This window comes from Humibacter ginsengisoli (assembly GCF_054780095.1).
This window is the reverse complement of sequence record NZ_BAAGWZ010000011.1, coordinates 508,392-566,062: the sequence shown is the minus strand read 5'-3', so window position 1 is coordinate 566,062 and position 57,671 is coordinate 508,392. Positions and strand designations below refer to the sequence as shown.

The window sequence follows — 57,671 nt, the reverse complement described above, 5'->3', positions numbered from 1 at the left end:
CGGCGACTACCATCTGGCGTCCATCGTCGGCTACGCGCTGACGGGCTCGAAGACCGACGACGACGGGATGCTCGAACTGCTGCACCCGTGGGCCGGACAGCGGCAGCGCGTGGTGCGGCTGATCCTCGCGTCGGGCCGCAGGCAGGAACGGCGCGGGCCACGCGCCACGATCATGGACCACCGGTGGCGGTGACTGCGGCTACGAAGTGGCTGGCTCGGCTTCTCGTCCACGGCCCGGCTCACACCAGGTGCGGGTCGTTCTTCCAGGCCGGCATCGTGGACATGTATGCGCGCGTCGCCTGTTCGACCTCGGCGCGACTCTGCTCCGGATGCGAGCGCTGCTGCCAGGCCGTCATCCGCTCGAAGCGCTCGTCGAAGCTCTGCAGGTTGCCGTCGGCGTCCGTGCAGTTGGCGCAGTAGCGTCCGCTCTCGATCGGCATGCCGCAGCTTTCGCAGGTCAGCTCGGTGGTCATGATCGTTCTCCTTCTGTGCGTGGATCTTCTGTGGGGTACGAAGCGTCGACGAGCGCGCGCATGGCGGTGAGGAGCTCTGCGGTGCTGGCTGACGGCATCCGTTCGAGGGCGGATGCCAGCAGCGGCAACGCCAGAACGCTCGCGTCGTCGCGCAGCACGCCGAAGCCGGCATCCGTCAGCCAGACGAACGTGCGGCGCCGGTCATCCGGATCGGCGCGTCGCTCGAGCAGGCCCTTGCGCTCCAGCGCGTACACCTGCTGGAACAGGCGATCGAACGCCTGGGCGTCGGCCGTCCGCCGCGTCTCGTCGGTGATAGGTGAGGTAGACCTGCTGGAACAGGCGATCGAACGCCTGGGCGTCGGCCGTCCGCTACGTCTCGTCGGTCGAATCCGACCTGCCGGATGGCTCGTCCTGTGTCACGCGATCAGCGTCGCGCCGACCGAATGCATCGTCAATCCCGATGGATCGGATTCCGGGCGAATCGGGCCGCGCGTGTGCGGCTGAAGTCCGTCAGTCCGGGTCCGACGGGTCGATCGGCTCGTGGTGGTCGCGGTTGACGATGCCGCGCTTCCAATAGCCCTGCACGTCGAGTTGGTCGGGGTGCAGCCCTGCATCGTGCTTGAGGTACCGCCGTACCGGCACGAGAGTGGATGCCTCGCCCGCCGCCCACACGTACGCATCCGGTCCGAGGTCCAGCGATCGCACCGCCTCGTCGAGCTGGCCGGGGCCGTCCTCGCGGTACAGCCACTCCACGGATGCCCGCTTCAGCTGCTCCGCGCTGAGGTACGGCTCCACCTCCTCGTCGGCGACGTCGAGAAGTGCGGTGATGCGGGTGGACGCCGGCAGCAGGTCGAGCCACCGGGTGAACGCCGGCAGGGCGGTCTCGTCGGCGATCAGCACGGCTTCCGCGACGTCCCGCGGTGCCATTCGCGAGCCGCGCGGGCCGGCGACGGCGATCTCGTCCCCGGGATGCGCCGCGGCAGCCCATGCGGAGGCGGGGCCTCCGCCCGCGGGATCCGTGGGGTTGCCGCGTGCGGCATCCGGTGCGTGCAGCACGAAGTCGATGTCGAGCTCTGCTGCGCCGAACGGGGCCGGACGGAACTGGCGAGGCGTGTAGTCGCGGGAGATGATCACGCCGTCGGTCGGACGGTGCAGACCGTCGGCGCGCAGCTCGGGGATGGTCAGTGTTCCGGTGGTCGGATCGGGGAAGAACACTTTGACGTGATCCGTCGGGCCGGGCGCCGAGAAGTCCTCCAGCGCGTCGCCGATGAGCGTGACCCGCACCATCGACGGCGTCAGCTGGTCGACGTGCGAGACGGTCAGAAGTCGGATCGCCATGTCGTGGCGCAGGTGATCGCGTGTGGCCATGTCTCGACGGTACGCCCGTGGAAAACCGACCGCTGAGACCACTCCACGCCCAGCGCGCAAATGTGCAGCGACCGCGGCCGGCCCTCATGAGGGTAGGACGGTCGGTACTAGGGTGGGCGGGTGCCCGCCGGGAAAACCCCACCTGACGCGCACGGCTCGCCGTCGAGCAACGCCCGACACCACCGCGAATCAGGCGGCGCGCTGTGGCGCGTGCGTTCCCGCGCTCAGCTCGGACTGCTGGCGGCGATGGCCGGAACGATCGCGATCGTCGCCGCACTCGTGGGCGTGATCGTGGGCGTCGCGGCGCAGGGACCGGTCGCGTCCGTGCGCAGCACGCTCGCGGCGGGGCCGGAGTCGTCCGTCTCGCGCACGGCTTCGTGGACGTGGAGCGCGGGCGACGAGCATCCGTCCACTTCCGATGTGCGGGCGGCGCTGCACAAGGAGTTCGCCCGGCTGCCGGTCATCGTGCGTGGCGACGAAGGCGCGGCGCTCTCCGCGCGCTGGACCGTGACGCCGGACGCCTCGCGCATCCGTCCCGACCAGCTTGCGTCGGTGCGCCGCGCAGAGTCCCGGCTCGGCGACATCGTGAGCGGTCTGCCGGGCATGAGCGACACGAGCGTCTCCGTCTCCGGAGGCGGCACCGAGGCGCTTGCCCGCATGGAGCAGGCGAACGATGCTCTCTCCGCGGTACTGCCGGTGCCGGCATCCGAGCTGGCCGTCGCGGGCGTGATCGCCCTCTCGCTCCTGGCTGCACTACTGGTGGATGCCCGCGACAACGAGACGCGCCTGCTGCGTGCCCGCGGTGCCTCGGTTCGTGCCATTGTGCTGGCCGATGGCGTCGAGATCGTCGTCTCCGCCGTCGTGGGTTGCCTCCTTGGAGCGGCCGCGGCGGTCGTCACGCTCGCGCTCACCGTGGGCATACCGGGCCCCGCAGCCCTGGCGCTGCCGGGCATCGGCGTGCTGATCGCATCCGTCGCGGTGGTCCTCGCCTTCTCCGCGCTCGCGGCGGAGCGGGCATCCGGTGAGGCGCGGCAGCTCTCCGGGCGTACTCGGCTCGGCATCTCCGCCGGCGCGACCCTGGTGCTGCTGGCCATGGCGGCCATTTCGATGTGGCGGTTCGTACAGGGGCAGGCATCCGCAGGCGAGGTGGACCCCGTCGCGGTGATCGCTCCCGCCGCCGTTCTGTGCGCGCTGGCCACGTTCGCGGTGATCTTCTTCGCGCCGGTCTCGACGGCGATAGAGACCGGCGTGTCGCGGTCGCCGGGCGTCGCATCGCTGCCGATGCGCCTGGTCTCGCGGCACGCAGCCGTGTTCGCAGCCCCGGTCGCCCTGCTCACTCTGGCCGTCGCCGTCTCGACGTTCGCCAGCGGATACCAGGCGACTTGGGCTTCATTCCTCTCCGCCTCCTCCCGGCTCGTCGTAGGCGGGGATGCCCGCCTCGACCTCGACGCGCCTCAGTTCGCCGGCGGTGCATCCGATGCTGTCCCGCTGAAGCAGATCGCCGGCGTGCACGGAGTGAGCGTCGCGGCACCCGCGATGACCATTCCGTCGCAGATCGGGCCTCTGCCGGTCGACCTGGTCGGCGTGCGCGCGACGGAACTCCAGGCGCTGAGCACGGCGCCGGATGCGATGTTCGACGCGAACGCCGTCGCCTTCGACCTGACGCGGTCGCGCCAATGCCCTATCGCGGACGGCGGATGCTCGGTCCCCGGTTCCGGCCATCGATCCGGAGGCGATGAAGTCGTGGACGTGTCCGACTTCGGCATCGTCGTCCCGGCCGGCGCGAAGCAGGTCACGCTCACGGTGCGCGCCGGCGCCTCCGAGGCGACGACCGCGCACATCACAGCGTGGCTGACAGCGCCGAGTGGCGAGGCCATCCCGGTGTCCGCCGACGACGTGCCGGTGTCCAGGGTCGCGACGGCGGGAGCATCCGCTCCCCAGCAGCGGGTGCAGTTGGCGATCCCGGCGGGCGTCTGGACGATCTCCGCGTTCGACCTCGCCGTCGACCTGCCGTCGGCCGCCGATTCGTACACGCCTGTCTCGCTGCGGAACATCCGGGTCGCGATCGAGTCCGCCTCGTCAGGCGGAACGCGCCTGACGATGCCTCGCACGGGCTGGCAGTTGCAGGACGGTGTGTACGACAACGGCGACGGGGTCGCAACGAACGGGCGCGCCAGCGACCTCGGATTCGACGGCAACGTCGCGTCCAGCACGGCGACATCGGTGCGCGCACGGCTCGCACCCCAGTCGCGATCGCTCACCGTGCCGGTCGCGATCAGCACAGCGACGGCAGCGCAGACCGGCCTCAAGGTCGGCAGCACCACGTCGATCGATCTGCCGCAGGGTTCGCTGCAGGCCCGTGTCGCCGCGGTCACCCCGCAGGTGCCCGGCACCGACACGGCGACTGCGGCGCTCGTCGATCTGCCGACGCTCACCGCCGTCATGCTGCGCACCTCGCAGGATCTGCCCGCCGTCGACACGGTCTTCGTCGTGGCGCAGAAGGATGCCCGCCTCGCCACCGCCGCACTGCAGCGCGCCGCAGGATCCGGTTCCATCGTGACCCCCGACGTGGCCCTCCCGACGAGGTTCATCGGCCCGGTGGTGCTCGCTCTCGAACTCGGTGCGTACGGATGCTGCGCGCTCGCCGTCGTGGCACTCGCGGCGAGCCTCGCCGCGCTCTGGCGCCGACGCCGAAGCGAGACGATCATCCTGCGCGCCATCGGATTCCGGCCGCAGGTGCAGGCGACGACACGCGCCGCGGAGGCGGCGCTCGCGATCGTCTACGCACTGATGTGCGGCGTGATCGCGGGCATCGTGGTGACCCTCGTCGCCGGCAACGCGCTGGCCAGACGTTCGGTTCCGGGTGCTCCGCCGGCGCTGCCCGTGGTGGGCACCTTCGACGTGGACTGGCTGGTCGGGTGCCTTGTCGTTCTGCTGATCGTGCTGGGGCTCGTCGTGGTGCGCTACGCCGTCGCGCTGTACCGAAGCGCCGTTCGCGCCGTTCCGGGAAGGACGACGACGTGAACGCCGTTCCGGCGCGCCGCAAAGGTGCGAGTGAGCGCGACACCGGCCACGGAAGCACCGCTGCATTGTTGCTGCGTCCGATGCAGGCGTTCCGCTCGGGATTCGTCGCGCTCGGCATCGTGGTGCTGCTCGCCACCGCCGGGGTGGTCGCGTGGCCGGCGGCGACCAGCGCGCTCGTGACGGCGGATGCCCGCGACCGGCTCGCACAGGCATCCGTCGTCGACCGCGACCTCACCGGCACCGTGGCCGTGCAGTTCGTCCCAGGGGGAGAGAGCCTGGACTCCACCGCCGGCTCGTTGATGACCGGCCTGCCGAACGCGCTCGAAAAGGCGCAGAGCACCATGCAACCGGCGCTGCGCTCCATCACCCGTCCCGGCCGGTTCGTCGCGCGCTCGGACGGCATCGCGAGGGCGAACACACCGCCGGGTCTTCCCGTTCAGCGCGCCGCGACGGATCCCCCACGATCGGCGCTCGGTCTCTCGGTCGAGGCGGACCCCTGGTTGCACTCCGACGCGGTACTGGCCCACGGACATTGGCCGACGGGCGGGCTCGACGGCCGCACGCTCGATGTGGCCATCTCGGCGGCCACCGCTAAGCGACTCAAGTGGAGCATCGGCACGACACGCACCGTCGATCTCAACATCGGCGCCGTGAACTCCTCGCCGCTGCTGAGCCAGGCTGCCGGCACCGACCAGGCATTCGCTCTGAAGTTCCGGCTTGTCGGAACAGTGACACCACGCAACGCCTCCGACGACTACTGGGCGCTCGACCCCGTGCGGTCGACGCTGGGCGTCGGTGTGTCGTCCGACGATTCGAAGACGACCTTGTATCACGGCGTCGTCTGGATGGATCCGGATGCCTGGCCGCAGCTGGCCATGGGCTTCGGCTCCCCGTACGTGTACGCCTGGTACGGCGTGAAGCCGTCCGCAGTCGACGTGGCGTCGCTGCCCGGGATCGCGGCCGCCGCAACGAGCTTCCTGGCGCAGCCGGTCGAGACCGGAGCGGGCATCACGGCGCGGCCGCTGCGCATGACCAGCCGGCTCCCCGACATCGCGCAATCGATCACGGCGCGCGAGGGTCCGGTGCCGACACTTCTCGCGATCGTGGCGATCGGGCCGCTCGGTGCGGCCGTCGCCGTGCTGTTCGTCGGAGCCCGCCTGATGACCTCGCGTCGTGCCCGCGAGCTGCAGCTCGTGCGGGCGAGGGGCGGCTCCGAGCGACGCGTGCGGGGGACGCTCGCCCTGCAGACCGCTCTCGTCACGGTGCCGGCAGCGATCGTGGGCGGAGTCGGGGCGATGCTCGCGACCGCCCGCGTGTTCGACGCGGTGGTGGCATCCGCCGTGCTTCTGATCGCCGCATGCGCCATCGTGCCGCCGTGCGCCGTCGCGATCACGGCGTCCCCGGAGAGCACGGGCAAGCGGCGACCCGTGACGGCGCTGATCGCGGAGCTGTTCGTGCTCGCCCTGGCGTGCGCCTCATGCGTTCTGCTGCTGCAGCGCGGTGCGACGACCGCCACCGACCCGACGAGCATCGATCCGCTGCTCGTGGCTACACCGTTGCTGCTCGTGTTCGCGGTCTGCGTGCTCGTGCTGCGCGTGTACCCCGTTCTTCTGAGACTCATCGGGCGAGCGACTCGCTCCTCACGGGGCGCTGTGTGGCCGGTAGGTTGGGCCGCCGCGTCGCGGGGTGCCGCTGGCCGCCGGTGGCCGCTCTTCGCCATGCTGACCGGCGTCGCGGTGGCCGTGTTCGCCAGCACCACGTTCACCACGCTCGTCACGAGCGCCCGGGCGGATGCCGTCGCCCGGGTCGGCGCCGACGTCACCGTGAACGGACGGCTCACCGACGCGCAGCTCGGGGCGTTGCGCGGCATCGACGGTGTCAGCGTCGTCGCTCCGCTGCGCCTCGTCGGCTACGCGAGCACGTCCGGAGGCGAGAACGTCGCCGCCTACCTGGTGGATGCTCGCGCCATCGCGATTGCGCAGTCCGACGTCGCGGACAGGCAGCGGTTGTTCCCGGCGACCTCTTCCGGCAGGAACGGCTCGACGCCTGTCGTCGTGGCCGGGCTGCCGGGGTCGGCCCCTGTGGCGAGCCTCACGTTCGATGACGGCCGCACCACGATGCCTGTGCACGTCGTGCATCGTGCGAAGGACATGGATGCCCCGTTCCTCACCGACGAGACGTGGGCGCTCGTCGACCAGACGCACGTGCCGGCATCGCTGCGCGAGGAGTCCACGGCGATGTTCGCGATGATCGGCGTGCGCGCCGGAGTCGATACGGCGAAGGTCGCGGCCGCTGCGCAGGCAGTGGCGGGCAAGGGTGCCCGCGTGGATTCCGTGCAGGCGGAGCGGATGCGTCAGGGGCGGGGACCGCTGCTGGCGGGCATCCAGAGCCTGATGCTCGCCGGAACGGTGCTCGCCCTGTTCATGGCGGTGGGAGCGCTGCTGCTCACGCTCGCCATGGCGAGGGGGCAGCGCATCAAGTTGCTGGCCGTGCTGCGCACGCTCGGCTTCGACCGGGCGCAGTCGGCCGCGCTGGTGGCGTGGGAGGTCGTGCCGCTCGCCGTCACGGCCATCGTGGCCGGTGTGCTCACCGGTCTCGGGTTGTCGTGGCTGGTCGTCGCAGCGGTCGACCTGCGAGCCGTCACCGGTGCGCTCGCGAAGCCCGGGCTGGTGATCTCGCCGGGCACGGTCGGGCTCGTCGTGGCACTGTTCGCCCTCGGAACGGCCGCGGCACTGGCCCTTGCGGTCGCCGCGGCCCGGCGGTCCGATCCGGCGAGAACGCTTCGTGCGGCAGAGGAGGAATTGTGAACGACACCGATACCGCCATCAGCTGCTCCGATCTGGTGCGCATCTATTCGGGCGAGGGCGTGGAGGTGCAGGCGTTGCAGGGGCTGAACCTGCAGGTCGCGCGCGGGGAGCTCGTGGCCATCATCGGCGCATCCGGCTCCGGCAAGTCGACCTTGCTGGGCATCCTCTCCGGACTCGACAAACCCACCGCGGGAAAGGCGAGCGTCGCGGGTCGCGACCTGCTGTCGCTCACCCGCAAGCAGCGTCTGGAGTACCGCAGGCACGTGGTCGGATTCATCTGGCAGCAGACCGAACGCAACCTGCTGCCGTATCTGACGGCACGCGAGAACGTGATGATGGCGATGAGTCTGGCGGGGACACCCTCGCGGCAGAGTCGATCGGCCGAACTGCTCGACGTGCTCGAGATCGGCAAGCTGGCCGACCGGGTGCCCGCGCAGCTCTCCGGCGGTGAGCAGCAGCGGGTGGCCATCGCGGTCAGCCTCGCGAACGAGCCGCAGGTGCTGCTCGCCGATGAGCCGACGGGAGAACTCGACGACGCCACGAGCGCCGAAGTGCTGGAGGTGATGCGCAACGTCAACCGCGAACTCGGAGTGACGACGCTCATCGTCACCCACGATCCGGCCGTGTCGGAGCACGTGCGCCGCACAGTGCTCATCCGCGACGGCCGTACGTCGAGCGAGGTGTTCCGCAGCCACGGCGACGGCGGCGAGCACTCGGTGGCGGAGGAGTTCACCGTGATCGACCGCTCCGGCAGGCTGCAGCTTCCCGCGGAGTACGTGTCGCGCCTGCAATTGCGCGACCGGGTGCGTCTCGAGCTGGAGACGACGCACGTGCGCGTCTCGCCCGCCCAGCGGCCCGCGACCGATCCGGCGGTTGCGCCGGCATCGCCCGGTTCGTCGGTCCCTCCCGTTCCTCCGGTCGAGCCCGTTCCTCCGGTCGAGTCCGTGCCTCCGGCCGAGTCCGTGCCTCCGGTCGAGTCCGTGCCTCCGGCCGAGCCCGTTCCTCCGGCCGAGTCCGTTCCTCCGGCCGAGTCCGTGCCTCCGGTCGAGTCCGTGCCTCCGGCCGTACCGCCGGCCGCGCCGGTCGAAACCGACCCCACCCCCATCGCCGAGGAGGAGATCCGGTGACAGATACGTTGACCGAGGCACAGGCATCCCTCGGCCCGATCCTGCGTGCTCACGCACTGACCAGGGTGTTCGGTGAGGGAGCGACGCGCGTGGAGGCGTGCGCCGGAGTGCATGTCGAGGTGCTGCCGGGCGAGCTGCTCGTGATCAAGGGGCGGTCCGGTTCGGGCAAGACGACTCTGCTGAACATGCTGGCGGCGGTGGACCGGCCGACCAGCGGGTCGGTGTGGCTCGGCGACGCGGAGCTGAGTGCGGCGAGTGAGGACGAGCTCGTGCGCATCCGGCGCGACCGGATCGGATTCGTGTTCCAGGGCTTCGGGCTCATCCCCGTGCTCTCGGCTGCCGAGAACGTCGAGTTGCCGCTACGGCTGCTCGGCGTTCCTGCAGCGGAACGAGCGGAGCGTGTCGCCCGCGCGCTGGAGGATGTCGACCTCACCCAGCACGCGGCGCAGCGGCCCCCAGAGATGTCCGGCGGTCAGCAGCAGCGGGTCGGAATCGCCAGGGCGATCATCTCAGAACCCCAAGTGCTGTTCGCCGATGAGCCGACCGGGCAACTCGACAGCATCACGGCCGGCGCGATCATGGAGCTGCTCGTCACGCTGGTGCACGACCGGGGAACGGCCGCCGTCGTCACCACGCACGACCCGGTGCTGGTCGCGCGCGCCGACCGCGTGCTGGAGCTGCACGACGGACGCGTGGTGAACGAGGTGGCCGCGGCCGGATGAGCAGCGGTCGTGGGCGTACGACATCGCGGAAGCGTCGGATCCGGGTCGAGAACACCTTGAACGGTCTTCACCCTCGACGGGATGGTTCCGGAACGGCGGAGTGATTGCCCGAACTCCCTGTTTGCGGTATCGGATGATCGCTTTGCGGTATCGGATGATCGCTTTGCGGTATCGGATGATCGCTTTGCAGTATCGGATGGTCGCCGCTGGTGGACCGCTCTCCGTCGGTTGCGGCAGTGGTGGTAGGCCGCGTGTCGGCCCCCTGCCGGTCGCCCACTGACCCCTCACGTCTTTCCGTCCACAGACGCGCGTTCGGCCGGGTTGTCCACAGGTGAAAGTCCTGGTCCGGGGTCAGTTCGGAATGTCGGTGGGTGCTGGTTGACTCCTCGGTATGAACAGTCCGAACGCACCGGTCGCCGCCTCCACGGCGACGCTCACGGATGTGTTCGACGCGCTCTGCTCAGCACTGGATGACGTGCTGCCCGCGACCGGTGTGCACGGTCTCGGTGACGAGGTGCTGCTGACCGCGACCCGGGTCGTGGAGACCCTGGGCCGGAAGGTTGACGCCCTGCGTGCGCACTGTGCCGGGGAGATCCTGGAACGCTCCCCGAAAGGACTCGGTGCCGACCGGCTCTCCGCCCGTAATGGGTGCCGCACCCCGGCGGAGTTGACGGCACGGTTGACCGGGGTGTCGGAGGCGACCGCTGCCCGGCGTGCTGCGTTGGGGCAGGCGGTGGCGGTGCGGGGTTCGTTCACCGGTGGATTGTTGCCGCCGAAGTTCCCCACCGTCGCACAAGCAGTCGCTACCGGGGATCTGGGTGAGGATGCCGCCCGGATCATCGTCTCCACCCTGGCCGGGATCGAGCATCGGGCGAACCCGGAGGACTGGGCCGCCGCCGAGCACGACCTCGTCGCTTCCGCCGTGGGTGAGGGGTTCACCGCGGACCAGACCCGGGTGCAGGCGACGGTGTGGCGGGTCGCGTTGGATCCGGACGGGGTGGAGGGGGATGCGGAGGAGGCGATGCGGCATCGTGCGCTGACCCGGTTGGGCACGAGGGGTGGGCTGATCAGGTATCGGATGGAGTTGATGCCGGAGATCTCCGGGAAACTGGAACAAGCCATCGCCGCGGTAGTGTCCCCGAAATCGAAACCCGCGTTCCTGAACGGCGACCAGCCCAGTGAGGCGGATCTGGATGACCGTACGTCGCCGCAGCGGCGGCATGACGCGTTCGCGTCCCTGATCGATGCCGCCGCTCGCAGTGCGGAGGTTGCGTCGATGGGGGGTGCTGCACCCACGGTGCTGGTCACGGTGGACGAACACGACCTCCGGGAGGGTCGTGGTGCCGGGTGGATCGACGGGGTTCAGGAGCCGATCCCGATGGCAGCGGTCACCCAGTTCGCCTGCGCCGGCGGCATCCAAAAACTCCTGATCCGGCAGGGGCGGATCGTGTCGTTGTGGTCACCACAACGCTGCTTCACCCCGCAACAACGCCGCGCGATCGCCGCCCGCGACCGTGGCTGTGTGATCCCCGGGTGTCGGATCCCGGCCAGCTGGTGCGAGATCCACCACGTGGTAGAGCACTCGAAGGGTGGGCCGACGGAAACCGGCAACGGGGTCGCGCTGTGCTGGTACCACCATCACTACGTCGACACCGGAGGCTGGGCCATCAAGATGATCGGCGGGGCACCACACGTCCGAGCACCAGCATGGATCGACCCCACCGGGCAATGGCGACCCACCGGAACCTGGCGGCCCACCGGCACCGCACGCGGCAAACCCCGACGACGCGAATGACCTCGCGAACCCCGACGACGCGAATGAGCGTGCCCGGGGCAACGCCCGCAGCGCGGTTCGTGCGGTTCCGGCAACTCCCGGATGGGGGGCGGTGTCGCTTTGCCAACACGGTCCGGTACGCGTTGCCATGCGGACAGGGAAGCGTCCACTGTTCAGACGGGATTGGTGAACGAGACCGGCTTTCCCGTGGCGCGGGCTGCAACTTCCCCGCTCGCGGACGTGCCGATTTCGCCTCTCACATCTCGTCAACGAAACGGGCCGAGCCGCAGCTGCAGACAATCTCAGGTCGATCGGGCACGGATGGCGCCTCCATAGCGAGCTCTCGTCTCGTTCCGTCACCGCAACGGCCGACGAGACCCCGCGTCCGTACCTCACGGCTGATCACCTAGCGTGCATCCACTCTCTCGAATGTGCGCCGGTAATCGCTCGGGCTCACCCCGGTGACGCGCCTGAAGTGCGCGCGCAGGTTCGCGGCCGTACCGAGTCCGCAGAGCTCAGAGACCCGGTCCACGCCGAGCGCCGTCGTCTCGAGCAGTTCGCGGGCGCGATCCACCCGTGCAGCGTTCAGCCATTTGAGCGGAGTCGTGCCTGTCTCGGCCGTGAACCTGCGGGCGAACGTACGAGCGGATGCGTGTGCGTGCGCCGCGAGATCCCTCACCGTGAGCGGTCGGTCCAGGTTGGCCATCGCCCAGTTGCGCGTCGCCGCGAGTCCGGATGAGGCGACGCCCGACATCGCACCCGACCCCGGAACCGGCGGGCGGTCGATGAACTGAGCCTGACCACCGTCTCTGTGCGGTGCGGCCACGATGTCGCGCGCCACCGCGTTCGCCACTGCAGATCCGTGATCCAGGCGCAGAATGTGCAGGCACACGTCGATCCCGCTCGCGACGCCGGCCGAGGTGATCACGTCGCCCTCGTCGACGAAGAGCACGTCGGGGTCGACGGTGACGAGCGGGTACCACTCGGCGAGGGCATCCGTATACCGCCAGTGCGTCGTGGCGCGGCGCCCGTCGAGCAGGCCCGCGGCCGCGAGGGCGAAGGCGCCGGTGCAGATGGAGACCATGCGCGCGCCTCGGCGAGAGGCGGATCGGAGCGCCTCGACGGCGCCTGCCGGCACCTCGCCGAGAGCGTCGCGGAACGCCGGGACGATCACCGTGTCCGCTTCCTCCACCGCCTCGAGCCCGTGGGTGGCGTTGACAGACCAGCCGGCGGTCGTCTCGACGGGACCCGCTTCGCAGCCGCACAGCACCACGTCGTAGGGCAGGTCGAGGTGGTCGAAGATCTGGAACGGCATCCCGATCTCCATCGGCAACGCCCTCCCGAGCACCAGAACGGCGACGCGGTGACGCTGTCCGGACTTCAGTGAAGCGGTCATGGCAGAAATCTATCGCACATGGGCATTCTTGCCACTCGTGCTGGGCATCCAGCCGCGCCAGAGTGGCGGCATGGACCTCATGACGACCCGCACGGATGCCGCACCGCACCTGCGCATCGCCCGTCGCCTCGCCCCCGCGCAGGCCCTCTACATCTTCGGAAGCTCTGTCGATCTCACTCTCACCGGCATCGTCGGTGCGCGACTCGCTCCGACGACGGCGTTGGCGACCCTGCCGTTCAGCCTCATCCCGGTCGCGGCGGTCGCCTCGACGTTTCTGTTCTCCCGGCTGATCGGACGGTACGGCTACCGGGCCGTCTTCACCGCAGCCGCAAGCGTCGCCGTCATCGCCGGAGTCGTCTCGGCGCTGGCCGTGCAGCTCGACCAGTTCTGGCTGTTCTGCGTGGGCACCGGCCTGATCGGCGTCTACTCGGCCGGCGCAGGCTACTACCGTTACGCCGCAGCGGATGCGTCGGGGAGCCAGCGAGCGCGCGCGGTCACGACCGTCCTGGCGGGCGGGCTCATCGCCGCTCTCCTTGGTCCGTTCCTCGCGACATGGGTCAGCGGGCTGTTGCCCGTCGCCTTCGTGGCGAGCTACCTGCTCGTCGCGCTGTTCGGTGCGCTCGCGGCAACCTGGAACGCCATGCTGCCGCGGCAACTGGCGTTGCAGGGTCGTCGGCAGGCTGCGTCCGTGCGGACGGCGGCCGATTCCACCGACACCAAGACCGAGGCGGCGACGGCCGCGGCCGACGACAAACCGCGCTCTCGTCGAGCGCTCTGGCGCCAGCCGGTGCTCATCGCCGGCGTTGCTGCGACATCGTTCTCCGCCGTCTCGATGACCTCGATGATGACGGCCGGTCCCATTGCGGGCATGGCCATGGGTCACACCGAAGCGGATGCCGCCTTCGCCGTGCAACTGCACATGATCGGCATGTTCGCGCCGGGCTTCGTGATCGCGAAAGTGATCGGCCGGCTGGGGGAGCGCGCCGTCGCAATCGGGGGAGCGATGCTGATCGTCCTCGCCGGCGCCGCGGCTGCGTGCAGCACCGATCAGTGGGCGTTCCTGACCGCGATGTTCGCCGTCGGCGTGGGCTGGAACCTCGCCTACAGCGGCGGAAGCGCGCTGATCACCGACGCGTACCGGGCGTCCGAACGCGGTCGTGTGCAACCGATCGCCGAGGTGATCACGAACGGCTTCCAGGTCGTCGGATCGCTGAGCGCCGGCATTCTGGCCACGGTCCCGGGGTGGCGGATGCTCGGCGTCGCCCTGATCGTGCTGGCCATCGCGGTCTCGATCGGTATCGCCGCGGTGCGCCGAGTCGCCGCCTGAGCTGCCGCTGACTGACCCTGGCGGCGTCCGCCGTCAAGAGCGCACCGAACGTTGCGCTCGGCGACCGACGCACGCCCGGTTCTTTGCGCCGCACGCCGCGCCAGGCGGTGCCGTGGTGCGTTCCCCCGGCATAGTCTCGAGTTCATGGCGCAGGACGACGGCATCCGCACCCCCGGCGGAACCCCTCTCCCCGACGACGGCTTCGCTGGCCTCCCTTCCGGCGGCTTCGCTGGCCTCCCCGACCATGGCACCCTCCGCGGCCCCAACCGGAACTCGGCAACGGGACCGTCGACCGGGCTGCCCGACGACGACCTCGCCCAGCGTGCCATCGAGTTGGTGCGCGCGTGGTTGCAGGCATCCGAGGCGCGGGATGCCATTCCGGAGGCCTCCAAGCGCGACCCGGCGGCGGAGCGGCTGGCAGGTCTGCTGCAGGACCCGCGTGGACTCGACTTCGCCGTCGGCTTCGTCGACGGCGTCGCCCGCCCGCAGGATGTCTACGCCGCGGCGAAGAGCCTGCACCAGCTGGGGCGGGCGGTTCCGCGGTTCCTGCCCTGGCACCAGCGCTGGGCGATAGCGGTGGGTGGCGCGATCGCTCCGGCCGCCCCGTGGATCGTCATCCCGATCGCCCGTCGCGTGCTGCGGTCGATGGTGGGGCACCTGATCGTCGACGCGACGCCGGCGAAGCTCGGCAAGGCGATCGCTCGCCTGCGCCACGACGGCGCCGCCGCCGGCGCATCCGGTCACATCCGGCTCAACCTGAACCTGCTCGGCGAGGCCGTGCTCGGCGAGAACGAGGCGGACGCGCGCCTGGAAGGCACCCGCGCACTGCTCGAGCGCGACGACGTCGACTACGTATCGATCAAGGTCTCGAGCGTGGCCAGCCAGCTGTCGATGTGGGCGTTCGACGAGTCGGTCGCCCGCGTCGTGCAGCGCCTCGCCCCGCTCTACCTGTATGCGGCATCCAGCCCGACCCCGAAGTTCATCAACCTCGACATGGAGGAGTACCACGATCTCGACCTGACGATCGCGGTCTTCAAGAAGCTGCTGGGCGACCAGCGGTTGATCGGGCTCGAGGCCGGCATCGTGCTGCAGGCGTACTTGCCCGATGCTCTGGATGCCCTGCAAGACCTCACCGAGTGGGCGCAGAACCGCAGAGCGGCGGGTGGTGCCCCGATCAAGGTGCGCATCGTGAAGGGCGCCAACCTGCCCATGGAGCGGGTGGATGCCGCGCTGCACGGCTGGCCGCTGGCGACATACGACGGCAAGGTGCACACCGACGCGAACTACAAGCGCGTGCTCGACTGGGCGCTCACGCCGGAGCACACGCACGCCGTGAAGATCGGCGTCGCCGGGCACAACCTGTTCGATGTCGCGCACGCCTGGCTGCTCGCACGCAGCCGCGGTGTCGACGACCGCATCGACTTCGAGATGCTGCTCGGCATGGCGGCCCAGCAGGCGGACGCCGTCGCCCATACGGTGGGCGAGCTGCTGCTGTACGCGCCGGTCGTGCATCCGCGGCACTTCGACGTGGCCATCTCGTACCTCATGCGCCGGCTGCAAGAGAACGCCGCCGACGAGGACTTCCTCTCCGCCGCGTTCGAACTCATAGACAAGCCCGAGCTCTTCGAGCGCGAGAAGGCCCGGTTCCTGGCTTCCGTCGCCGAGTACGAGGCGGATGACGGCCCTCGCGGACTCGCACCCCTCCCGAACCGCAGACAGGACCGCGCCCGTGAGTGGGTCGAGACCGACCCGACGACGCTGTTCCACCCGCGTCCGGCGCCCGTCGACCCGGCCGCCGAGGCGGCCGAGGAAGGGCTCACGGCGGCGGTGCTGGGGCTGCAGCGCGGATCGCGTGGCAGCGCGCTCTTCCCGACCACCGGCATCGTTCTGGAGCCAGGCGACGCGGTCGCTGCCGAGCCGGAGCCGGAATCCGAGACAGAAGACCCCGATTCTATTTCCGCTACCCGACCGCCGGGACGGCGGTCGGCGCTGGCGTCGGAGCAGAGGCCAGAAATGGCCTCTGCTCCTAGCTCCAGCGCGCCCGGGGACTTCCGCAACGAGTCCGACACCGACCCCGCGCTCCCGGCGAACCGGGCCTGGGGGCGCCGCATCCTGGCATCCGTTCCGTCGTCGGCCCTCGGCGAGCAGACTCTGGCCGCGTCGCGCGTGACGGACGAACGGATGCTCGACACGCTCCTGTCCACCGTGCAGACGACCGGAGCCGAATGGGGCTCCATTCCCGGAAGTGCACGCGCCGCGGCCCTCGACCGGGTCGGCCTCGCGCTTTCCGCGAATCGTGACCGGCTGATCGAGGTGATGGCCTCCGAGACCGGCAAGACGATCGCGGAGGCGGATCCCGAGGTGAGCGAGGCCGTCGACTTCGCGCACTACTACGCGGCCCTGGCCCGCGAGCTCGACACGGTGCAGGGCGCCACGTTCGTGCCTTCCCGGCTCACGGTCGCGACCCCGCCGTGGAACTTCCCGGTGTCCATTCCGGCGGGAAGCGTGCTGGGCCCGCTCGCCGCCGGGAGCGGCGTCGTGTTCAAACCGGCACCGCAGGCGAGGCGCTGCGCGGCGGTGCTGGCTGAGTGCATCTGGGAAGCGGGCATCCCGCGCGAGCTGATGGCACTTGCCGACGTCGACGAGGGCGAACTCGGCCGGGCGTTGATCTCGGACCCGAGGGTGGATCGCGTCATCCTCACCGGCTCGTACGAGACGGCGAAGCTGTTCAAGAGCTGGCGCCCCGACCTGCCGCTCCTGGCCGAGACCAGCGGCAAGAACGCCATCGTCGTCACGCCGAGCGCCGACGTCGACCTCGCCGTCGCCGACGTGGTGAAGAGCGCGTTCTCGAACGCCGGCCAGAAGTGCTCTGCTGCGAGCCTGGTCATCCTCGTCGGGTCCATGGGCACGTCCCAGCGCTTCCTCGACCAGCTCGCCGATGCCGCCGAAAGCATCTACGTCGGATGGCCGGAGCAGCCGGTCACGTGGATGGGACCGTTGATCGAACCGGCGGCAGGCAAGCTCGAGTACGCGCTGACGCAGCTGGAGCCGGGCGAGGAGTGGCTCGTGCAGCCGCGGAAATTGGATGACTCGGGTCGGCTCTGGTCCCCGGGCATCCGTACCGGAGTTCAGCCGGGCTCGCGATTCCACCAGACCGAGTTCTTCGGTCCGGTGCTCGGCATCATGCACGCACGCACGCTCGAGCAGGCGGTCGAGTGGCAGAACGCGGTGGACTACGGGCTCACGGCGGGCCTGCACTCGCTGGATCCGGACGAGATCGAGTACTGGCTCTCCGTGGCCGAGGCGGGCAACCTCTACGTGAACCGGGGTATCACCGGCGCGATCGTGCAGCGGCAGCCGTTCGGCGGCTGGAAGCGGTCGTCGGTGGGTGCCGGGCACAAGGCCGGCGGACCGAACTACCTGTTCGGGCTCGGCTCGTGGACCGGGAATGCCGGCTCCTCCAGCGCCAGCCTGCACCTTCGCGGACTCGACTCGCGAGTCTCGCGGGTCATCGAGTCAGCCCAGCCGGCGATGAGCTACGAGGAGTTCGATCTCGTGCGACGGTCGGCCCTCAGCGACGCCATCGCGTGGGCCAACGAGTTCGGCGTCGTGCGAGACGCGGCGCACCTCGGCGTGGAGCGCAACCTGTTCCGGTACCGCCCGGTCCGGGTGAGTATCCGGTTGAGTGAGGGCGTCGGACTCGCGGCGCTTCTGCGCGTGCTCGCCGCGGCGACCCTGGTTCGCGGACGGTTCGACGTGAGCAGTCCGATGCAGCTTCCGCGACCGCTGCGCGAGGCGCTGCACGAACTCGGCGTCGCCGACACCGTCGAGACGGATGCCGCGTGGCTGACCCGAGTGGCGGCATCCGGTGCCGCCGTCGATCCGGAAGGCCTTCCCGCCGAACGCATCAGGATGATCGGCGGAGACGCCGCCGAGCTGGCGCGAACGCTCGGCGATCGCATCGACATCGCCGTGTTCTCCGGGCCGGTGACGGCATCCGGGCGGGTCGAGGTGCTGCCGTTCCTGAAGGAGCAGGCGATCTCGATCACGAACCACCGCTTCGGAAGCCCGACCCGCCTGACCGACGACGTGATCTGAGCGGGCGGATCGCCGCGCAAAGCTGGCACGCACCGCAAGAGAGCCTGACGATTCCCTGACAGTGACTCAGTTTCTGAGTGTGCCCGCAGGAGCGCTCGCGGTAACCGCATTCCTGGTCAGATGACCAAGATACGGGTACGGGGAATCGGATGCTCGGGCGCTTCAGATCCGCGCCAGCACGCGGATCTCGGCGGGGCACGCGCACCGAACACGGCAGGCAGTCTCGGCCACAGGCATCCGTCCTGCGCGCCGAAATAGCCCCTGACCTGCTTCTCCCGAACCTGAACGGCCCCTGGCAGCCATGTGGTGCCGCTCGCCTACCGTGGACGACTGCCGGTGAAGACCGGCTTTTTGCTTTCACCCGAACTGATCCCGAACTCTTCGTGGTGGCCGTACGTACGTGCGGGCCACCCGCCTGGTCTCTACTTATGCGCTTGCTCTCTTCGACGTACGACAACTTCACCAACGCCCTCGCCGGCACCCGAACGGCGCTGGGTCTCCGCCGCCACCGCGGAGCCCACGCCGCGGGCACAGATCCCCGCCGAGCCGCCCGCCACCACATCACGCTCGCCGTCGCCGGCGTCTCGTTCGGGCTCATCGCGAGCCTCACCACCGCCCTGCCCGGATACGCGGCGCACGCCGAAAGCGTGCACCGTGCAGCGGTCTCGGTCTCGGTCTCGGTCGCGTCCGTCGCGTCCGTCGCGCACACGAGCGAGCACCCCACGAAGGCGGAGGCGCAGCGGGCAGCGCTGCACGCGGCCATCCTCAATGCCGCCTCGCATGGGAACGTGCAGCACCTCGCCGTCGCAGCGGATGTCGCGCAGCCGGCCGTCGTGCAGGACACGTTCGCGACCGTTGATGTCGCCGGCAACCTGGAGAAGCAGTACGGCATCGACCGGAGCATGGCCCTGCAACTCATCGGCACCGGCAACCCGAACGCCCGCGCTGCGATCGTCTCGACCGCGATGACCTACCTCGGCACGCCGTACGTGCTCGGCGGCGCATCGCACAGTGGCATCGACTGCTCGGGTCTCACGATGGTCGCCTACGCCGCGGCGGGCATCGGCCTCGCGCACTACGTACCCACGCAGGACGCCGCGGGTACGCAGATCTCCGCGTCCGACGCGCGCCCCGGCGACCTCGTCGTGTTCGACAGCGAAGAGCACGTCGGCATCTACATGGGCAACGGCATGGTGCTGCACGCGCCGACAGAGGGCCGCGACGTGGAGCTCGACCCGCTGTCGCAGTGGGCGAGTATCCCGTACCACTTCACCCGTCTCGTCTGAGCCTTGAGCTGAGATGAATCCGGTCGGAGGCGCTAACGGACGAACCTCCGAGTCTTCTCAGTGGTGCTCGTTTATCGATCCGTTATGGTGGAACGCGTGGCCGGCTCGCCGGTCCGCATTTTGGGGGACAAGGTTGTTGAGACCTCCGTACCCTGTGTGCGGAAATGCACAGTGCGGAATCGGGAGCAGGCTGGGAGCGAATGGGTCGGAGAGCAGCGGCGGTCGATCACGGCCGCTGGTCGGCAGACGACGCGTCACTACGCGATACCGCTGACGACTCCGAAGACCTCTCAGCGTTCGTCGCGCAGCTGGTATCCGATGATCCGATTCCGGATGCCCGCACCCGGCAGACAGTGCCCGCGCCGGAACCGGAACCGGCAGCGGTAGAGCACGTTGCTTCCGCGCCGTCGGAGCCGGATGTCTTCGTCCCGCCCGTGCCCGTTGAGCTCGCGATCCCGGCGCGACCGATCGAGCCCGAACCCGTTGCCTCGGCGACTCCGGCTCAGCCCCAGCCCGCGACCCCGGAGTTCTCCGAGCCCCCGCGCTCCCGTCGAGAAGCGCGCGAGCGGCTGCGCGCCGCACAGGCTGCCGGGCCGGAAGCGCCGGTCGCCCCACCCGAGCCCGCCGCACCCGCCCCGAAGGCTGCGGCGTCAGAAGCAGCGGCGCCGGGAGCGTACCCGTCGCGCCGTGCCCTGCGTGAGGCACGAGCCGCACAGCCGGTCGCCGAGACGCTGTACGCACCCGCAGACGACGCGGAGCTCCCGAACACCCCACGCCAGGCATCCGTTGCGCAGGGGATCGCCTTCGGCGGCGGAGACTTCCGTCGTCACCACAACGCAGGTGCTCACGAACCCGGCGGACACGCGCATCGCCGGTTGCAGGCATCCCGCAAGCCGGCGCTCATCGCGGGAAGCGCCGTACTCGCGCTCATCCCGGGGTTGATGTTCGCGGCGCCCGCCAACGCGGCCGAGTCGATCAGCCCGCAGCAGCTGCAGGCCACCATCGCCAGCAACTCGAAGCTGATCGCGCAGAAGCTGCAGGTGTCGCCCGCGGTCGCGGACGGGTCCCTGCAGAAGGAGAACTACGTCGCCGGCGCCATCGCCGGAATCGTTGCCGCCGAGTCCGGCCCGAACGGCCCGGAGGTCGCCGTCGCCCTTGCGCAGGCGCTGCAGTACGGCGGCGAGCGGGAGAAGATCGTCGAGACGGCGCTCACGTACCTGGGCGATCCGTACGCGCTCGGCGGAGCATCCCACGACGGCATCGACTGCTCAGGGCTCACCATGGTTGCCTACGCCACCGTCGGCGTCTCGCTCGTGCACTACGTGCCGTCGCAGGACGCCGTCGCCGCACCCATCTCCGAAGCGGCCGCCCAGCCAGGCGATCTCGTCTTCTTCAACGACGACGAGCACGTCGCGCTCTACCTCGGCGGCGGCATGATCATCGAGGCGCCGGACTACGGCATCCCGGTGCGCATCGTCTCGCTCTCCACCTGGAGCGGCATCGGCTACCACTTCGGCAGAGTCCTCGCCTCCTGACGACCCCTCACTGCCCCAGGGGCAGCACGATCTCGACCGTGAGACCCTCGCGCGGCAGCGAGGCCAAGCGGATGCTGCCGTGCGCCGCATCCACCAGCGCGGCGACGATCGCGAGCCCCAGCCCGCTGCCGGTCGTGGTGTTGCGCGCTGAGTCGACGCGAGTGAACCGGTCGAGCGCGATCGGCACGAAGTCCGGGGGCATGCCCGGCCCGTCGTCGACGATCGAGAGACAGACGGATGCCTCATCGTGCGTCAGCCGCGCCGTCACGGTGCCGGCGTCTTCCGTGCCCGCGTCCGCGTCGTCGTCGTCGCCGTGCCCTGCGTCGCCGACGTGCTCGGTGTGCTCGGCGTGCTCGGTGGCGAGCGCCTTGATCGAGTTGCCGATGAGGTTGTCGACGATGCGGCCGAACTCCTGGCTCGAGAGTGCAACGGTGCCGACGGCAGGCGCGTCCGCCACGACCTCGAAGTCGATCACGCAGTCGACGCCCTGCATGGCTGCCGCCTGCCGGCTGCGATCGATTGCGGCCGCCAGCTCGTCTTCGAGGTCGAACCAGTTGGTCTCGCCGCGCTGCCCGTGAGCGTCGATGCGCGAGAGCTCGAGCAGGTTCGTGGCGAGGTTCGAGAGCCGCAGCACGGTCTGGTGGGACTGACGGATGTCTGCGAGCAGGGCATCCGCGTCGCCCGCGTCGAGCTCGGCGAGCTCGAGTTCGCCGCGCAGCACCGCCAGCGGTGTGCGGAGCTCGTGGCTGGCATCCGACACGAGCTGCTTCTCCCGGTCGGCGGATGCCCGCAACGCCTCGATGAGACCGTTGAGCGTGACGGCGAGTGCGGCGAGCTCGTCGCGCACCGGCGGAACCTCGAGCAGCTCGCGCGCGCTGACCTCGCGCTCCTGAGTCGTGCCGGCCGATTGCCGCCGGGCGAGCTCGTCGGCCTGCCGGCGCATCGCGTTCACCGGACGCAACGCCGCACGCGCCAGGATGAACGACGCGACGGTGAAGCAGGCCACCAGCGCGGCCGCGCCCACGATGAGCGCCGCGCTCAGCCTGCCCAGTACGAGCTCGTTCGCGTCCTCACTGCGTGCGGTGACGATGTGCCAGACGCCGTCGGTGCGCAGCACCGGCGCCGTGCGCACGATGTAGTCGCGTACCGACGTGCTCACGCGAGAGATGGTCTCCTCGCCCGTCAGCGGCGCGTGCCCGAACGGCCGCAGAGACTTGGGAAGGCTCGACATCTTCACCTGCCCGGACGGCGAGACGATCGCCACGTACTGTCCCTCGCCGGGAATCGTCTCGATGTCTCGCGGATTCTTCGCCACCTGCTGGGCGAACGGCTCAGCGTCGTGCTCCAGCAGCGTGACGGTGGCGTTGTCGAGAATGACGCTCACGCCCGCCCTGATGCCGATCACCGCGACCACACCGATCAGCACCGCGACCACGAAGCTGCCCACCGCGATGCGGGCCGTGATCGAGAGGCGACCGGCGAAGACGCGGATCCAGTTCACCGCTTCGGCTCGGCCGGCTCACCGTGCTCTGGTGCAGGGTCCTGCTCCGCCGGCGCGCTCCGCTGGCCATTCGCTCCCTGGCCGGTCGCGGCGCCGTGTCCCGAGTTGTTCCCCGGCGCCGGGCTCGCGGAAGTCTCGACCGCCTCGAGCCGGTAGCCCAGCCCACGGACCGTGGCGATGCGGATGCCCGTCTCGGCGGCATCCAACTTGCGGCGCACGTACGACACGTACTGGTCGAGCACGTTCTGGTCGATGTGCTCGTGACCTCCCCAGATGTCGTCCAGGATGTCGTTGCGCGTCACCATCTCGCCCGCGTGCATCGCCAGCAGCCGCACGACCGAGAACTCACGCGGGCTGAACGCCACTTGCTTTCCGGCGACGGATGCCTTGTGCTCCAGCGAGTCGATGGTGAGGTTGCCCACGCGCAGCGTGGGCTTGGTCGAGGCATCCCGTCGCAGCAGCGCGCGCAACCGAGCCGCGAGCTCGGCGAACGCGAACGGCTTGGTGAGGTAGTCGTCGGCGCCGGAGTCGAGACCGAAGACGCGGTCCTCGACGGCATCCCGAGCGGTGAGCAGAAGGATGGGCATGGTGCGGCCGGACTCCCGCACCCTGCGGCACAGCTCGAAACCGCTCATGCCGGGCAGCATCACGTCGACCGCGAGCGCGTCGACCGCGTTGTCGCGCAGGGTGATGAGCGCATCAACGCCGTTGTCGACGGAGAGCACGTCGTAGCCCTCCGCGATCAGGCCGCGTCGCAGCAGCCTCGCCATATCGGGGTCGTCCTCCACGACGAGGAGGCGCGCAGTCGATTCGTCCACCCGATCATGCTCACAGAATCCGCTGTGCGCGTCGAGAGCAATCGCTATGTGCGTGCTCAGATGACCCTCGTCACTCGATCTCGCGGTGCACCAGGCGCGAGAGCACGATCGCGCTTCGCGTGTGGTCGACGCTGGGGGCCACCCGCACCCGCTCGAGCGCTGCCTCCAGACTCGGGATGTCGCGGGACCGGATGCGCAGGATCGCGTCAGCGCTCCCCGACACCGTGCACGCCTCCGCGACTTCGGGCACCGCGGAGAGGATGCGCTGCAGCTCGCTCGGCGAGACCGTCCCGCGGCAGAACAGTTCGACGTAGGCCTCGGTGCTCATGCCGTCGATGGTGGGATCGACGTTGATCGTGAATCCGCGGATGACGCCGTCGACGACCAGTCGGTCGATCCGGCGCTTGACCGCTGATGCGGACAGCCCGACACGCGAGCCGATGTCGCCGTACGAAGCGCGCGAGTTCTCCCGCAGCAGGTCGATGATGTTTCGATCGAGGTTGTCCACGCCGCAATTCTATGCGGATCTGTTGCGTCTCAGCCAGGATTTGCGCACGGATCATGCAGTCGATGGGACACACCCGCAATATCCCGGTGCGAGACTGGAAAGCATGACGGCCATCGACTCCACCGACGCACGCCTTCGAAGCGGATCGCAGGAACGGGCATCCGGAACCGCGACGCGACCGGAGGCGCCGACGCACCTGGTGCCGTCCCACCGTACCTACCTGATGTGCCGTCCGGAGCATTTCACGGTGAGCTACCGCATCAACCCGTGGATGCATCCTCAGGAGCCGACCGACACGCAGAACGCGCTCGACCAATGGACGACCCTCTACGAGACCTTCATCCGCCTCGGCCACGAGGTGCACCTGATCGACCCGATCCCCGGCCTTCCCGACATGGTCTACACGGCCAACGGCGGATTCATCATCGACGGCATCGCGTACGGGGCGCTGTTCACGTATCCGCAGCGGGCGCCTGAGGGACCGGCGTTCATGGACTGGTTCGGGCAGCACGGATTCCGCGTCGTGGAGCCGAAGCAGGTGAACGAGGGCGAGGGCGACATCCTGCTGGTGGGCACGCGCATCCTCGCGGGCACCGGCTTCCGCAGCAGCGTCGAGAGCCACCTCGAGCTGCACGAGGTGTTCGGCCGCGAGGTCGTCACGCTGAACCTCGTCGACCCGCGTTTCTATCACCTCGACACGGCGATCTCGGTGCTCGACCCGCTGAAGGACGACGAGAACGCCAACATCGCCTACGTGCCGGCCGCGTTCGACGAGCCGAGCCGCCGCAAGCTCGAGCAGCTCTACCCCGACGCGATCATCGTGAGCGAGGAAGATGCGGGCATCCTCGGTCTCAACTCCATCTCGGACGGCTACAACGTGGTGATCGCCCAGCGCGCGGTCGGCTTCGAGAAGCAGCTGCGCGAGCGCGGCTACAACCCGATCGGCGTCGACCTGTCCGAGCTTCTCCGAGGAGGAGGTGGCGTGAAGTGCTGCACCCTGGAACTTCGTCGATAGGCGCCGAAGCTCTGCGCCTCGAAGACCAGCACGCCGCGCATAACTACGCGCCGCTTCCGGTGGTGATCGCCTCCGGCAATGGGGCCTGGGTGACGGATGTCGACGGCAACCGCTACCTGGACTGCCTCGCCGCGTACTCCGCCGTGAACTTCGGCCACACGAACCCGCGGCTCGTCGCGGCCGCGAAGGAGCAACTCGACCGCATTACGCTGACCAGCCGCGCCTTCCATCACGACCTGCTCGGGCCGTTCGTTACCGAACTCGCCGCGCTCGCCGGCAAAGACCTCGTGCTGCCGATGAACACCGGAGCCGAGGCGGTCGAGACCGGCATCAAGGTCGCACGAGCCTGGGGCTACCGCGTGAAGGGCGTCGTTCCGGATGCGGCGAACATCGTCGTCTTCCGCGGCAACTTCCACGGGCGCACGACCACCATCGTGGGATTCAGCGACGATCCGGATGCCCGCAACGGCTTCGGTCCGTTCACTCCCGGTTTTCGTTCGGTGCCCTACGGCGATGCGGCGGCGGTGGCTGCCGCGATCGACGCGAACACGGTCGCGGTTCTCGTCGAGCCGATCCAGGGCGAGGCGGGCGTGATCGTGCCGCCCGACGACTTCCTGCCGGAGTTGCGACGCATCTGCACCGAGAACCGTGTGCTCCTGGTCGCCGACGAGGTGCAGTCCGGTCTCGGACGCGTCGGCGAGACGTTCGCGAGCTCGCTGTGGGGCGTCGTGCCCGACGTCTACCTGCTGGGCAAGGCGCTCGGCGGCGGCATCATGCCGCTGTCCGCCGTCGTCGCCGACCGGGACGTGCTTGGCGTCCTCCGCCCCGGCGAGCACGGCTCGACCTTCGGCGGAAACCCGTTGGCCTGCGCGATCGGGCTCGAGGTGATCCGGATGCTCGCCACCGGCGACCCGCAGCGCCGAGCCCGGGAGCTGGGGGAGCGCATGCGGAACCGACTCGACGCCCTCGTAGGGCACGGCGTCACCGCGGTGCGTGGCGCAGGGCTCTGGGCAGGCGTCGACGTCGACCCTGCGATCGGCACCGGACGCGAGCTGGCGGAGCGGATGCTGCGCCGCGGCATCCTCGTCAAGGACACGCACGGTGCGACGATCCGCTTCGCCCCGCCGATCGTCGTCGAGCCGGTCGACCTGGACTGGGCGATGGACGAATTCGAGGCGGCGCTGCGCGAGTAGTCAAAACTCCGCGACGCGCACGCCCAGCCACTCGCCGAGGTCTGAGATCTCGGCACGCACCATCTCGTCCTCCTCGGGCTCGAACGGGATCAGCTCGTGCACCGCGTTCACCCGCAGCACCTCGTGCTCGCGGTCGACCTCGGCGTCGAGCATGCCCATGAAGACGTCGCCGATCAGGATCGGGTGCGCGAAGAATCCGTACTTGCGCTGCGACCTCGGCTTGAACTGCTCGAGCACGTAGTCGAAGTCGAAGATGTCGCGCAGCCGTGGCCGGTCGAAGAGCATTCCGTCGTACGGGCTGAGAAACGCGACCCGGCCGTCGGCGTCGTCGTTCAGCGTCGCCAGTGCCTCGGGGTCCACCCGCCACTTGCTCCGCAGCCCCTCGATCGTGGCCGGCTCGCCTGCCTCACCGACGGGAGTCCACGGCGACTTCTGCTTCGCGATGCCGGCGGCCTGCAGGCGGCGTACGTCGAGCATCCGCGCCGCCTGCTCGACGTCGTATTCGGGCAGATTCTGCGGATAGACACGTTCGGCGAGATCCCAGATGCGGTGCCGCCCCTGCCTGCCGACGATCGCGACCTCGCCCTGCCGCGCGAGGAAGTCGAGCATGTGCGGCACCTGGTTCGGGCCGTACCACCCGCTGTCGGTGTCCCGCGTGACGGCGGCGGTGTCGGGGATGTCGCCGGCCAGGAGAGGACCCTCCGCGCGCAGCCGGGCGAGCACATCCGCCCGGAACTTCGTGTTCGCCTCGAGCCACTGCCTGCTGCTCTCGCGGCGCGGCCACGTGCGCATCGAAGGCAGCATCGCCGGCAGAAGGCTGATCGGCCGGAAGCTCCCGTCGAACTCGAACAGCACTCGGTCCATCTCGACGGCCTTCGTGAGCTGGGCGGACTCGTACGACCAGCCGATCCGCGACCACAGGATGGTGTGCTGCGCTGGCGCGATCGTCGCGGTCGGATCGATCTTGATCGCCCCGAGCTGCTCGGCCACCTCCACGACGTCGCCGGGCCGCTGAGCATCGAGCAGCTGCGCACGCACCGCGATGCGGCGCGCCTCGTCGCGCGTGAGGTGGTGGACCACGCGATCGACCGTACCGGGCATCCGACACCGAATTCACCCGGAGCGGCCCGACCGCCGAGAGCGCGCAGAATGGATGCCATGGCCAACGACGTCGATGCCCTGATCTCCCAGCTCACCCTCGAAGAGAAGGCAGCGCTCGTCACCGGCGACGGGTTCTGGCATACCCGGGCAATCGAGCGGCTGGACATTCCTTCGATCACGCTCAGCGACGGTCCGCACGGCGTGCGGCGGCAACCGCCGGAGCAGGAGAACGGCATCGGCGGCAGCTACCCCGCCACGTGCTTCCCGCCCGCGGTCGGGCTGGGATCGACGTGGGACGCCGAACTCATCGAGCGGGTCGGCGAGGCGCTCGGCGAGGAGTCGAACGCGCTCGACGTGCAGGTGCTGCTCGGTCCCGGCATCAACATCAAGCGGTCGCCGCTGTGCGGGCGCAACTTCGAGTACTTCTCGGAGGATCCGCTGATCGCGGGTTCGCTGGGTGCGGCGCTGATCCGCGGCATCCAGTCCAAGGGGGTCGGAACATCCCTCAAGCACTACGCGGCGAACAGCCAGGAGACCGATCGCTTCCGCGTGAGCGCAGACATGGACGAGCGCACCGCGCGCGAAATCTACCTCGCCGGGTTCGAACGCGCCGTGAAGGATGCCTCGCCCGCCACGGTCATGGCCGCCTACAACAAGCTCAACGGCGTGTACGCCACCGAGGACCGCTGGCTGCTCACCGAGGTGCTCCGGAACGAGTGGGGATTCGACGGCGTGGTCGTCTCCGACTGGGGCGCGGTGAACGATCGGGACGCCTCCGTGGCGGCCGGTCTCGACCTCGAGATGCCGGAGTCGGAGGCGGGTCCCGCGGCGATCGTGGCAGCGGTGCGCGGCGGATCGCTGGACGAGGCATCCCTCGACACCGCCGTCCGCAACGTGCTGAAGCTCGTGTTCGACCACGCGCAGCTCAAGGCGGATGCCGGCAGCACCCTCGCCGTGCCCGACGGCCTGGTCGAAGCGCACCACGCGCTCGCACGGGAGGCGGCTTCGCGCGCGGTCGTGCTGCTGAAGAACGACGGAGGCATCCTGCCGCTCTCTTCCGACGCCTCGATCGCGGTGATCGGCGAGTTCGCGCGCAACCCGAGGTACCAGGGCGCAGGCAGCTCGCAGATCGAGCCGACGCGTCTCGACGACGCGCTCACCGAGATCCGTCGCATCGCGGGCTCCGACGTGCCGTTCGCGCCCGGTTTCACGCTCGACGGGAGCGGGGATGCCGGCGAGCTCGTGCGCGAAGCGGTCGCCGTGGCATCGTCCGCCGAGGTCGCCGTCGTGTTCCTCGGACTGCCTTCGGTCGCCGAGTCGGAGGGCTACGACCGGAAGAACATCGACCTCCCGGCCGACCAGGTCGCCTTGCTCGCCGCCGTGGCTCAGGCGAACCCGAACGTCGTGGTCGTGCTCTCGAACGGCTCGGCGGTGCGCGTCTCGAACTGGCAGGGCGGCGCTCGTGCCGTGCTCGAGGGGTGGCTGCTCGGGCAGGCGGGCGGCGGCGCGATCGCAGACATCCTGTTCGGCGTCGCGAACCCCTCTGGTCGGCTCACCGAGACGATTCCGGAGAAGCTCGAAGACAACTCGGCGTTCCTCGACTTCCCCGGCCGCGACGGGCACCTCGGCTACGGCGACGGCGTCTTCGTCGGCTACCGCTGGTACGACGCCCGTGAGCTGCCTGTCAGCTACCCGTTCGGGCACGGCCTCTCCTACACCTCGTTCGAGTACTCCGGGCTCTCCATGAGCGTCGAGGGGGCGGATGCCGGCCTCGCCGTGCACGTCTCCGTCACCGTGACCAACACCGGTTCGGTTGCCGGGCGCGAGGTCGTGCAGTTGTACGTGTCGGCCCCGAGCGAGCAGGTGCGCCGGCCGCTGAACGAGTTGCGGGGATTCCACGCGGTTCCGCTCGAGCCGGGCGAGAGCCGGGAGGTCTCGTTCACGCTCGGGTATCGCGACTTCGCGTATTTCCACCCGGTGCTGAGGCGTTGGTACGTCGAGAGCGGACCGGCGCAGATCCTGGTCGGTGCGAGCTCGCGCGACATCCGCGAGCAGGGCAGTGTCGAGCTGCGCGTGAACGAGCCGGTGGTGCCGCTCGACCGGCAGTCGTCCCTGGCGGAGTGGATGAAGCATCCCGGCGGACAGCAGGTGCTCGCCGGACTCATGCAGCAGGCTGCCGCGCAGAACCCCGCGGCAGCCGGCATGTTCCAGAACGAGGAGCTCATCGCGATGATGGGCTCGATGCCGCTGCGTCGCATCGGCCGTTTTCCGGGTATCGGTCTGACTGACGACACGATCGACGCGCTGATCGCGCAGGCGAATTCGGCCGGCTGACCAAGTTCGGGGTGCCCACACGGCCGATCGGGTGATGGTGCGGCGCCGCGGTCCGGCCGGGGCGCCGAACACAGGGGCATAGCCTGAGGGCATGAGTGCGGACGCGGGGGCGCCGACCGACACGACGCGGAACGAACACGGGAAGACCTTTTTCGGGCAGCCGAGATCGCTCGCCAACATCTTCGGGGTGGAGATGTGGGAGCGGTTCTCGTTCTACGGGATGCAGGGCATCCTGCTGCTCTACCTCTACTTCTCCGTCGCCGACGGCGGCCTCGCCATGCCCAAGCCGGTCGCCGCCGGCATCGTCGGCGCGTACGGCGGAGCGGTGTACCTCTCGACGATCATCGGCGCGTGGGTCGCGGACCGACTGCTCGGCTCGGAGCGCGTGCTGTTCTACAGCGCGATCGTCATCATGTGCGGCCACCTCTCGCTCGCGATCCTGCCCGGGTACGTCGGACTCGGGGTGGGCCTCATCCTCATCGCGGTGGGCTCCGGCGGGTTGAAGGCGAATGCGACGACCGTGGTCGGAACGCTGTACGGCGAGCACGATCCGCGACGGGATGCCGGTTTCTCGATCTTCTATCTGGGCATCAACCTGGGTGCGTTCTTCGGTCCGTTGCTCACCGGGTTGCTGCAGTCGACGATCGGCTTCCACTACGGGTTCGGGCTCGCCGCCCTCGGAATGGCGATCGGACTCGTGCAGTACTCGTTCGGACGCAGGCGACTGCCGGACGAAGCACGCAAGGTCTCCAATCCGCTGCCCCGGTCGAAGTTCGTGCTCTGGGTCTGCATCGCCATCGCCGGCGTCATCGTCATCGTTCTGCTCACGCTGGTGGGCGTCATCCAGGCCACCAACCTGTCGATCGTCGTCATCGTGGTCACGCTCGCGGCGGCCATCGGCTACTTCGTGGTCATCCTTTCGAGCAGGTTGACGGATGTCGAGCGTCACCGCGTCTACGCGTTCATCCCGCTCTTCATCGCCAGCGCCGCCTTCTGGTCGCTGTACCAGCAGCAGTTCACGGTGCTCACCTTCTACTCCGACAATCGCCTGAACCGCGACCTCTTCGGCTGGACGTTCCCGATCTCGTGGGTGCAGTCCATCAACCCGATCTTCATCATCATTTTGAGCGGTGTCTTCGCGGCGATCTGGACGAGGCTCGGGGAGCGCCAGCCGTCCACGCCGCTGAAGTTCGCGGGCGGCACGGTCGTGATGGGCGTCGCGTTCCTGCTCTTCCTGCCTTTCGCCGGAGGCGGCAAGAACAGCACACCGCTCCTGGCGATGGTGGGCATCCTCTTCGTGTTCACCGTCGCGGAGCTGCTGCTCTCCCCGGTTGGACTGTCCGTGTCGACGAAGCTCGCCCCGGCACGGTTCCATGCTCAGATGGTGGCGCTGTTCTTCCTCTCCGTGGCACTCGGCACGGCGCTCAGCGGACAGCTCGCCGAGCTCTACTCGCCGAAGACGGAGGGCGTCTACTTCGGCCTGCTCGGAGCCATCGCGATCGCCATCGGCGTGGTGCTCGGGCTGATCTCGCCATGGCTGAGACGGCTGATGCGCGGCGTGCGCTGAGAGATCAGCCGCCGAGAACGCCGAGCTGCACCAGGAACCAGATCGAGACGGCGGTGCCCGCGGCAAGGGCCGAACCACCGGTGATGATCCCGGTCAGCGCGGATGCTCGCGGCCGGCCACCGAGATAGCCGACGATGCCGAGCCCGATCGCGACGAATGCCGGAATCCACGCGGCGAAGCTGAGGCCGGGGACAACCGCGAACACGGCGGCGACGATTCCGACGATCATCGCAATCAGGCCGAACTTCGCCCGGGGGTTCACCGCCGGCTGCGGCGGTGCGCCCATGCTCAATGCCCAGCGTATGCTCGCAGCGTCGGCAGCGTCTGCGTGCGGCGCGTCGGGGATCGGCGCGGTCGCGGCGATCGGGGCTTGCGCTGCGTAGGGCGATGCATAGGGGGCCGCGTACTGCGCGTCCGAGTACACGGGCGGGGTCGCCGGGGGAGCGTAGGCAGGCGGGCCGAAGGTGTTCGGGCCTTGCTGCGGAGCGGATGGCGGCGCGTATGAGAGCTCAGTGCCGACCGGCCGCATGATCGTGGAGTCCTCGACGTCGGATGTCACCGGCATCCCCTGCTGGGGAGCGACACGGTGGGCTGCTCGCGAGATGCCGGTCCACTCCGCGCCTGACCAGTAGAGCTCCTCCGCGTCGTTCCACGGATTCGGGTACCAACCCGCCGGAATCTCTGCAGCCATGCGACGAATGATAACCGCGCACGGCGATGGAGCCGATGGGGACCGGTCACCAGGCGAGGGCATCCACCGATGAGGGCACGGTACGTTCGAGTCCATGAGAATCTCGGTGACCGGATGCGGCTACCTGGGTGCCGTGCATGCGGCGGCGATGGCCCAACTGGGCCACGACGTGGTGGGCATCGACATCGACGAGGCGAAGATCGCGGGCCTCTCCGTCGGGCAGCCGCCGTTCTTCGAGCCGGACCTGTCCGATCTGCTGACGGAGTCGATCGCCTCGGGCCGGCTGCGGTTCACGACCGACACGAGCGCGGCATCCGAAGCGACCGTGCACTTCGTCGCGGTCGGCACGCCTCAGGCGCGGGAGGGCAACGCGGCCGACATGCGCTATGTAGACGCCGCCGTGGATGCGCTGCTCCCGCACCTGGCGCCCGGTCACGTCGTCGTCGGCAAGAGCACGGTACCGGTCGGCACCTCGGCGCGGCTCGCTGAGCGCATCCGGCCGACGGGCGCGCGGCTGCTGTGGAACCCCGAGTTCCTGCGCGAGGGCTACGCCGTGCGCGACACCGTGGAGCCCGACCGGCTGGTGTACGGCGTGGAGGCGGGGGATGAGATATCCGTCGCGGTGCTCGACGAGGTGTACGCGCACGCGCTCAAGCGCGGAACGCCGCGCATGGTCACCGACTTCGCGACGGCCGAGCTTGTGAAGGTCGCCGCGAACGCCTACCTCGCCACGAAGATCTCGTTCATCAACGCCATGTCCGAGATCGCCGAGGCGACCGGAGCGGATGTGACGCAGCTGGCTGACGCCCTCGGCTACGACAACCGGATCGGCCGCAAGTTCTTGAACGCGGGCGTCGGATTCGGCGGCGGATGCCTGCCCAAAGACATCCGCGCGTTCTCGGCTCGTGCAGACGAGCTGGGGCGCAGCGAGTCGCTGGCGTTCCTCAAGGAGGTCGACGCGATCAACCTTCGCAGGCGCCAGCGCGTGGCCGACCTCGCAACGGGCGAGCTGGGCGGATCGGTCGTCGGACGCAAGGTCGCGGTGCTCGGCGTCACGTTCAAGCCGCACTCCGACGATGTGCGCGATTCCCCGGCTCTCGATGTCGCCGTTGCGCTCAAAGGGCTGGGTGCGAACGTGGTCGCGACCGACCCGAGGGGGGTGGCGAACGCGCGCGCGAGGCACCCGCAGCTCGACTACGCGGAAGACACGACGGACGCCCTGCGCGGCGCCGACCTCGTCATCCTCGTCACGGAGTGGCCCGAGTACACCGGGCTCGATCCGGCCGCCACGCGTGACCTCGTGGCGCAGCCGATCGTGATCGACGGCCGCAACGTGCTCGACCGCGACGTGTGGATCGCCGCCGGTTGGCGCTACCGCGGCATGGGTCGTAGCTGACGGGCGGGCGCAGCCCAATATCCTGGTGCGATGTTCACCGATCTCCCCGAGCACGAACTCCGCACGTACGCCAGCGAACAGCGCGAGCCCGACGACTTCGACGCGTTCTGGACCGAAACGCTCGACGACGCCCGCTCGTTTCCGCTCGACGTCGTACTGACCCCCGTCGACACCGGGCTCACCTCGATCGACCTCTACGACGTGACATTCAACGGATTCCACGGGCAGCCGATCAAGGCATGGCTGCGTGTGCCGGCTGGAGCAGCAGCACCGCTGCCAACGATCGTGCAGTACCAGGGCTACGGCGGCGGGCGCGGGCACGCACTGGAGAACCTGCTGTGGGCATCCGCCGGATTCGCCCACTTCTTCATGGACACCCGCGGTCAGGGATCCAGCTGGGGTCTCGGTGACACGTTCGACCCGGACGGCAGCGGTCCGTCGGTTCCCGGCGTGATGACGCGCGGCATCGAGAGCCCGTACACGTACTATTACCGTCGCCTGTTCACGGATGCCGTGCGTGCCGTCGAGGCGGCCCGCTCGCTGCAGATCGTCGATTCCGACCGGGTCGTCGTCGCGGGTACCAGCCAGGGCGGCGGCATCACGCTCGCGGTCGCCGGGCTCGTGCCCGATGTGGCGGCCGCGTTCCCGCGCGTGCCGTTCCTGTGCGACTTTCCGCGGGCATCCGTGATCACCGACAACATGCCGTACAAGGAGATCGGCCACTACCTCGCGGTGCACCGCGACCGGGTCGCCGCGGTGCACTCCGTGCTCGGCTACTTCGACGGCGTCAACTTCGCGAAGCGCGCTAAGGCTCCCGCCTGGTTCTCGACCGCGCTGATGGATGCCACCTGCCCGCCCTCGACCGTGTTCGGAGCGTTCAACGCCTACACCGGGGCATCCAAGGAGATCGTCGTCTGGCCGTACAACGGCCACGAGGGCGGCCAGCTGGAAGACGAGCAGCGCATGCTCGTCACGCTTCGCACGTTGTTCTGATCGGTGACTCAGGTCGCCGGATGCGTCGGCCCCGCATGCAGCGGAGCCTCCAGCAGCACGGTTCCTGTGTCGAGGGCACGTAACTCGATGCGCTCGATGTTCCTCACCGGGATCGCGGTCGAGTCGGTCGTGCGCACGACGTCGCCGGGACCGGCGGACCACGTAGCGACCCGGTCGGTCGTGCCATCGCGCGCGACGACCCAGAGCCCGTAGTCCCAGCGCGACGTTCCACCGGGGTAGGGAGCCCAGCTCGAGTCCGCCTTCCACGCGCAGACCATGCCGATCGACGTGCCCCACTTCTTCGAGGTGAGCGTCACCCGAGCCGTCAGAGGGCTGGAGGATGCGCTCCCCACCTGATGCAGGCTCGTCGCGACGGATGCAGCAGGCGGCGCGCTCACCACCGTGGGCACGACGAGCGCGATCGCGGCTGCAACCGCGGCGGCGGCGACGATCGCACCCGCCAGCGACCAGCGCCGCACCCGCCTGCGGTGCCGCACGCGGTGCAGGAGCGCCGGCACGAGGTCGGGCGGGGCGAGGTCCGGTGCCGGGGCCGCTCCATCGGCATCCGTCGACGGCGCCGGCAGCAGGGCAAGGGCTTCGTCGCGCGGAAGTGCACCGAGCAGCCCGGGCACTCCGGCAAGCTCGCGAAGAGCCGACGAGCAGACCTGGCAGCTTGCGAGGTGCTCTTCGTACGCACGTCGATCCACGGGGGAGAGCGCACCGAGCAGGTAGGCGGCATCCCACTCCGCGAAGCGTTCGTGGTCGCGGTGAGGCTCGCGGTCCGGCGTCTCGTGGTCGTTCATCGGGTCACCCCCTTCTCCTGCAGGGCCAGCCGCAGCGCACGGAGCCCGTAGTGCATGCGCGACTTCACGGTTCCTTCCGGAATGCTCAGCTCTCGCGCGATCTCCGCCGTGGAGCGCCCGCCGTAGTAGGCGTGCACGATGACGGCGCGATGCTCCTGAGACAACGACGTGAGCGCGTCCGCGATCAGCCATGCGTCGAGCCGGGCGTCCGTGTCGTCGGGTGCCGGGGCATCCGGGAGCACGTCAGTCGTCACCTCGTGCGTGTGCCGCGCGCTGCGCACGCCGTCGATCACGAGGTTGCGCGCCACAGTGAACAGCCAGGCCCGAGCGGATGCTTCGCTCTGGTCAAGCACGCTCGGCTTGCGCCAGGCGCGCAGCAGCGTCTCCTGCACGATGTCGTCAGCCTGTGCGGTGTCGCCGGTGAGCGAGACCACGTACCTCCAGAGCGCGGGCGCGTGCTCGTCGTGCAGAGCACGAAGCAGTGCCGCGTCATCCGCGCTCATGTCGCCTCCGTGTACATTCTCCGCCGCGCGTGCGCCGGCGCGAGGCGGGTCACAGGAGACACGAGGTGCGACCACGTTAGGTTCAACGCTCCGGCGCCAAGCTCATCCATCGGAGCGTGAACTACGTTGCACGGCTATGGACTCGTACACGTTCCTGGGCCTGCCGCTGCACATCCTGCTGGTGCACGTGATCGTGGTGCTGACACCGCTGACCGCGCTCGCCGTTCTGCTGCACGCGCTGTGGCCGGCTGCTGCCCGCCGGCTCGGGGTCGTCACGCCGCTCGCCGCCCTCGTGGTTCTCGTGCTCACGCCGATCACGGTGAACGCCGGTGAGGCGCTCGAGGCCGCCACGGGCGTCACGCCGGCCATCCAGAAGCACGCCGACCTCGGCAATACCCTGCTCGGGTGGGTCATCCCGCTGTTCGTCGTCGCGCTCATCGAGTGGCTGTGGACAAGGTTCGGTGAACGGATGCTCGAGGGTCGGATGACGGGCACGGCTCTCGTGGGCATCCGCATTCTGATCGGCATCGCCGCCGTCGTCGTCGCGGTCGGATCGGCGATCGACATCGTGCTCATCGGCGACGCCGGAGCCCGCGCCGTCTGGGGGCCGCTGCTGCAGAGCCGATAGTCCTGAAGGCACTGACAGGGGTCAAAGATGCTGCTTGACCCTCACACGGTGTCAGGCGGCAGAACGGTGGTATCCGCTCCTCGACCGAAGGACCACCGATGACCGACTACGCCACCCACACGAACGCCGCCTACGTGACTCACAGCGTCTGTTCCGACCCCGGCCCGCTGCGTGACTGGCTGGCGGATGCCCCGCGTACCGTCGCCGGCATCCGTCGCCTCGCCAGCACGCTGATCTTCCACTACCGGGCGTCGGGCGATCCAACGGACCTGGGCTTCGAGCCGGAACGCCTCGACGAGATCGACCTGCGCTACGCGGACGCCATCCTCGGTCGTGCACGTGAGCTGCTGCCCGGATCCATCACCGACCAGCGCGGCGACCTCGAGCGCGTGCTCGGATGCTGCCGCGACTTCACTCTCCTCTTCGTTGCGCTCGCGCGGGAGGCTCAGATCCCGAGCCGGATGCGCATCGGGTTCGGCGGCTACCTGATGCGGGGCTGGTGGCTCGACCACGTGATCGCAGAGGTGTGGGATTCCGCAGCCGGGCGCTGGGCGCTCGTCGAACCGCAGCTGCCAGAGGGCTTCCCCGACCAGGAGACAGGGTCGCCGCTGGACCTGCTCGACGTTCCACGCGACCGTTTCCTGGTGGGAGCGGATGCCTGGCACGCCGCCCGCACGGGCGCCATCGATCCGAAGCGATTCGTCGTCGATCCGTCGAACCCGATCGTCTTCCTGCGATCGTTGCCCTACCTCGCGCACAACCTCGTGATGGATCTCTCGGCGGTGAACGGGCGCGAGCCGCTGCTCTGGGACGCCTGGAGCTTTCTCGAGCGTTTCACCGATCCGAACCTCGGCACGGCCGAATTGTCTCGGGACGAGATCGCCGCGCTCGACGACCTCGCGGCGGCGCTCGCCGCAGTGGCCGACCCGCGAATCGATCCCGAGACGTCGGCGGTCGAGGCCGCCGCGGTGGCGAACGCGAGCGGATTCGGCATACCCGCCACCGTGCTGACGCTCTCGCCCTACGGTCGACCGCCGCGCCGTACGGCGCTGCGTCCTGACCGGCTCGCGGCTTAGGGTTCGGCACCCGCCGACGGCTACCGCGGCTTGGACGCTACTTCTTCGTGCCTGCCGCCGCCTTCGATGCAGACGTAGGGCGGGACCGCGATGACGTGGCGCGTGGACGCACGGGTGCGGCTTCGGCGGCCAGGGCAGCGTCACGGTGCACCGGCATGAGCCGGGTCAGCTGCGTGACGTGCGACGGGTTCAGCTCCTCGAGACTCGAGACACCGAGCAGGCGCATGGTGCGCACGAGCTGCGTGCGGAGGATGTCGATGGTCTTGTCGACTCCCTCGCGTCCGCCGGCCATCAGCCCGTACAGATACGCGCGGCCGATCAGCGTGAACTTCGCGCCGAGCGCGACGGATGCCACGATGTCGGCACCGTTCATGATTCCGGTGTCGACCATGACGGTGGCATCCTTGCCGACCTCGCGCACGACATCCGGCAGCAGCCAGAACGGTACAGGCGCCCGGTCGAGCTGGCGTCCGCCGTGGTTGGAGAGCACGATGCCGTCGACGCCGAGGTCGATCAGGCGCTTCGAGTCCTCCACGTTCTGCACGCCCTTGATCACGATCTTCCCCGGCCATATTCCGCGGATCGTGGCGAGATCGTCGTAGCTGATCGTCGGATCCATCGCGGCGTCGAGGAGATCACCGACCGTGCCGCCCGTGGACGAGAGCGACGCGAACTCCAGAGGCGGCGTCGTGAGGAAGTCGATCCACCACCACGGGCGCGGAATCGCGTTCACGATCGTGCGCAGCGTCAGGGCGGGTGGAATGGAGAACCCGTTGCGCTTGTCGCGCAGCCGGGCCCCGGCGATCGGCGTGTCGACGGTGAACATGAGCGTGTCGAAGCCGGCGGCCGCTGCTCGACGTGCCAGCCCGTAGGAGATCTCGCGGTCGCGCATCACGTACAGCTGGAACCAGTTGCGTCCGGTTCGGTTCGCCGCCTTGACGTCCTCGATCGAGGTGGTTCCCAGCGTCGAGAGCGTGAATGGGATGCCCGCAGCGCCGGCGGCCGATGCTCCCGCGATCTCCCCCTCGGTCTGCATCAGGCGCGTGAATCCGGTGGGGGCGATGCCGAACGGCAAAGCGGACGGGCCACCGAGAATCTGGCAGGTGGTGTCGACATCCACCGCCGGGCGCAGGATGCCCGGGTGGAACTCCACATCCTCGAACGCCTGCCGTGCCCTCGACAGGCTGATCTCGCCCTCGGCGGAACCGTCGGTGTAGTCGAACGCCGCCTTCGGGGTGCGCCGTTGCGCGATGCGGCGCAGATCCTGAATCGTCAGCGCCGAGTCGAGCCGCCGCTTCTTCGCGTTCAGTTGCGGTTTCTTGAACTGCATGAGGGCGGCGAGTTCGCGCACCTGCGGCAGCTGTCGTTGCACCATGTGTGTCTCCTTCGATCTCGTGGCGGGACGTCTACGTCATCGGGACGTCAAGAAATGCGTCGAGCATCATCGCGTCTTCGCACTTTCCAACTTCTCGACGGGAACTCTGTCGTGGGTGATGCGGGACTCTGCGTAATAGCCGGCGACGTGGGCGTGCACGCGGCGGGCGGCATCCGTCGCGTCCCCGTCGCGGATCGCCTGCACGATGCCCCGGTGCTCCGCACGCAGCCTCGCCGACGTCGCCCACCACGACGGCAGGTTGGGCACGGCCTGCAGCACGTAGCCCTCGATGGAGTCGCGGAGCCCCGCCATGGTGGCGCTCAGCACCGTGTTACCGGATGCCTCGGCCAAGGCCACGTGGAATCTCGCGTCGAGTGCGAGGAACTCCGCGGGCTCGAGGTCGGGCACATCCATGGCGTCCAGGAGAGCGGATGCCCGTGTCAGGTTCACCGCAGGGGGTTGAGCCTCTTCTTCCGCGGGTTGATCCTGCCGGAACCAGGCACTCGCCCGTGCCTGCGCCCGCGCGAGATGCGCCGCGATCGCCGGCTCGACCACGAGCCGCGCTTCGACCACGTCAGCCACCGGGAATCCCTGTGCTGCGACGTGCAGGCGCATGACCGCGCTCATGCCGCCGTCCGGCGATGCGACGATGATCGCGCCGGCGTTCGGTCCGCTTCCGGTCGCCGTGCGCACGAGCCCGAGCACCTCGAGCACCCGGATCGCCTCGCGCACCGACGAGCGCGCGACGCCGACATCCGCGGCGAGCTGCCGCTCCGGGGGAAGGTGATCGCCCGGCTGCAACTCTCCGCTGAGGAGCCTGGACTCGATGTGCTCGAGGGCGAGCCTCCACGCACGTGACGCGGGTGGCGCAGCTTCCGCCATGGCGGCATCCGGCTCGCGCAACTCCGCCATGGACACCTCCTGTGGTCTGACCACAGAAGAGTAGCACTGTGGTCCGACCACACAATCCCGTGCATGACGGCACGTGACGTCGCGGAATGCAACCACGCGACCCGCGTTGCATCGTAGAGAACCATCGAACCCCACGAAGGAGAATCCATGTCTGCACCGCGCACCCGCATCGGCTCATCCGACCTCGACGTCTACCCGCTCTCGCTCGGCGGCAACGTCTTCGGCTGGACCGCCGATGACGACCAGTCCTTCGCGGTGCTGGATGCGTACGCGGATGCCGGAGGCAACTTCATCGACACCGCCGACGGCTACTCGCACTGGGTGGCAGGCAACCACGGCGGCGAGAGCGAGCGCACGATCGGTCGCTGGCTGGCCCGCCGTTCCGACCGCGACTCGTTCGTGATCGCGACGAAGGTGAGCACGCATCCGGACTTCAAGGGGCTCGCTCCGAGCAACATCAAGGCCGCTGCGGATGCCTCGCTCGGCCGTCTGCAGGTCGACCACCTCGACCTGTACTACGCGCACTTCGACGACCCGGCGATCCCGTTGGCCGACACGGTGGGCGCGCTCTCCGAACTGGTGGATGCCGGCAAGGTGCGCGCCATCGGAATCTCGAACTACACACCGGAGCGGATCGACGAGTGGTTCGACGTCACCGAGCGTGACGGCCTGCACCGGGCGGTCGCGCTGCAGCCGCACTACAACCTGGTCGAGCGCGACTTCGAGAACGCACTGCGCGAGCGAGCGGAGCGCTTCGGGCTCGGCGTGGTTCCGTACTACGCCCTGGCGAGTGGCTTTCTCACCGGCAAGTACCGCGACGGGGTGGACGTCGACAGCCCTCGCGCTGCCGGCGCGGTGAAGTACCTCGACGATCGGGGACGCCGCGTGCTCGACACGCTCGATGACGTCGCGGCCGCGCACGGCGCATCCGTCGCGGCTGTTGCGCTCGCCTGGCTGCGCGAGCAGCCGACGGTCGTCGCGCCGATCGCCAGTGCGCGCGCCGTCGACCAGCTGACTGCTCTGCTCGAGTCCGTCAGCCTGCAGCTGACCGGCGATGAACTCGCGGCGCTGAGCGAGGCATCCTCTGGCGAGGACGCGGCGGCAGCATAGCGGCGCTCGGCGCCCCTACGTGCGGAGCACGACGTTCAGGGGCGGCTCGCCTGCGAGCATCCGCTCGATCTGACGACGCAGCAACCGGGCCATGCGCGGCAGCATCGCGCTCGAGGCGCCGCCGACGTGCGGCGAGATCAGCACGTTCGGCTGCGCGAACAGCGGATGCCCGTGCGGCAGCGGCTCCGGATCGGTCACGTCGAGCGCGAATCGCAGCCGGCCCGCCGTCGCGTGCTTGAGTACGGCATCCGTGTCGGCAACGGCGCCGCGCGCGACGTTCACGACGAGGGCGCCGTCGGGGAGTGCGGAGAGGAACGCGTCGTCGACGAGGTGGCGGGTGGCATCCGTCAGCGGGGTTCCGATCACGACGATGTCCGCGGCTGGCAACAGCGCGGGAAGCTCATCGATGCCGTGGATGTGCAGATCGCCCTCGTCGCGGGCGCGCGATGCAACGCGCGTGATCTCGACCTCGAACCCGGCCAGTCGTGCCTCGACGGCCTTGCCCACTCCGCCGTAGCCCACGATGAGCACGCGGCGGTCGGCGAGGCTCGCCAGGCGTTCGGGTGCCCACTCACCGCGTTCGGCGGCGCGCACGAAGTCTGGGATGCCACGCTGCGCGGCGAGCATGAGGGCGAGTGCGAGCTCGGCGGTGGACGTCTCGTGCACGCTGGCAGCGTTCGCGAACACGAAGCCGGCGGGCAGTACGGAGGCGACGCCGTCGTATCCGATCGACTGGCTCTGCACGAGCTCGGCACGTACGCCCTCGAGTGCTGCGAGAACCGCGATGCCGCCCATGTACGGAGGCACGACGATGTCGAAGTGGTCGCGCGGCGGCGGTGACTTCAGGTCCCATTGCACGAACTCGACGCCCTGTGGCGAGGGCCCGGGCAGTGCCTCGTAGGTGTTCAGCAGGGCGGATCCGGGAACGCTGACGACGATGCTCACGCTTCGACCCTAAGCGCTGCTGCGGAGTGACGGATGCCGGCCGCAAGAGGCCGCCCGAGGATGCGGGGCGCCGTTCGCGACCCGCGCGTCTATCGAGACCCCCGCTGGATCGATTCACGGAATAGGCCGCTGATCGGCGGGTTTGTCCACGTGTCTGCCCCTGAAGGGGGACTTGTTGCCAAGCAGGGCTTGACGTCGCCGGGGGGCATCGCTATATATTGAAACCATTCAATTTCGGGAAAGCGTTTTCCGGAGTGCGCCAGCGTGATCTGACCGCGATCCCACAAGGGAGCGGCTCGATCGGAACCGGCGCACGCGGGGCGATTCGGCGTGCGCGGGAGCGATCTGCGGGTGCCCTCTTCGCCGTGCATTCCGGAACCGGCAATGAGCAAGGAGGCTCAGGTGGCAGAGCGTCGTTCCATCTCAGAAACAGAACTTCCGAAGGATTCCCGCGCTGGGGCCGCCGTTCCGAAAGGAGCGAATGCGGATGCGCATGCGAACTGGAGTCGCCGCGCGGCGCTCGCCGGTCTGGGCGGCGCCGCCGTGCTGGCCGGGGTCGCGCTGACCGGCACAGCTGCCAACGCCGCTGAACCGGACGATCACAGCACGGGCGACGTGACCTCGAAAGACCTGGGCATCGCCAACGTGCGCGACTTCGGTGCACGGGGCGACGGCAAGACCGACGACACCAAGGCGTTCCAGTCCGCACTCGACACCGTCGCGAAGTCCGGCTCCGTGGTCGTGGTCGTGCCGCCGGGAACGTACCCGATCTCGGCGACGCTGAACGCGACAGGTCCTGTGCGCCTCGTCGGTCTCGGCGGCTGGTCGAGCAGCGAGCTCGTGATCGCAGATGCCGTGACCACCGGGATCAGCCTGAAGCAGGCATCCACCGCCAACGTCTATCCGGGGCCCGCGCTGCAGCTCATCGACCTGTCGTTCTCGTACGCAGGCACCGGCAGCGTCGTCGTGCTCGACGAGAGCGCGCTGCACTCACCGTTCCAAGACACTCTCATCTCCGGATGCCGGTTCTTCCTCGGCGCGGACGGCACCGCGATCTCCAGCATCAACCAGCGCTCGCTGATGGTGACCGAATGCCAGTTCCTCGGCGCGCACTCCGGGCAGGGCACGGCGATCCGGCTCGACGACTCCGACAACACGACGATCCAGCAGAACGTCTTCTACCACCTGGGCTACTGCGTCTACGGGGTGCGCGGCGCGAACCGCACCTACGACGCCGGGATCATCATCATGACCAACAGCATGTCGAGCTTCAACGAGGGCATCTACCTCGACGGCTGGGAGACCGTGCAGGCGATCGGCAACATGATCGACGGCTGCGCGACCAGCTGCATCCACATGATCGACGGCTACCACTCGATCATCTCGAACAACTACCTCGGAGTCACCGCCGGCAGCGGCCTGCTGCTGGAGACGAAGAGCCCTTACGGCGTGAAGTTCGAGGGTCAGGTGCAGTTCACGAGCAACTACTTCAACTGCTACCAGGCCGGCGGTCCGGCGCCGATCCTGCTGAACGGCGTCAGCGCCCAGAGGCCGATCGACCAGGTGAACATCGTCGACAACATCGTCAACGGCCACCCGCAGCCGGCCGTGCAGCTGAACAACGCCCAGAACGTGCGGGTCAGCGGTAACACGTTCCGCGGGCAGGCATCCGGACTCGTCTCGATCATCGACAAGACCCCTGGCAAGAACTACATCTACGACAACATCGTCGACGGCGACATCCAGGCCGACGGCGACATGCTGCGCGACAACTGGACCCTCGCGGCGTACCCGTCGTAGGCACCGGAAGGCAACACGGAACGGATGCGAAGGAGCATGCCATGACGATAGGTCGCGCGAACGAGGGCGGCGGCACCGCCCGGCGCGAGATGTCCGGACTGGCGCAGCTGGCCTACACGGCCTGCGGCGCGGTCACCTGGATGGCCGCACTGAACCTGGCCTGGTTCGCCGGCACCCTGCTCGGCGGCGTCGTGCTCGGTGCGGGTCCGGCCACAGCGGCAGCGCACACGCTCGCCCGGCGGCGGATGCGCGGAGACGGCATCCGTTTCGTGCGCGACTTCTGGGCGGAGTACCGCGGGCAGTGGCGCACGGCGAACCTCGTCTTCGCGCCGGTCGTCGTGGTCGTCGCCTCGCTGCTGTTCAGCTGGGCGTACGCGCTCGACTCGCACGCACCGTGGCCGTTCGTGGTCGTGCTCGTCGTCGCCACCGTGCTCGTCGTCGGTGCAGGCGGCGTGCTCGGGCCCATGTACGCGCACTACGACCTGCCGTGGCGGCGCTACGTGCCCACCGCGCTGCGGTTCGCTGTCGCGATGCCGTGGACCTTGGTGCTGCTCGCGGCGCTCGCCGGCGTCATCGTGCTCGCCACGGCGATCGTGCCAGCGCTGTTCTGGTTCGTCTCGATCGGCGCCTGGATCTATCTCGACACCGCACTCTGCCTCGCCCTCTTCGCCGCGAACGACGCGCGGCTGGAGCAGGCAGAGGCATCCTCCCAACCCACCAACTGACACCGCAAAAGGAGTCCAACCATGAAGATCACTCGCAGAAGAACGGTGCTGGCATCCGCCGCAGCACTGTGCGCCACCGCGCTGGCGCTGACCGGCTGCACCGCCTCGACGCCGAAGTCGACGACGGCGACCGCGGCCAAGTTCTCCACACTCACCGTCATGGCGCCCTACCTGAGCACGCAGGCACCGCCCTCCGACAACCCGGTGGGCGCGGCGCTCGACAAGGTGATCGGCACCAAGCTCGACGTGACCTGGGTGCCTAACTCGTCGTACGGCGACAAGACGAACATCACGCTGGCGGGCAGCGACATCCCCGACGTGATGGTCATCCAGGGCAAGGATTCCGGCTTCGTCAGCAACGCCGAGGCCGGTGCGTTCTGGGATCTCACCGACTACCTGAAGGACTACCCGAACCTCAAGACGAACGAGCCGGCCGTGCAGGAGGCATCCAGCGTCAACGGCAAGGTGTACGGCATCTTCCGCGCTCGTGACGTGATGCGCACGTCGGTCATGGTGCGCAAGGACTGGCTGAAGAAGCTCGGTCTCGCGATGCCGAAGACCACGGCGGATCTGCTCAAGGTGGCCAAGGCGTTCACCGACGATGACCCGGACGGCGACGGCAAGAAGGACACGTACGGCGTCGTGATTCCGAAGTGGCCCGGCGGTTTCGCCACCAACAGCCCGTACGACGCCATCGAGACGTGGTACGGCGCCGGCAACGACTGGTACAAGACCGGGGGCAAGCTCGAGCCGAGCTTCACGAACCCCAAGTGGATCGACGCGCTGAACTACGAGAAGAAGCTCGTTCCGTACATGAACCCCGACTACGCGACGCTCGACTCGGTGAACTGGAACCAGCCGTTCCTGACCGGCAAGGCCGGAATCATCATCGACACGTATTCGCGCGCCCGCCAGATCGACAAGCTGCTCGCCCAGCAAGACCCGAACACCTACCAGAACATGGTGCAGGTCACCGGCAACCTCGTCGGTCCGAGCGGCACGATGTACGCCCTGCCGACTCCCGGGTACTCGGGCTTCCTCGCCATTCCGAAGTCGTCGGTGAAGACGGTCTCGCAGCTCAAGGGCGTGCTGTCGATCCTCAACAAGATGAACTCGAAGCAGGCCCAGATCATCATGAACAACGGGCTCGAGGGTCAGAACTTCACGGTCAAGGACGGGCGAGCGCTCGCGATGACCACGCCGGATGCGACGAACCTGACGAACATCGTCGCAAGCTACGCGCAGCTGGGCACGAACGTGAACGGCTCGAAGTTCTATCCGCCGGCGCAGGCGAATGCGTACGACCAGCAGGTGTACGACGCCGAGCAGGCCACGATGGCGGCAGACACCAAGCACGCGGTGTACAACCCCGCGGCCGCCTTCGTGTCGAAGACGTATACGCAGGAGGGCGCCACGCTCGACAACATCATCGTCGACGCGCGCCTCAAGTACATCTCCGGACAGATCAGTCTGGACCAGCTCAAGGCGGCCATCCAGCAGTGGAAGACCAGCGGCGGCTCGCAGGTGGTCTCCGAGATCAACGCCCTCTACAAGAAGTCCAAGAAGTAGCCCGATTCGGTGGCGGGCCGGTGCGACCGGCCCGCCACCCCGGACGAAACACGAGGCACACGATGTCGATACAGAAGCTCGACACGGCCACCGAGTCTCTGCTGGTGCATGAGACCGGCAGCCTGGTCAGATCCCCACGACCCCGCCGGTGGCTGGCCACCCTGAACCGCTACAAGTGGTTCTACCTGATGCTCCTGCCGGGCGTCGCCTACTTCGCGATCTTCCGCTACGCGCCCATGGGCGGTGCGATCATCGCGTTCAAGAACTACGTGCCGTTCCTCGGCATCTTCGGAAGCCAGTGGGCCGGATGGCAGCAGTTCGAGCAGCTGTTCGGCGGGCCCGACTTCGCGCGCATCCTCTCGAACACGCTGATCCTCGCGGCGCTGAACCTTTTCATCTGCTTCCCGCTGACGATCGTCGTCGCGCTGCTGCTGAACGAGTTGCGGCTGACGGTGCTCAAGCGGTCGGTGCAGACGCTGATCTACATTCCGCACTTCCTCGCCTGGACGATCGTGGCGGCGCTGACGTACCTTCTGTTCGCTCAGGGTTCCGGGGTGCTCTTCAACTTCTTCAACGGCGTCTTCGGCACCCACGTCGACTTCCTGACCTCGCCCGGATGGTTCCGGCCGCTGATCATCCTGCAGAGCATCTGGAAGAGCACCGGATGGGGCACGATCATCTACCTGGCGGCGCTCGCCGGGGTCGATCCGAACCAGTACGAGGCCGCCGTGATCGACGGCGCCGGCCGGTGGAGCCGGATGTGGCACGTCACCCTGCCCGCCATCCGCGGAACGATCGTCGTGATGCTGATCCTCTCGATGGGATCGATCCTCAACACCGGGTTCGAGCAGATCTACCTGATGACGAACTCGCTCAACCGCGGCGTTGCGGATGTCTTCGACACCTACGTCTACTTCGTCGGCATCTCGCAGGGCTCCTACAGCTACGCCACGGCCGTCGGCCTCTTCAAGGCGATCGTCGGCGTCATCCTCATCGGCGGCGCCAACTGGATCGCCAAGCGCCTCGGACAGGATGGGATCTTCTGATGACCACGGCAACCCGTGCGCTCACCACCGTGAGCACGTCCCGGCGGCGGCGCAGAGTCAAGGCCGAGCGCTACCGCTACAACACCAGGGCGGGCAAGGTGTTCGACGTCTTCAACGTCGCCCTGCTGACCGCGATCGGGCTCATCGCCCTGTTCCCGTTCGTGTTCGTGCTGGTGCGTTCGTTTGCGCCGGAGGCCGAGCTCGAGTCGAGCTCGTTCTTCCTCTGGCCGAAGGCGTTCACGTTCGAGGCGTACAACTCGATCTTCTCCACGCCCGCCTTTCCCCGGGCCCTGATCACCACGATCCTCGTCACCGCGTTCGGCACGGTCATCCAGTTGTTCCTCACGGTGCTGATGGCGTATCCGCTGTCGAAGCGCGGACTGCCTGGACGCAACATCATCATGAGCGGTGTCGTGTTCGCGATGGTGTTCTCCGGCGGCATGATCCCGACGTTCCTGATCGTGAAGGACCTCGGGCTGCTGAACAACTACCTTGCGCTGATCCTGCCGCTGGCTATCGACCCGTTCAGCCTGATCATCATCAAGAACTTCTTCCAGAACCTGCCCTCGGAGCTGGAAGAGGCGGCAAGGGTGGACGGCGCAAGCGACTTCGGCGTGTTCTGGCGTGTCGCCCTGCCGCTGTCGAAGCCGGTGCTGGCGACGTTCGCGCTGTTCTACGCGGTGGCCATCTGGAACGACTACATGTCGCCGCTGCTGTACCTCAACGACAGTTCCATGTGGACGCTGCAGATGTTCCTCAAGCAGGTGACGAGCGTATCCAACCTGCAATCCGCCCAGCAGGATCAGCCCGGATACGTGGCGCCGTCGGAGGGCGTCAAGTACGCGGTCGTCGTGGTGGCCACGATCCCGGTGCTGATCTTCTATCCGTTCCTGCAGAAGCACTTCGCCAAGGGCATGCTGATCGGGGCGGTGAAGGGATGACCGTCCACCTGGCAGGCGACTCGACCGTCGCCCCCGCGAAGCCGGAGGAAGACCCGCTCACCGGATGGGGCGAGTACCTCGACGAGTTCGTGCCCGATGCGGTGCGCAACCTCGCCGTCGGGGGCGCCACGACCGCCTCGTTCATCGCCGAGGGCAGGTGGGATGCCCTGCTGCAGCAGGTGCACCCCGCTGACTGGGTGCTCATCCAGTTCGGCCACAACGACCAGAAGGAACCGGAGCTGCTGGCGGCATCCGGGGGCTACCGCGAGAACCTGCTCTCGTTCGTGCGCGACGTGCGCGAGCGGAGGGCGAACCCCGTGCTCCTCACCTCGGTGGAACGTCGCCTGTTCGACGGCGGCGAGCTGCGGCGAACCCACGGCCCCTATCCGCAGGCGGTGCGCGACCTGGCCATGGAGCACGAGGTTCCGCTGATCGACGCGAACGCGTTCACGCGCTGGCTGTACGAGTGGCTGGGTCCTGACCGTTCTGAGGAGCTCTTCGTGCATCTTGCACCTGGGGTCTCGCCGGCGTGGCCGGACGGCGCGGCAGACAACACGCACTTCACGCACGAGGGCGCCCGCACCGTCGCGCACTTCGTCGCGCGCTCGCTCGACGGCATCCGCCGGGTGGGCGAGCACGAGCCGGCATGGGGCAAGTGGAAGGTGCGCCCGTGAGCGTGGTTTACCGCAACCTGCTGAGCGGGCCGGCCGACATCGCCGACTGGGTCGCCGAGGGCCCGATGGGGTCCGCGGCCGGTGCCGACGGGCTCGAGCTGTTCAGCACGGGCGACGAGGACGAGCTCGGCGATCACGCGCACTTCACGGTGTGGTGCCCGCAGGAGCTGCCCGACGGCATCCGTGTCTCCTGGTCGTTCCGGCCGCTGACCGATGAGGGCCTCGCGATGGTGTTCTTCGCCGCGTCGGGCATCGGGGCCGACCTGTTCTCGTCGGGGCTCGGACCCCGAGACGGCTATTATCCGCAGTACCACTCGGGCGACATCCGCACGCTGCACGCGTCGTACTACCGGCGCAAATGGCCGAGCGAGCGTCGCTTCACCACCAGCAACCTGCGCAAGTCGCCGGGATTCCAGCTCGTCGCGCAGGGCGCCGACCCTCTGCCCGGCATCGCCGACGTGGACGGCTTCTATCGCGTCCACGTCGAGAAGGACGGCCCTTCGGTGCGCTTCGGCATCGACGACCTGACCCTGTTCGCCTGGAACGACGAGAGCGGCGACGTTCTCGGCGCCGGGCGCATCGGGTTCCGCCACATGGCACCGCTGCGTGCCGCCTACCGAGATCTCGAGGTGACCTCACTGCATGACTGACACCATGAACGACAACACCACGGCGGTGCGCTCCGGATTCGACAGCGTCGACGTCCGCTGGCTCGGCGACGAGCCGCCGACGACGCTCGAGGGTGCGGCAGTCTTCGGCGCTCCTCTTCCGCGGGGCGCTGTCGCGTCCGCGTCGGACCTCGAGCTCGTCGACGAGACCGGCGAACCGGTCGTAGCGCAACTCTGGCCGCTCGCGACCTGGCCCGACGGCTCCCTGAAATGGGCGGCCGCGGCCAGCGCCGACGCGCGGAGCGGGTACCGGGTGAGGCGGGCATCCGGCGACACCCGGACCGATGCCGCTCCCGGTCTGCGTGTCACCCGTGACGCCGAGGGCGTGCACGTGGACACGGGTGCGGTGTCGCTTGTCGTTCCCGCCTCCGGACCCGCTCTCGTGTCGGATGTGCGCATCGAGGGCCGGCAGGTCGCTCGCGACGCGCGGCTCGTCAGTCTGCTGCAGACCACGCCGCCGGAGAACGAGGACCACCGCGAGCGGGTCGCGTTCGAGAGCGAGGTTTCATCGATCGAGGTGGAGCAGGACGGGCCCGTGCGTGCGGTGGTGCGCGTGGAAGGCATCCATCGCGCGCTGATCGGGGAGCGCGAATGGCTGCCCTTCACCGTGCGGCTGTACTTCACGGCCGGCCGGCCGGGCATCCGCATCGTGCACTCGTTCGTGTGGGACGGCGACGCCGAGCGCGACTTCCTCGCCGGGCTCGGCCTCCGCGTGACGGTCCCGCTTCGCGCGGCGCTGCACGACCGGCATGTGCGCATCGCGGGAACGGACGGCGGCGCGTTCGCCGAGGCGGTGCGCGGCATCACCGGGCTGCGCCGCGACCCGGGTGAGGCCGTGCGAGCGGCGCAGGTGGCGGGCATCCCGACCCCTCCCGTCGACAAGTGGGCGCCCACGGTGTCGCGGCGGCTGGAACTCATCCCGGCGTGGAACGACGTGACCCTGTCGCAGCCGACCCCCGACGGATTCACCCTGCGCAAGCGCACCGCTGCGGGGCACGCCTGGGTCGGCGTCACCGCCGGAACCCGCGCTGCCGGCTACGCGTATCTCGGTGACATCGACGGCGGAGTCGGGCTGGGTGTTCGCGACTTCTGGCAGTCGTACCCTGTGCAGCTGGATGTGCGGGATGCCGCCACCGAAGAGGGCTCGCTGACCGCGTGGCTGCACTCGCCGGAGGCCGAGCCGATGGACCTGCGGTTCTACCACGACGGCCTCGGCCAGGACGACTACGAGACCCAGCTCGAGGGCCTCGAGATCACGTACGAGGACTACGAGCCCGGGTTCGGTGACGCTCACGGCATCGGCCGAACGCACGAGCTGTGGCTGCGGCCGTACGACGCAACACCGGCGGCGGCGCAGTTCGCGGAGCATGCCGACCTCGTCGCCGACCCGCCGCAGCTCGCCGCCGCGCCCGCGAGCATCCGTTCCGCGGGCGTCTTCGGCGACTGGAGCCTGCCCGAGCGCAGCACGCCAGAGCGGTCGCGGCTGGAGGACCAGCTCGACGCCCTCTTCGCGTTCTACCGCGACCAGGTCGACCAGCGCCGGTGGTACGGGTTCTGGAATTTCGGCGACATCATGCACACCTACGACCCCGACCGGCACGTGTGGCGGTACGACGTGGGCGGTTACGCGTGGGACAACTCCGAGCTCTCGCCCGACCTGTGGCTCTGGTACGCGTTCCTGCGCACCGGGCGCAAGGACGTCTTCCGCATGGCCGAGGCGATGACCCGCCACACCGGCGAGGTCGACACGTATCACACCGGGCGGTTCAAGGGCCTCGGATCGCGGCACAACGTGCAGCACTGGGGATGCAGCGCCAAGCAGCTGCGCATCAGCAACCCCGCCTACCGCCGGTTCTTCTACTACCTCACCGCCGACGAGCGCACCGGCGATCTGCTGCACGAGCTGCGCGACAGCGACCGCACATTCCTGGCGCTCGACCCGACCCGCAAGGTGCGGACGGATGCCGCCACCTACCGCCCGGATCAGCACGCTCTGGCCATCGGGCTGGGCACGGACTGGGGTGCGCTCGCCGCGACGTGGCTCACCGAGTGGGAGCGGTTCGGCGACGAGTGGTCGCGCGACCGGTTGCTCGGCACCATGGCAGACATCGGATCGCTGCCGCACGGCTTCCTCACGGGAGAGGCGCTCTACGACATCACGACCGGCCGCTTCGACACCTCGCGTGACCGCATCGCGGTCTCGCATCTGAGCGCCGTGTTCGGCCTTGTCGAGATGTGCAGCGAGCTGATCGACCTGGTCGACGTGCCCGGATTCCGGGATGCCTGGCTGCAGTACTGCCGCCTGTTCCTCGCCACCGAGGAGGAACAGCTCGCGGCCGTCGGACAGGTGCTCCAGGGCACGAACCTCACGCAGGCGCACAGCCGGCTGCTCGCCTACGTCGCCCACCACACGGGCGATGCCGAACTGGCCGGTCGTGTGTGGCGCGCGTTCGACGCGAGCGGCGAGTTCCTCGCCCGGGGCGACTTCCATGACGCGGATGCCGTGCTGCACGTTCGCACGGTTCTCCCGCCCGAAGTGATCGCGCCCGTCGACGAAGCCGAGCGGGTGTCGACGAACGCTGCGGCGCAATTCGGGCTCGCAGCCATCCAGAACCTGGCCCTCGTGGGCGAGGCGCTCCACACCAACACGCATTCGAAGGAGAAGTGAACGTGAGAAGCATCAAACGCATCGCCCTCGCCGGCACCTGTGTCGCCGGCCTTCTGCTCACCCCCGTCGCAGCCCACGCTGCGACCACCGACACGACGTCGACGACCGACACGGCCACGACGAACGCGGCAAGCCTCCCGCCGGATTCCGCGCTGTCCGTGCTGAACGTGCTGACGCACACGACGTCGCCCGGCTCGCACGCGTACTACATCTCGCCGACCGGTGACGACAGCAATCCGGGAACGAAGGATGCCCCTTTCAAGACCCTGATGCGGGCGCAGGCCGCGGCATCCTCGGGAGACGTGGTCTACATCCGTGGAGGCGTCTACAACGACTTCACGATTCCGGAGACGAACAATCCGTTCGAGGACGTCTACCACTACGTGAACCCCATCTATAAGAGCGGGATCACGTACGAGGCGTACCCGGGCGACCCGAGGCCGGTGTTCGACTTCAGCAATGTGCCGACCGATCAGCGCGTGGCCGCCTTCTACATCCAGACGAACGTGACCGACGTCAACTTCGTGGGATTCGACGTCACCGGCGTCAAGGTCGGTGCGCAGAAGCAGTCTGAGGCGTTCCGGATCTCGGGCGGCGCCAACTTCGTCGACATGGCGGCGTACGGCAACGAGGCCAACGGCTTCTACTACACGATGGACGGCACCGGCGTCGTGCTGAACAGCGACTCGCACGACAACATCGGCCCGACGGCGACGGCGGCCGGGAACACGGACGGGTTCGGCGCCCACGCCAAGAACGTGTGGTTCATCGGCGACCGCTCGTGGCACAACAGCGACGACGGATTCGACAGCATCTCGTCGCACGGCCGGGTCGCGTATATCGACGACTGGTCGTTCGACATGCACGGCAACCAGAACGGCATCGGCGACCAGAACGGCTTCAAGGTCGGCGGATTCGCCTACGCGACCAGCGGACTGCCGGATCCGATCCCGCTGCACACCGTGATCGACTCGCTCGCGGCCGACAACGGCGCGAACAACTTCTACGCGAACCACCAGCCAGGGCAGTCGGCGTACTGGATCAACAACACCGGCTACAAGCCGGGCTACGGCGCCGACTTCAACATGCTGGAACGCGTCAGCCCGACGAGCCCCGACAACATCGCCGGCTACCGGGAGGTGCTGCACAACAACCTCGCGTTCACGGGGCCGCTGACCATGAACGACAACACCCCTGCCGCGAACGAGACGAACAACTCGTGGACGTTGAACGGCGGGCTCGACCTGACGGCATCCGATTTCGAGAGCCTGGACATGCAGCAGCTCACCGCCCCGCGAAAGGCGGACGGAAGCCTTCCCGACGTGAACTTCTTGAAGCCCATCGCCGGCTCGGCGGCGCAGAAGGCCGGGCTCGGCTACCTCGCCGACATGGGCGATGTGTACGCGACGCTGCAGAAGCTCGTCGGCGTGTACGCCCAGTCGGGCGACATCGACGACCAGGGCATCGCCGACAGCCTCGTGTCGAAGCTGCAGGAGCACGAGCTCGGGGCCTTCACCAACGAGCTCGGCGCACAGTCCGGCAAGCACGTGAGCGCCTACGCGGCGGAGACGCTGACCCTGGCGGCGGGCGCGCTCACCGCGTAGGCATCTGCCCCCGCGCCCGTCGAGACTACGGTTCGGCGACCGACACTACGGTCGTCGGCCGTAGTCTCGAGCGTGGAACCATAGTTTCGGCAGCGGAACCGTAGCATCGACGGCCAGACCCTGGCCTCGGGCGTTGCGTCATGCCGGGCCGACCTACTCGAACGCGTCCTTCTCGATCGGCCCGTGCTCGATCGGACCGTGGCCGGGCGCTTCGTCTCCGCTGGAGAAGAGGGGATCAAGCGTGCTGCGGGGCCCGTACTGCGTGGTCGGCTGGGTGGCGACAACGAGCGCGCGTAGCTCGGCGAGGCCGCCGGTGATCGCGCCAGCGGCACGCGCCTGCACGAGCACGTTGCCGATAGCGGTCGCCTCGACGGGGCCGGCGATCACCGGCACCCCGGCGCGATCCGCCGTCGCTTGGCAGAGCAGTGCGTTGCGTGCCCCGCCGCCCACGATGTTGATCGCCGCCAGGGGAGTGCCTGCCAGAGCGGATGCCTGTGCCGCTGCCCGCGCGAACGCATCCGCCAGCGACTCCACGATGCTGCGCACGAACTCGTGCATGCCCCGCGGAACGAGCCCGCCCGCCTCGCGACACAGCTGCTCGACCCGAGCAGGCATGTCGCCCGGTGGCATGAGCCGCGGGTCGTCGATGTCGAACACCGTGAACGGCACGTGCGGCGCGGATGCGGCATCCAGGAGCGCGGCGAGATCAGCGTCCGCGCCTGCCTCCTGCCATGCGCGGACGCACTCGTTGAGCACCCACAACCCCATCACGTTGTGCAGCAACCGCGTCGTGCCGTCGACGCCGCGCTCGTTCGTGAAGCCGGAGTCGCGCGCATCCGCGGTCAGCACCGGCGTCGTCGACTCCACGCCGACCAAACCCCAGGTGCCGCAGGACACGAAGACCGAGCCCGCAACGCCGAGCGGCGTGCCGACGACGGCGGATGCCGTGTCGTGCGAACCGACCGCGACCACCGGCGTCGACTGCGGGAGCCCGGTTCGCTCCGCCGCTTCGGCGCTGAGGGTGCCGATGACGTCACCCGGGCGCACGATGCGTGGCAGGATGCCTGCGGGCACGCCGACGCGCTCCGCAAGTTCGGCATCCCAGCGGGGCTCCGCCTCCGCGGCGGGCACGAGGCCCGTCGTCGACGCGTTGGTCTCCTCCGCCACACGGGCGCCCGTCAGCCAGTAGGCGAACAAGTCGGGAATGAGCAGGATGCTCTCACCCAGCCCCTCGCTGACGAGCCGGTCGGCCGCGAACTGGTACACGGTGTTGAACGGCAGGAACTGCAGTCCGTTGCGCGCGTAGAGCTCCTCGAAGGGCACGAGTGCATGCACGCGCTCGACGCCTCGGGCGGTGCGCGAATCCCGATAGTGGAACGGCGCGGCCATGAGCTGTCCCTCGCGCAGCACGCCGTAGTCGACGGCCCACGAGTCGATGCCGATCGATGCGATGCGCTCGCCGGTCCGCTCGGCGGCAGCACGGGCATCCGTCAGCCCGTTCAGCACGGCCTCGCGAAGCGCGGCGATGTCCCAGTGCAATCCGTCTTCGCGCTGCACCGGTTCGTTCGGGAACCGCGCCACCTCCTCGAGTTCGAGCACCCCGGGGCCGTCACCTGACACCCGGGCGAGGATCACGCGCCCGCTGGTCGCGCCGAGGTCGATCGCGACGACAAGCGTGCCGGCAGTCATCGCAGGAATGCGGCCGCAACGCCCGAGTCGACCGGGACGTGCAGCCCGGTGGTGCGGCTGAGCTCGGGGCCGGTCAGCACGTACACGGCGTCGGCGACGTTCTCGGGCACGACCTCGCGCTTGAGGATGGTGCGGTTGGCGTAGAACTGGCCGAGGTCCTCTTCCTTCACGCCGTACGTGGCGGCGCGGTTCGCCCCCCAGCCGGAGGCGAAGATGCCGGACCCGCGCACCACGCCGTCCGGGTTGATGCCGTTCACCCGCACTCCGTGCTCGCCGAGCTCGACCGCGAGCAGTCGCACCTGGTGCGCCTGGTCGGCCTTCGTTGCGGAGTAGGCGATGTTGTTCGGCCCTGCGAAGACGCTGTTCTTCGACGAGATGTAGACGATGTCGCCGCCCATTCCCTGGGCGATCAGCGCGGATGCCGCGGCCTTCGACACGAGGAACGACCCCTTGGCCATCACGTCGTGCTGCAGGTCCCAGTCCTTCTCGGTGGTCTGAAGCAGCGGCTTCGACAGCGAGAGGCCGGCGTTGTTCACGACGAGGTCGACGCCGCCGAACGCGAGCACGGTGGCGTCGATCGCGGCCTGCACCCCCTCGGCATCCGCCACGTTCGCTGCGACGCCGATCGCGACATCCGTGGTCCCCAGCTCGGCAGCGACGGCCTGAGCCTTCTCCAGGTCGAGGTCGGCCACGACGACGCACGCGCCCTCGGCAGCCAGCCGGGTGGCGATGGCCTTGCCGATACCGGATGCCGCCCCCGTGACGAACGCGATCCGCCCCTGGTGGGTCTTCGGCTTCGGCATGCGCTGCAGCTTCGCCTCTTCCAGCGCCCAGTACTCGATGCGGAACTTCTCCGAGTCCGGGATCGGAGAGTAGGTGGAGAGCGCCTCGGCGCCGCGCATCACGTTGATCGCGTTCACGTAGAACTCGCCCGCGACGCGCGCGGTCTGCTTGTTCGCGCCGAAGCTGAACATGCCGACACCGGGCACGAGCACGATGAGCGGGTCCGCCCCGCGGATCGCGGGGCTGTCCTCGGTGGCGTACGCGTCGTAGTACGCCTGGTAGTCCGCGCGGTACTGCTCGTGCAGTTCCTTCAGCCGTTCGAGCTGTTCCTCGACGGATGCCGTCGCGGGCAGGTCCAGCAGCATCGGCTTGACCTTGGTGCGGAGGAAGTGGTCGGGGCAGCTCGTGCCCAGCTCCGCCAGCGCAGGCGCCTTCTCGGACGCCAGGAAGTCGAGCACGACATCCGAGTCGGTGAAGTGCCCGACCATGGGCTTGTCGTGTGATGCCAGCCCGCGGATCGTGGGAGCCAGCGCCGCTGCGCGCTCCCTGCGCTGGGCATCCGGCAGCGCCTCGTACCCGGCCCGGACGCCGCCGAAGGGGTCGGCCTTGCCGTGCGCATCGATGTACTCGGCGGCGGTGCGGATGATCCACAGCGAATTGGCCTCGGCCTCCTCGGAGGTGTCGCCCCACGCAGTGATGCCGTGGCCGCCGAGGATGCAGCCGATCGCCTCAGGGTTCTCGCGCTTTACGGCGGCGATGTCGAGCCCGAGCTGGAAGCCGGGGCGGCGCCACGGCACCCACACCACCCGGCCGCCGAAGGCATCCTTCGTCAACTGCTCGCCATCGGCGGCGGTCGCGAACGCGATGCCCGAGTCCGGATGCAGGTGGTCGACGTGCGCGGCATCCACCAGCGCGTGCATCGCGGTATCGATCGACGGGGCAGCGCCGCCCTTGCCGTGCAGGCAGTAGTCGAACGCGACGACCATCTCGTCCTCGCGTTCCACCCCCGGGTACACGTTCTGCAACGCACGCACCCGGTCCAGCCGCAGCACCGCCAGACCCTTCTCGGTGAGCGTGCCGAGATCGCCGCCGGAGCCCTTCACCCAGAGCAGGTCGACCTGCTCACCGGTGACCGGATCGGTCTCCGCGCCCTTGGCCGACGTGTTGCCGCCGGCGTAGTTCGTGTTGCGCGGATCGGCGCCCAGGCGGTTGCTGCGCGCGATCAAGTCGGTGACGGCTTGGTTCGTCATGGTGTTCTCCAGTGATTCGGATGATCGTCGGCGCCGTCGGAGTCGGATGCCGCGAACGTGGTCGGTCGGATGCCGCGGGCCCGGTCAGCCGGACGGCGCGAGCCCCGTCAGTCGGACGATGCGAGCCGGAGGATGCGCGCCGCGAACCTCTCGATCGAGGCGGATGCCGCGGCCTCCTCCGGGCGGTTCAGGTGCCCGTGCCCGGTGCCCGGCTCGGTCGAGGCGTCAATGTCGACCCCGGCCGTGCGCAGCGACGCGGCGAATGCCTCGCCCGAGACGCGGAGCTCGTCGACATCGTCGTTGATCATGATGGTGGGCGGGAAGGATGCCAGCTGCTCCGTCGTCGCCAGCCCCGGGACCGCGTAGACCGGCAGATCGTCGGCGGGCGCGGCATCCAGAGGCGCACCGAGATAGTTCTGGTACATCCTGGCGACCGCATCCGGAGCGAAGCGGTCGGCATCCGGGTTCGCGTCGAGTGCGCCGCGCAGCGCGGCATCCGGCCGCGGTTGCACCGCGAGAAGCGTCGGGTAGGCGAGCACGGCGAGCGCCGGAACGGGGCCGTCCTCGTGTGACAGCCGCAACGCCGAGCCGGCGGCGATGTTGCCGCCCGCACTTGCGCCGCCGAGTGCCCAGGGCCCTTCGGCGAGCCCAGACTGCGCAGCCCAGCGGAACGCGAACACGACTTCATCGACCGGCACCGGATAGTGCACGCCCTCTGCCTTCGCAGGCTTCTCCGGCGATGCGAACACTGCCGGCGTCGGCGCCAACCGGTAGCCCACCGACACGACGGTCACGCCGCGTCGCGCGAACTCTTCGGCGACCCAGTCGCCCTCCGGCATGTCGAGGTC

At 68.9% G+C, this 57,671-nt stretch carries 45 protein-coding genes (2 of these 45 cut by a window edge); 28 read left to right on the top strand and 17 right to left on the bottom strand.

Annotated features, from left to right (window positions below):
- Positions 1-193: the end of a DNA-3-methyladenine glycosylase family protein gene (locus ACYVI5_RS16850; RefSeq protein WP_460581248.1), read on the top strand. Its footprint begins 800 nt before the window's first position; 193 of the gene's 993 nt are visible here — the last part of the coding sequence; its start codon lies off the left edge, out of view; its stop codon occupies positions 191-193.
- Between the two features lie 46 nt (positions 194-239).
- Here ACYVI5_RS16850 and ACYVI5_RS16845 read toward each other — a convergent pair whose 3' ends face one another.
- The 3 genes from ACYVI5_RS16845 to ACYVI5_RS16835 form a co-directional block, all read right to left on the bottom strand.
- Complete coding sequence (locus ACYVI5_RS16845) at positions 240-473, bottom strand: zinc ribbon domain-containing protein (protein ID WP_460581247.1); 234 nt, start codon at positions 471-473, stop codon at positions 240-242.
- Positions 470-727, bottom strand: a complete 258-nt coding sequence (locus ACYVI5_RS16840) for a winged helix DNA-binding protein (protein ID WP_460581246.1) — start codon at positions 725-727, stop codon at positions 470-472. The genes ACYVI5_RS16845 and ACYVI5_RS16840 overlap by 4 nt, the downstream gene beginning before the upstream one ends.
- A 256-nt stretch (positions 728-983) precedes the next feature.
- Positions 984-1,841, bottom strand: coding sequence for a siderophore-interacting protein (locus ACYVI5_RS16835; protein ID WP_460581245.1), 858 nt, complete (start codon positions 1,839-1,841; stop codon positions 984-986).
- Positions 1,842-1,961: 120 nt separating this feature from the next.
- Here ACYVI5_RS16835 and ACYVI5_RS16830 point away from each other — a divergent pair, with 120 nt between their 5' ends.
- The 5 genes from ACYVI5_RS16830 (at position 1,962) to ACYVI5_RS16810 (ending at position 11,316) form a co-directional block, all read left to right on the top strand.
- Positions 1,962-4,865, top strand: coding sequence for a hypothetical protein (locus ACYVI5_RS16830; RefSeq protein ID WP_460581244.1), 2,904 nt, complete (start codon positions 1,962-1,964; stop codon positions 4,863-4,865).
- Positions 4,862-7,672, top strand: coding sequence for an ABC transporter permease family protein (locus ACYVI5_RS16825; RefSeq protein ID WP_460581243.1), 2,811 nt, complete (start codon positions 4,862-4,864; stop codon positions 7,670-7,672). Before ACYVI5_RS16830 ends, ACYVI5_RS16825 begins: the two co-directional genes overlap by 4 nt.
- Complete coding sequence (locus tag ACYVI5_RS16820) at positions 7,669-8,799, top strand: ABC transporter ATP-binding protein (protein ID WP_460581242.1); 1,131 nt, start codon at positions 7,669-7,671, stop codon at positions 8,797-8,799. The genes ACYVI5_RS16825 and ACYVI5_RS16820 overlap by 4 nt, the downstream gene beginning before the upstream one ends.
- Positions 8,796-9,521 (top strand): ABC transporter ATP-binding protein, encoded by a 726-nt coding sequence (locus tag ACYVI5_RS16815; protein WP_460581241.1) that lies wholly within the window; start codon positions 8,796-8,798, stop codon positions 9,519-9,521. Before ACYVI5_RS16820 ends, ACYVI5_RS16815 begins: the two co-directional genes overlap by 4 nt.
- Before the next feature lie 391 nt (positions 9,522-9,912).
- Positions 9,913-11,316: an HNH endonuclease signature motif containing protein gene (locus ACYVI5_RS16810; RefSeq protein WP_460581240.1), complete on the top strand. Its 1,404-nt coding sequence runs from the start codon at positions 9,913-9,915 to the stop codon at positions 11,314-11,316.
- A 385-nt stretch (positions 11,317-11,701) separates the two neighbouring features.
- On the opposite strand, the gene ACYVI5_RS16805 is transcribed toward ACYVI5_RS16810, so the two are convergent.
- On the bottom strand, positions 11,702-12,691 hold the full coding sequence (locus ACYVI5_RS16805; RefSeq protein WP_460581239.1) for a GlxA family transcriptional regulator: 990 nt from the start codon (positions 12,689-12,691) through the stop codon (positions 11,702-11,704).
- Here ACYVI5_RS16805 and ACYVI5_RS16800 point away from each other — a divergent pair.
- The 4 genes from ACYVI5_RS16800 (at position 12,690) to ACYVI5_RS16785 (ending at position 20,937) form a co-directional block, all read left to right on the top strand.
- Positions 12,690-14,018: an MFS transporter gene (locus ACYVI5_RS16800; protein WP_460581238.1), complete on the top strand. Its 1,329-nt coding sequence runs from the start codon at positions 12,690-12,692 to the stop codon at positions 14,016-14,018. The genes ACYVI5_RS16805 and ACYVI5_RS16800 overlap by 2 nt on opposite strands.
- Before the next feature lie 144 nt (positions 14,019-14,162).
- Entirely contained in the window at positions 14,163-18,116 is a 3,954-nt protein-coding gene (locus tag ACYVI5_RS16795; protein ID WP_460581237.1) for a proline dehydrogenase family protein, read from the top strand.
- A 434-nt stretch (positions 18,117-18,550) separates the two neighbouring features.
- Positions 18,551-19,402 (top strand): C40 family peptidase, encoded by an 852-nt coding sequence (locus ACYVI5_RS16790; RefSeq protein WP_460581236.1) that lies wholly within the window; start codon positions 18,551-18,553, stop codon positions 19,400-19,402.
- A gap of 200 nt (positions 19,403-19,602) precedes the next feature.
- Positions 19,603-20,937, top strand: coding sequence for a C40 family peptidase (locus ACYVI5_RS16785; protein WP_460581235.1), 1,335 nt, complete (start codon positions 19,603-19,605; stop codon positions 20,935-20,937).
- A gap of 7 nt (positions 20,938-20,944) precedes the next feature.
- On the opposite strand, the gene ACYVI5_RS16780 is transcribed toward ACYVI5_RS16785, so the two are convergent.
- The 3 genes from ACYVI5_RS16780 to ACYVI5_RS16770 form a co-directional block, all read right to left on the bottom strand.
- Positions 20,945-22,438: a sensor histidine kinase gene (locus ACYVI5_RS16780; RefSeq protein WP_460581234.1), complete on the bottom strand. Its 1,494-nt coding sequence runs from the start codon at positions 22,436-22,438 to the stop codon at positions 20,945-20,947.
- A complete protein-coding gene (locus tag ACYVI5_RS16775; RefSeq protein WP_460581233.1) occupies positions 22,435-23,256 on the bottom strand; it encodes a response regulator transcription factor in 822 nt (273 codons plus the stop codon). The genes ACYVI5_RS16780 and ACYVI5_RS16775 overlap by 4 nt, the downstream gene beginning before the upstream one ends.
- 70 nt (positions 23,257-23,326) lie before the next feature.
- On the bottom strand, positions 23,327-23,764 hold the full coding sequence (locus tag ACYVI5_RS16770; RefSeq protein ID WP_440292784.1) for an Lrp/AsnC family transcriptional regulator: 438 nt from the start codon (positions 23,762-23,764) through the stop codon (positions 23,327-23,329).
- A gap of 223 nt (positions 23,765-23,987) precedes the next feature.
- On the opposite strand from ACYVI5_RS16770, the gene ddaH reads away from it, so the two are divergent.
- Complete coding sequence (ddaH, locus tag ACYVI5_RS16765; protein ID WP_460581292.1) at positions 23,988-24,779, top strand: dimethylargininase; 792 nt, start codon at positions 23,988-23,990, stop codon at positions 24,777-24,779.
- Positions 24,752-25,972, top strand: coding sequence for a PLP-dependent aminotransferase family protein (gene rocD / locus ACYVI5_RS16760; RefSeq protein WP_460581232.1), 1,221 nt, complete (start codon positions 24,752-24,754; stop codon positions 25,970-25,972). The genes ddaH and rocD overlap by 28 nt, the downstream gene beginning before the upstream one ends.
- Here rocD and ACYVI5_RS16755 read toward each other — a convergent pair whose 3' ends face one another.
- Positions 25,973-27,052, bottom strand: coding sequence for a DNA glycosylase AlkZ-like family protein (locus tag ACYVI5_RS16755; protein WP_460581231.1), 1,080 nt, complete (start codon positions 27,050-27,052; stop codon positions 25,973-25,975).
- A gap of 78 nt (positions 27,053-27,130) precedes the next feature.
- Between ACYVI5_RS16755 and ACYVI5_RS16750 the strand changes: the two genes are divergently transcribed.
- Both ACYVI5_RS16750 and ACYVI5_RS16745 read left to right on the top strand, forming a co-directional pair.
- On the top strand, positions 27,131-29,407 hold the full coding sequence (locus ACYVI5_RS16750) for a glycoside hydrolase family 3 C-terminal domain-containing protein (protein WP_460581230.1): 2,277 nt from the start codon (positions 27,131-27,133) through the stop codon (positions 29,405-29,407).
- A 91-nt stretch (positions 29,408-29,498) separates the two neighbouring features.
- Positions 29,499-30,974, top strand: coding sequence for a peptide MFS transporter (locus tag ACYVI5_RS16745; protein WP_460581229.1), 1,476 nt, complete (start codon positions 29,499-29,501; stop codon positions 30,972-30,974).
- A gap of 4 nt (positions 30,975-30,978) precedes the next feature.
- On the opposite strand, the gene ACYVI5_RS16740 is transcribed toward ACYVI5_RS16745, so the two are convergent.
- Positions 30,979-31,665 (bottom strand): hypothetical protein, encoded by a 687-nt coding sequence (locus ACYVI5_RS16740; RefSeq protein ID WP_460581228.1) that lies wholly within the window; start codon positions 31,663-31,665, stop codon positions 30,979-30,981.
- A gap of 94 nt (positions 31,666-31,759) precedes the next feature.
- Between ACYVI5_RS16740 and ACYVI5_RS16735 the strand changes: the two genes are divergently transcribed.
- Together ACYVI5_RS16735 and ACYVI5_RS16730 are read left to right on the top strand one after the other, a co-directional pair.
- The gene (locus ACYVI5_RS16735) at positions 31,760-33,061 is read left to right on the top strand and encodes a UDP-glucose dehydrogenase family protein (RefSeq protein WP_460581227.1); all 1,302 of its coding nucleotides are present in this window, start codon (positions 31,760-31,762) and stop codon (positions 33,059-33,061) included.
- 30 nt (positions 33,062-33,091) lie between these two features.
- Positions 33,092-34,054: an acetylxylan esterase gene (locus tag ACYVI5_RS16730; protein ID WP_460581226.1), complete on the top strand. Its 963-nt coding sequence runs from the start codon at positions 33,092-33,094 to the stop codon at positions 34,052-34,054.
- 8 nt (positions 34,055-34,062) lie between these two features.
- Here the strand turns inward: ACYVI5_RS16730 and ACYVI5_RS16725 are convergent, their stop codons facing one another.
- A complete protein-coding gene (locus ACYVI5_RS16725) occupies positions 34,063-34,857 on the bottom strand; it encodes an anti-sigma factor family protein (RefSeq protein ID WP_460581225.1) in 795 nt (264 codons plus the stop codon).
- Complete coding sequence (locus ACYVI5_RS16720) at positions 34,854-35,360, bottom strand: sigma-70 family RNA polymerase sigma factor (protein ID WP_460535131.1); 507 nt, start codon at positions 35,358-35,360, stop codon at positions 34,854-34,856. Before ACYVI5_RS16720 ends, ACYVI5_RS16725 begins: the two co-directional genes overlap by 4 nt.
- A gap of 136 nt (positions 35,361-35,496) precedes the next feature.
- Here ACYVI5_RS16720 and ACYVI5_RS16715 point away from each other — a divergent pair, with 136 nt between their 5' ends.
- Together ACYVI5_RS16715 and ACYVI5_RS16710 are read left to right on the top strand one after the other, a co-directional pair.
- Positions 35,497-35,988 carry a hypothetical protein gene (locus tag ACYVI5_RS16715; protein WP_460581224.1) on the top strand — a complete coding sequence of 164 codons (492 nt, stop codon included), beginning with the start codon at positions 35,497-35,499 and terminating at the stop codon, positions 35,986-35,988.
- Between the two features lie 98 nt (positions 35,989-36,086).
- Positions 36,087-37,064, top strand: coding sequence for a transglutaminase-like domain-containing protein (locus tag ACYVI5_RS16710; RefSeq protein WP_460581223.1), 978 nt, complete (start codon positions 36,087-36,089; stop codon positions 37,062-37,064).
- A 37-nt stretch (positions 37,065-37,101) separates the two neighbouring features.
- On the opposite strand, the gene ACYVI5_RS16705 is transcribed toward ACYVI5_RS16710, so the two are convergent.
- The gene (locus ACYVI5_RS16705; protein WP_460535125.1) at positions 37,102-38,439 is read right to left on the bottom strand and encodes an alpha-hydroxy acid oxidase; all 1,338 of its coding nucleotides are present in this window, start codon (positions 38,437-38,439) and stop codon (positions 37,102-37,104) included.
- A 66-nt stretch (positions 38,440-38,505) separates the two neighbouring features.
- Positions 38,506-39,351 carry a FadR/GntR family transcriptional regulator gene (locus ACYVI5_RS16700; RefSeq protein ID WP_460581222.1) on the bottom strand — a complete coding sequence of 282 codons (846 nt, stop codon included), beginning with the start codon at positions 39,349-39,351 and terminating at the stop codon, positions 38,506-38,508.
- Between the two features lie 147 nt (positions 39,352-39,498).
- Here ACYVI5_RS16700 and ACYVI5_RS16695 point away from each other — a divergent pair, with 147 nt between their 5' ends.
- The gene (locus tag ACYVI5_RS16695) at positions 39,499-40,461 is read left to right on the top strand and encodes an aldo-keto reductase family protein (protein WP_460581221.1); all 963 of its coding nucleotides are present in this window, start codon (positions 39,499-39,501) and stop codon (positions 40,459-40,461) included.
- Between the two features lie 15 nt (positions 40,462-40,476).
- Here ACYVI5_RS16695 and ACYVI5_RS16690 read toward each other — a convergent pair whose 3' ends face one another.
- On the bottom strand, positions 40,477-41,406 hold the full coding sequence (locus tag ACYVI5_RS16690; protein ID WP_460581220.1) for a 2-hydroxyacid dehydrogenase: 930 nt from the start codon (positions 41,404-41,406) through the stop codon (positions 40,477-40,479).
- 402 nt (positions 41,407-41,808) lie between these two features.
- On the opposite strand from ACYVI5_RS16690, the gene ACYVI5_RS16685 reads away from it, so the two are divergent.
- From ACYVI5_RS16685 to ACYVI5_RS16645, 9 genes are all read left to right on the top strand, one after another.
- Positions 41,809-43,206 carry a right-handed parallel beta-helix repeat-containing protein gene (locus ACYVI5_RS16685; protein ID WP_460581219.1) on the top strand — a complete coding sequence of 466 codons (1,398 nt, stop codon included), beginning with the start codon at positions 41,809-41,811 and terminating at the stop codon, positions 43,204-43,206.
- A gap of 41 nt (positions 43,207-43,247) precedes the next feature.
- The gene (locus ACYVI5_RS16680) at positions 43,248-43,931 is read left to right on the top strand and encodes a YesL family protein (RefSeq protein WP_460535114.1); all 684 of its coding nucleotides are present in this window, start codon (positions 43,248-43,250) and stop codon (positions 43,929-43,931) included.
- 21 nt (positions 43,932-43,952) lie between these two features.
- A complete protein-coding gene (locus ACYVI5_RS16675) occupies positions 43,953-45,500 on the top strand; it encodes a type 2 periplasmic-binding domain-containing protein (RefSeq protein WP_460581218.1) in 1,548 nt (515 codons plus the stop codon).
- 62 nt (positions 45,501-45,562) lie between these two features.
- The gene (locus ACYVI5_RS16670) at positions 45,563-46,546 is read left to right on the top strand and encodes an ABC transporter permease (protein ID WP_460535109.1); all 984 of its coding nucleotides are present in this window, start codon (positions 45,563-45,565) and stop codon (positions 46,544-46,546) included.
- Positions 46,546-47,487 (top strand): carbohydrate ABC transporter permease, encoded by a 942-nt coding sequence (locus ACYVI5_RS16665; protein ID WP_460581217.1) that lies wholly within the window; start codon positions 46,546-46,548, stop codon positions 47,485-47,487. Before ACYVI5_RS16670 ends, ACYVI5_RS16665 begins: the two co-directional genes overlap by 1 nt.
- Positions 47,484-48,161 (top strand): rhamnogalacturonan acetylesterase, encoded by a 678-nt coding sequence (locus ACYVI5_RS16660; protein ID WP_460581216.1) that lies wholly within the window; start codon positions 47,484-47,486, stop codon positions 48,159-48,161. The genes ACYVI5_RS16665 and ACYVI5_RS16660 overlap by 4 nt, the downstream gene beginning before the upstream one ends.
- Positions 48,158-48,811: a DUF1961 family protein gene (locus tag ACYVI5_RS16655; RefSeq protein ID WP_460581215.1), complete on the top strand. Its 654-nt coding sequence runs from the start codon at positions 48,158-48,160 to the stop codon at positions 48,809-48,811. The genes ACYVI5_RS16660 and ACYVI5_RS16655 overlap by 4 nt, the downstream gene beginning before the upstream one ends.
- Positions 48,804-51,497 carry an exo-rhamnogalacturonan lyase family protein gene (locus ACYVI5_RS16650; protein ID WP_460581214.1) on the top strand — a complete coding sequence of 898 codons (2,694 nt, stop codon included), beginning with the start codon at positions 48,804-48,806 and terminating at the stop codon, positions 51,495-51,497. The genes ACYVI5_RS16655 and ACYVI5_RS16650 overlap by 8 nt, the downstream gene beginning before the upstream one ends.
- 2 nt (positions 51,498-51,499) lie before the next feature.
- Complete coding sequence (locus ACYVI5_RS16645; protein WP_460581213.1) at positions 51,500-53,101, top strand: right-handed parallel beta-helix repeat-containing protein; 1,602 nt, start codon at positions 51,500-51,502, stop codon at positions 53,099-53,101.
- Positions 53,102-53,254: 153 nt separating this feature from the next.
- Here the strand turns inward: ACYVI5_RS16645 and ACYVI5_RS16640 are convergent, their stop codons facing one another.
- The 3 genes from ACYVI5_RS16640 to ACYVI5_RS16630 all read right to left on the bottom strand — a co-directional run.
- Positions 53,255-54,790, bottom strand: coding sequence for a rhamnulokinase (locus ACYVI5_RS16640; protein WP_460581212.1), 1,536 nt, complete (start codon positions 54,788-54,790; stop codon positions 53,255-53,257).
- On the bottom strand, positions 54,787-56,823 hold the full coding sequence (locus ACYVI5_RS16635) for a bifunctional aldolase/short-chain dehydrogenase (protein WP_460581211.1): 2,037 nt from the start codon (positions 56,821-56,823) through the stop codon (positions 54,787-54,789). The genes ACYVI5_RS16640 and ACYVI5_RS16635 overlap by 4 nt, the downstream gene beginning before the upstream one ends.
- A 107-nt stretch (positions 56,824-56,930) precedes the next feature.
- Positions 56,931-57,671, bottom strand: the 3' portion of a protein-coding gene (locus ACYVI5_RS16630; RefSeq protein WP_460581210.1) for an alpha/beta hydrolase. It continues 177 nt past the right edge of the window; 741 of the gene's 918 nt are visible here — the last part of the coding sequence; its start codon lies off the right edge, out of view; it ends in the stop codon at positions 56,931-56,933.

Coding starts and splice junctions, on each gene's coding strand:
- ACYVI5_RS16640 (WP_460581212.1), bottom strand. CDS start 54,790: ATGACTGCCGGCACGCTTGTCGTCGCGATCGACCTCGGCGCGACCAGC.
- ACYVI5_RS16705 (WP_460535125.1), bottom strand. CDS start 38,439: ATGGTGCAACGACAGCTGCCGCAGGTGCGCGAACTCGCCGCCCTCATG.
- ACYVI5_RS16650 (WP_460581214.1), top strand. CDS start 48,804: ATGACTGACACCATGAACGACAACACCACGGCGGTGCGCTCCGGATTC.
- ACYVI5_RS16785 (WP_460581235.1), top strand. CDS start 19,603: ATGGGTCGGAGAGCAGCGGCGGTCGATCACGGCCGCTGGTCGGCAGAC.
- ACYVI5_RS16795 (WP_460581237.1), top strand. CDS start 14,163: ATGGCGCAGGACGACGGCATCCGCACCCCCGGCGGAACCCCTCTCCCC.
- ACYVI5_RS16660 (WP_460581216.1), top strand. CDS start 47,484: ATGACCGTCCACCTGGCAGGCGACTCGACCGTCGCCCCCGCGAAGCCG.
- ACYVI5_RS16710 (WP_460581223.1), top strand. CDS start 36,087: ATGACCGACTACGCCACCCACACGAACGCCGCCTACGTGACTCACAGC.
- ACYVI5_RS16740 (WP_460581228.1), bottom strand. CDS start 31,665: ATGGCTGCAGAGATTCCGGCGGGTTGGTACCCGAATCCGTGGAACGAC.
- ACYVI5_RS16745 (WP_460581229.1), top strand. CDS start 29,499: ATGAGTGCGGACGCGGGGGCGCCGACCGACACGACGCGGAACGAACAC.
- ACYVI5_RS16750 (WP_460581230.1), top strand. CDS start 27,131: ATGGCCAACGACGTCGATGCCCTGATCTCCCAGCTCACCCTCGAAGAG.
- ACYVI5_RS16805 (WP_460581239.1), bottom strand. CDS start 12,691: ATGACCGCTTCACTGAAGTCCGGACAGCGTCACCGCGTCGCCGTTCTG.
- ACYVI5_RS16670 (WP_460535109.1), top strand. CDS start 45,563: ATGTCGATACAGAAGCTCGACACGGCCACCGAGTCTCTGCTGGTGCAT.
- ACYVI5_RS16675 (WP_460581218.1), top strand. CDS start 43,953: ATGAAGATCACTCGCAGAAGAACGGTGCTGGCATCCGCCGCAGCACTG.
- ACYVI5_RS16725 (WP_460581225.1), bottom strand. CDS start 34,857: ATGAACGACCACGAGACGCCGGACCGCGAGCCTCACCGCGACCACGAA.
- ACYVI5_RS16720 (WP_460535131.1), bottom strand. CDS start 35,360: ATGAGCGCGGATGACGCGGCACTGCTTCGTGCTCTGCACGACGAGCAC.
- ddaH (WP_460581292.1), top strand. CDS start 23,988: ATGTGCCGTCCGGAGCATTTCACGGTGAGCTACCGCATCAACCCGTGG.
- ACYVI5_RS16700 (WP_460581222.1), bottom strand. CDS start 39,351: ATGGCGGAGTTGCGCGAGCCGGATGCCGCCATGGCGGAAGCTGCGCCA.
- ACYVI5_RS16680 (WP_460535114.1), top strand. CDS start 43,248: ATGACGATAGGTCGCGCGAACGAGGGCGGCGGCACCGCCCGGCGCGAG.
- ACYVI5_RS16665 (WP_460581217.1), top strand. CDS start 46,546: ATGACCACGGCAACCCGTGCGCTCACCACCGTGAGCACGTCCCGGCGG.
- ACYVI5_RS16810 (WP_460581240.1), top strand. CDS start 9,913: ATGAACAGTCCGAACGCACCGGTCGCCGCCTCCACGGCGACGCTCACG.
- ACYVI5_RS16635 (WP_460581211.1), bottom strand. CDS start 56,823: ATGACGAACCAAGCCGTCACCGACTTGATCGCGCGCAGCAACCGCCTG.
- ACYVI5_RS16800 (WP_460581238.1), top strand. CDS start 12,690: ATGGCAGAAATCTATCGCACATGGGCATTCTTGCCACTCGTGCTGGGC.
- ACYVI5_RS16735 (WP_460581227.1), top strand. CDS start 31,760: ATGAGAATCTCGGTGACCGGATGCGGCTACCTGGGTGCCGTGCATGCG.
- ACYVI5_RS16845 (WP_460581247.1), bottom strand. CDS start 473: ATGACCACCGAGCTGACCTGCGAAAGCTGCGGCATGCCGATCGAGAGC.
- ACYVI5_RS16835 (WP_460581245.1), bottom strand. CDS start 1,841: ATGGCCACACGCGATCACCTGCGCCACGACATGGCGATCCGACTTCTG.
- ACYVI5_RS16695 (WP_460581221.1), top strand. CDS start 39,499: ATGTCTGCACCGCGCACCCGCATCGGCTCATCCGACCTCGACGTCTAC.
- ACYVI5_RS16730 (WP_460581226.1), top strand. CDS start 33,092: ATGTTCACCGATCTCCCCGAGCACGAACTCCGCACGTACGCCAGCGAA.
- ACYVI5_RS16715 (WP_460581224.1), top strand. CDS start 35,497: ATGGACTCGTACACGTTCCTGGGCCTGCCGCTGCACATCCTGCTGGTG.